Origin of the sequence: Streptomyces coelicoflavus (genome assembly GCF_003112555.1) — a bacterium.
In the GTDB taxonomy this organism is placed as follows: Bacteria; Actinomycetota; Actinomycetes; order Streptomycetales; family Streptomycetaceae; genus Streptomyces; species Streptomyces coelicoflavus.
The window spans coordinates 332,807-389,598 of sequence record NZ_BEWB01000006.1 but is presented as its reverse complement, the minus strand read 5'-3'; the positions used below and the strand labels follow the sequence as shown (position 1 = coordinate 389,598).

Genomic DNA, 56,792 nt, shown 5'->3' with positions numbered 1-56,792 from the left:
AGGTCCTTCATGTACATCTCGGACCACTCGTCTCCGGCCAGGACCTCCTGGAGTCCCGAGCACACCTTGCTCTTCAGCAGAGGCTTGCCCTTCGGCAGCGCCACCCCGTACGGTTCCGAGCCCGCGCCGCTGGGCAGCAGTTTCAGGTTCTTCGGATCGTCGTTGGCATACCCGGCGAGAAGCACGTCGTCCGAGGCGACCGCGTACACCGCTGACCGCTCGTCCAGCAGCCTGTCCACGCACTCCTTGTAGGAATCGGGCTGCCACTTCCCCGTGGTGTAGCCCTCCGTCTGCAACCTGTTCGCGTACGTGGAATCCCGTGCGGTGCACACCTGGACGCGTTGCGTCTTCACGTCGGCCGCGTTGTTGAGGTCGTGTTTCACGGAGTGCTTGCGGACGAGGAGGCTGCTGCCGGCCTTGTAGTAGGGGCCGACGAAGCTGATGTTGTCCTTCTTCTCGCGTTCAGCGGTCATGCTGTACGAGGCGATGACCAGGTCCACGTCCCCGTTCGCCAGCTTGCTCGCCCGGTTCCCCGTGGTCACCGGGTAGAAATCGACGTGGTCGCGGTCGTAGCCCAGCTTTCCGGCGAGGGCATGGGCGATGTCGATGTCGAATCCGCTCCACACGCCCGCCTTGTCGCGGAAGCTCAGTCCGGGCTGGTCGGTCTTGGCGCCGATGGTCAGCCGCTCGTTCTCGCTCCTCCACTGCTCCCACGCCTTCTCCGTGCCCCCCTCGGGGGCTCCCCCGCCCCGCTCCCCCGCCGCGTCGTCCGGCTTGCCCCCCGAGCCGCTCTGCGACAGGAGCCAGCCTCCTCCGGCGAGCAGAGCGGCGCACACCACGACCACCGCCGCCTTCCAGCCCCGGAAGCCACCGCGGTCTCCGCCCCCCGCCTTCGGCGGCGGCTCGGGAAGAGCGGCCTCGGACGGGGGCGTGCCGGGTACCCGTACGGCCTCCGCCGGCGTGGGCGGTGAGGCGGGCGGCGCGGACCGGACCGTGGGTACGGGGGCGGGGGCCGGAGTGGCGGGCCTGGCCGGGGTCGGCAGGTCCGGCTCCGCGAGGACCTCCCGGAGCATCGCCTCCGCCGAAGCCACGTCCAGGCGGCTGTCCGGGTCCGTGGCCAACAGCCCCTGGATGACGGGGCCGAGAGGACCGGCGTAGCGGAGCACCGGGTCCGGCGACTGCTGGATGCCGGCCTGCACCTCCCAGACCTCGCCGCCGCCGAAGGGCAGGCGTCCCTCGACCATCTCGTACAGGGTGACGCCCAGCGCCCACAGGTCGGAGGCGGGCGTGGGGCCGGGGCTGGCGGGGGCGAAGAGTTCGGGCGCCAGGTAGGCGGGTGTACCGATGACGCCGCCGTACCGGGTGACCCGGTCCGCTCCCTCGAAGGTGGCGATGCCGAAGTCCACCAGGACCACCTGGCCGCCGTCCCGCACCAGCACGTTGCCCGGCTTGACGTCGCGGTGCAGGACCGACGCCTCGTGGACCGCGCGCAGGCCCTGGGCCATCTGGAGGCCGATGTCCGCGGCCCTGGGCACGCCGAGGACCCGGTCGCGGCTCAACAAGTCGGCCAGCGACTGCCCTTCGAGCAGTTTCATCACGATCCAGACCTGGTCGGCGGTCTCGATCTGGTCGTGGACCGTCACCACGTTCTGGTGCTCGATCTTGGCGAGCGCCTCCGCCTCCCGCCGGGCCCGCAGCATCGCCGCCTGCTGCGTGTCCGCGGTCGTGGCCCTGCGGTCGAGCAGCCCCTTCACCGCGACGAACCGGCGCAGCCGCCGGTCGTGGGCCTTCCAGACCTCGCCCATCCCGCCGCTGCCGATCGGCTCCAGCAGCTCGTAACGGCCCTCGATCACCGTGTGGGGGGCGGAAGAACGATCCTCGGGATGCCCGTCGGTGCTGCCCCCGGCCCCGTTGATTCCTTCGTCGTTGTGCACACGGCCCCCTGGCACCTCTTGCGCGAAACGTGGATCACCACAGATTAGACGGCCCCCGGGCCGCCTGAGGTGGCCGTCGACGAACGGGTACGGCGAACCGGCGCGACACACCCGTCCGGGGCACAGGAGGGGCCGCGACCTCCCTTTCGGGGATCGCGGCCCGGAGTGCGCGAACCGCCTCTCAGCGCAGCAGCTCCGTCACCTGTCCCAGCACCGGCACGCTGCCCAGCGACTGCGCCTGGGCGACCGGGCCGGTCAGGGCCGTCGAGGTCAGCGGCCGGAAGTCGGCGACCTTGGTGCCGACGCCGTTGTCCAGCGGGTCTACGCCGGTGCCGGCCAGCGGGTTGGGCTTGAGGTCGGCGACCGGGCCGGTGACGTAGCCGACGGTGCCGGTGACGGCCGCCAGGCCCGCCTGCGGGTCGATGTTGCCCAGCGACGTGGGGCGGGTGTGGGCCAGGCCGGCGATCGTCTCGCCGCCGCCGTCCGCCGCGGAAGCCGTCGCAGCTCCGGCGGCCAGGGCGGCCCCGGCGGTCGCGAGGGCGACCAGGGCGCGTTGTGCGTGCGGGGTGCGGGGGGACGCGTGTCGGGCCATCGCTGCTGCCACCTCTTGGTGTGGATTGCTACGGACTGCCCTGTTAACAGCGCACACCGTGATCAGGTCACCGCACAGCGCGGTCGAGATGTGACGCGCGCTGCAAAGTACGCACGCGGGGTCGTAGGACTGCCGTTCGATGCCTCAGACTGGTGTCCCGTGAGCTCCCATCCGCCCATACCGACGCGAGTCGTGCTGCTCTGCGGCCCTTCCGGCTCCGGCAAGTCCCTCCTCGCCGCGCACTCCGGTCTCCCGGTGCTGCGCCTCGACGACTTCTACAAGGAGGGCACCGACCCGACGCTGCCGACGGTGCCCCAGAGCTCCGACATCGACTGGGACCACCCTGCGTCGTGGGACGCGGACGCGGCCCTCGCCGCCATCGGGGAGCTGTGCCGCACGGGGCGTACCGACGTGCCGGTGTACGACATCTCGCTGAGTGCCCGTACCGGCGAGGACACGGTCGACATCGGGCGCACGCCGCTGTTCCTCGCGGAGGGCATCTTCGCCGCGGAACTGGTGGAACGCTGCCGGGAGCTGGGCGTCCTGGCCGACGCGCTGTGCCTGAGCCGGGGGCCGCTGACGACCTTCCGCCGCCGGTTCCTGCGGGACCTGCGCGAGAGCCGCAAGTCCGTGCCGTTCCTGCTGCGCAGGGGCTGGCGGCTGATGCGGCAGGAACGGTCGGTCATCGCCCGGCAGACGGCCCTGGGCGCCCACGCCTGCGACCGGGACGAGGCGATGGGCCGCCTGGCCGCCGCGGCGGCGGGCCGGTGCGCCACCAGCCGTACGGCCGTGTAACACCCCCCCGTACTCGCACCTGCCCGTACACGCGAAAGCGGGACTGGACGGACCCCCCGGCCCTCCAGTCCCGCTTCCTTTCCACTCCCCCGTGGATCCCCCGTGATCCCCGTCCCCCGTTGTTCCCCCGTGTCCCCCGTTGTTCCCCCGTGGTGCTTCCCCGTGAGTAAGAGTCCGGGTCCCGCCCCCTGATACACCCCGGCTCGAACTTTTTTCACGGGGCCCCGCCCCCCTGCCTCAGGCGACCAGTTCGCCGAAGGCGTCCTCCCGGTCACGGCCGAAGCTGAGGACCTCGTCCTCGCGCAGCCGGCGGAGCGACCGCCAGATGCTGGACTTCACCGTGCCGACGCTGATGTCGAGGATGTCCGCGATCTCCGGGTCCGTGCGGCCCTCGTAGTAGCGCAGGACCAGCATGGTGCGCTGGAGTTCGGGCAGCCGGGCGAGCGCCTGCCACAGGACCGTGCGCAGTTCGGTGCCGCGCATCGCGTCCATGTCGCCGGGCGTCTCCGGCAGTTCCTCGGTCGGGTACTCGTTGAGCTTGCGGCGCCGCCAGGCGCTGATGTGCAGGTTGGTCATGGTGCGGCGCAGGTATCCGCCGACCGCCGCCTTGTCACTGATCCGGTCCCACGCCCGGTAGGTCGAGAACAGCGCGCTCTGCAGCAGGTCCTCGGCCTCGAAGCGGTCGCCGGTGAGGTGGTAGGCGGTCGCGTACAGGGAGGAGCGGCGCTCCTGGACGTAGGCGGTGAACTCCGCCTCCGACAAGGAACGGCGCTCCCCCGGGTCCCCCTGGCCCCCCGTCTTCGCCGCGTTCCCCGTTTCCCCCGTCTTCGCGTCAACCACCGTCATGTACGCGGTGTGCTGACGCCCGGTGCCGCGAGCGCACCCCCGCCCGCTCACGGCACCGGACTTCTCGGAACCCCGGTGTGCGTGCACGTCGTGCAGACGCGTGAGCACTGCGCTGGTGTTGGTGCCCTTCAGCGTGTTCATCTCGCGCCCCCCGTCGTGGACTGCCGGTGTTGCCTGTGACGAAAAGCTTGCCCGGGCGACTTCATGGCCGTGTCCGCCGACTGTCACAGAGCTGTCACAGGGGCCCGTCACGCCTGCACCACCGTTCCTTCACAGGGTCCGGCGGCGCGGTCGGACCCCAACCGCACCCGCAGGTCGAACACCGGCCCCCTCATGGGCCAGAATGAACGCGTGCCTTCCCTGTTGCTGATCGAGGACGACGACGCCATCCGTACGGCCCTGGAGCTCTCCCTGACCCGCCAGGGCCATCGGGTGGCGACCGCTGCCAGTGGTGAGGACGGTCTGAAGCTGTTGCGCGAGCAGCGGCCGGACCTGATCGTGCTGGACGTGATGCTGCCCGGCATCGACGGCTTCGAGGTGTGCCGTCGCATCCGGCGCACCGACCAGCTGCCGATCATCCTGCTGACCGCGCGCAACGACGACATCGACGTGGTCGTCGGTCTCGAGTCGGGCGCGGACGACTACGTCGTCAAACCCGTCCAGGGCCGGGTCCTCGACGCCCGGATCCGGGCCGTGCTGCGGCGCGGTGAGCGGGAGTCCACCGACTCGGCGAGCTTCGGCAGCCTGGTCATCGACCGCTCGGCGATGACCGTGACGAAGAACGGCGAGGACCTCCAGCTCACGCCGACCGAGCTGCGGCTGCTGCTCGAGCTGAGCCGGCGGCCGGGACAGGCGCTGTCCCGGCAGCAGTTGCTGCGGCTGGTGTGGGAGCACGACTACCTCGGTGACTCCCGGCTGGTGGACGCCTGCGTGCAGCGGCTGCGCGCCAAGGTGGAGGACGTGCCGTCGTCCCCGACCCTGATCCGTACCGTGCGGGGTGTCGGCTACCGGCTGGATCCGCCTCAGTGACCAAGGAACACCAGGGGGGTGCCCGCGGCCTGACCGCCGCTCGCAAGGGAGTCTGGGCCGGGCTGCGCTTCACCAGCCTGCGCCTCAGGCTCGTCCTCGTCTTCGGTCTGGTCGCGCTGACCGCCGCCGTGTCCGCGTCCGGCATCGCGTACTGGCTGAACCGCGAGGCGGTGCTCACCCGTACCCAGGACGCCGTGCTGCGCGGCTTCGAGCAGGAGATGCAGAACCGGGCGGGGGCGCTGCCCGAGCACCCCACGCAGGACGAGTTGCAGCACACCGCGGGGCAGATGGCCAACAGCAGCCAGCGGTTCGGCGTGCTGCTGGTCGCCGAGGGCTCCGACGGCGCCGACGTGTACGGCAGTTCGGGCGGCCTGGGCGGCTTCGCGCTGTCCGACGTGCCCGAGTCGCTGCGTACGGCGGTGAACAAGGAGCAGAAGCTCACCTCGGCCAACAAGCACCCGTACCACCTGTACTGGCAGCGGATCACCGACGACGGCACCCCGTACCTGGTGGCCGGCACGAAGGTGATCGGCGGCGGACCGACCGGCTACATGCTCAAGTCGCTGGAACCGGAGGCGAAGGACCTGAACTCGCTCGCCTGGTCGCTGGGGATCGCCACCGCACTCGCCCTGCTGGGCTCCGCGCTGCTCGCGCAGGCCCTGGCGACGACCGTGCTGAAGCCGGTGCACCGGCTCGGGGTCGCGGCGCGGCGCCTGGGCGAGGGGAAGCTGGACACCCGGCTGCGGGTGTCCGGCACCGACGAACTGGCCGACCTCTCCCGCACGTTCAACAACGCCGCCGAGAACCTGGAGAAGCGGGTCGCGGACATGGCGGGCCGGGAGCAGGCCTCCCGGCGCTTCGTCGCGGACATGAGCCACGAGCTGCGGACGCCGCTGACTGCGCTCACCGCGGTGACGGAGGTGCTGGAGGAGGAGCTGGAGTACGCGGGCGAGGGCGACGGCGAGGGCGGGAGCTTCGACCCGATGGTCGAGCCCGCCGTACGGCTGGTGGTGAGCGAGACCCGGCGGCTGAACGACCTCGTCGAGAACCTGATGGAGGTCACGCGCTTCGACGCGGGCACCGCCCGCCTGGTCCTGGACGACGTCGACGTCGCCGACCAGATCACCGCCTGCATCGACGCCCGCGCCTGGCTGGACGCCGTCGACCTGGACGCCGAGCGCGGCATCCACGCCCGCCTCGACCCGCGCCGCCTGGACGTCATCCTCGCCAACCTGATCGGCAACGCGCTCAAGCACGGCGGGTCGCCGGTGCGGGTGACCGTGTCGCGGGCGGACGACGAGATCGTCATCCGGGTGCGGGACAACGGGCCCGGCATCCCCGAGGACGTCCTGCCGCACGTCTTCGACCGCTTCTACAAGGCGAGCGCCTCCCGGCCGCGCTCCGAGGGCAGCGGGCTCGGCCTGTCCATCGCCATGGAGAACGCGCACATCCACGGCGGCGGGATCACCGCCGAGAACGCCCCTCAGGGCGGTGCGGTGTTCACGCTGCGGCTGCCGCAGGACCCCTCCCCGCCCGCCGACGAGGACGGGGCCGACGGGGACCGCGGCACCGACGGGGAGACGGCGGACCAGGGCAAGGACGCGAAGGGACAGGTCTGATGACCGTACGCCGTCTGCCGGCCCTCTCCGGGCTCGTGCTGCTGGCCGTGCTGCTGACCGGGTGCGGCATCCGCGCCACCGAGGTGCCCACGGACTACGGTCCCGCGCCCTCACGGGTGCGTTGTTCGCTCTCCGAGCCGGACGGGCCGACGCGGGACACGCCCGGGATGCCGGCGCGGGTGTTCCTGCTGTGCGGCTCGTCGCTGGTGGCCGTGGACCGCATGGTGCGGATGCCGGACGGCGCCTCGGACTCCGGGCGGCGCGTGCTGGTGGCCCAGGGGCTGCTGAACGAGCTGGCGAAGCAGCCCTCGGCCGCGGAGAAGGAGGCCGGATACACGTCGGACGTGCGCCGCGGGACGGCCGTGACGGGACCGCGCTCCGGCGACCCCGAGGACACGCTGCGGCTGAGCACCGATCCCGACGACCTCACCTCGTACGCGCTCGCCCAGGTCGTGTGCACCTTCGCCGACTCCGCCGCGGCCGAGGGCAACGGGTCCGTGATCCTGGCCGGCCCCGCCGACCGGTCCGCCCGCCGCTACACCTGCACGGACGAGGTCCGGGCCCGGCCCGGCAGCAACGAACCGCCGGCCGACGAGGTCACGGAGGACTGACGGGCGGGTGACGTCCGTACCGGACCGTACGGGACGGTGCTGGGCCGTGTGGCGCAAGCCTCACCCTTGCGGGTCAGGGGCCGGAACCGCGCGTGGCACGGGCCGCGTCTAGGGGGACGTGCAGCGTCATGGGTTCCTCGGCGGCAGCGCCGCGCTCCGCATCCGTGTGACAGGAAGCGTTCTCCTCGTCGCACATCTCGCGTTCGTCGCCTGGTACGCGCTGCGGCCGCTGGACGTTCCCTGGGTACTGCCTCCCAACCTGGAGCCCTTCGCCGGGATCCGCGCCGACCTGGCGCTGGGCGGGCCCGCGGCCGCGCGTTCGCTCGCCGGCGGGCTGGCCCTGCTGGCACCGCTCGGGGTCCTGCTGCCGATGGCCGGCGGGCGGCTGTACGTCTCGCCGCTGGCCTCCCTGCTGCGCACCATGGCCGCGGCCGCGCTGCTGTCGCTGGGCATCGAGCTGCTTCAGACCGGGGTGCCCGGGCAGGTCGTCGACATCGACTCGGTGCTGCTCAACACGGCGGGCGTGGCCCTGGCGCACCTCGCCGTCGTCCCGGCGGGCCGGGTCCGGCTCCGTCGCCGGTACCGGCGGGACGGCCGGGAGGGCGTACCTCAGGAGGAGCCCGCTCAGGGTCGGACCCCGACGATTCCCAGGGTCGGTATCGCCCCGTAGAGCGACGCTTTGTTCCGTTCGTCTCCGTAGCGTGGAGGGCAGATGAAGGGGAAGCCGGAGGGCAGCCCCACCCACACGCTCACGAAGGAGCCGCGATGTCCCGCCTCGCCCGCCCCACCCACGGCCGCATGATCGGCGGAGTGTGCGCCGCGCTGGCCCGGCGCTTCGGCACCTCCGCAGGCACGATGCGGGTGATCTTCGTGGTCTCCTGCCTGCTGCCCGGCCCGCAGTTCCTGCTCTACCTGGCCCTGTGGATCCTGCTCCCGTCCGAGGAGAAGGCCGCCCGCACGGCCTGGTGACGACGTACCTCCGCCCGACGTACCTCCCTCTGGTACACCGACGGGGCGCACCCGGAGACCGGGTGCGCCCCGTCGGCGCGTGCGGAGGGCGGCGGTCAGCCGCCGATGGGGAGGCCGTTGACCGGCAGGCCCTGGGTGGGCAGGCCCTTCAGTGGCACTCCGCCGAGCAGCTTGGCGACCGGCTCGGTCGGGCCCTCGGCCAGCTGCTCGGCGACGACCTGCTCGACGACCGGCTGCGCGGCGGTCAGGCCGGTGCCCGAGATCCTGCGGCCCTGCTCGAGCGCGTTGCCCGCGCCGGGCGCCACCTGGGAGACCGTCTCCGCGGGGAGGGTGCGGGCGACGGAGTCCACCGTCTGCGCGGCGTCGGGGAGGGCGGGGGCCGCGGTGGCCGCGCCGGCACCGGCGGCGGCGAAGGCGGCACCGAGGGCGGCGACGCCGAGGGTCTTGGCAGCAGACTGCTTCATGGAAATGCGTCCTCGTAATGGGGTGACGGGGATGTGAGCGGTGCTCGACCGTAAACACGATTCACCCCCGGCGGCAAACATCGAAATGCGGACGGATTGTGAAAGCCCGTCCGCCTTTCCGTATTACCGTCGCACCCCGTTCAGCCCTCACCCTCCGAATAACCGCTGGTGGAAGCCGTCTGCTGGAACAGCCATTCGGACTTCAGCTCCGCGTATCCGGGCTTGATGACGTCATTGATCATGGCCAGTCGTTCATCGAAAGGAATGAACGCTGATTTCATCGCATTGACGGAGAACCACTGCATGTCGTCGAGCGTGTAACCGAACGCCTCGACAAGGTGCTCGAATTCGCGGCTCATGCCGGTGTGGGACATCAGCCGGTTGTCGGTGTTGACGGTGGCCCGGAAGTGGAGCCGGCGCAGCAGCCCGATCGGGTGCTCGGCGTAGGAGTCGGCGGCGCCGGTCTGGAGGTTGGAGCTGGGGCACAGCTCCAGCGGGATGCGCTTGTCCCGGACGTAGGAGGCGAGCCGTCCGAGCTTGACCGAGCCGTCCTCGTGGACCTGGATGTCGTCGATGATGCGCACCCCGTGGCCGAGCCGGTCGGCGCCGCACCACTGCAACGCCTGCCAGATGGAGGGCAGCCCGAAGGCCTCGCCGGCGTGGATGGTGAAGTGGTTGTTCTCCCGCTTGAGGTACTCGAAGGCGTCCAGGTGCCGGGTGGGCGGGTAGCCGGCCTCGGCGCCCGCGATGTCGAATCCGACGACGCCGAGGTCGCGGTAGCGGTTGGCGAGTTCGGCGATCTCCAGGGAGCGGGCGGCGTGCCGCATGGCGGTGAGCAGGGCGCCGACCCGGATGCGGTGGCCGTTGTCCCGGGCGCGCCGCTCGCCCTCCCGGAAGCCCTCGTTGACGGCCTCGACGACCTCCTCGAGGGTCAGCCCCTTCTCCAGGTGCTGCTCGGGGGCGTACCGCACCTCGGCGTAGACGACGCCGTCCTCGGCGAGGTCCTCGGCGCACTCGGCGGCGACCCGGACCAGGGCGTCGCGGGTCTGCATGACGCCGACGGTGTGGGAGAAGGTCTCCAGGTACCGCTCCAGGGACCCGGAGTCGGCGGCCTGCCGGAACCAGGTGCCGAGCAGGTCGGCGTCGGTTTCGGGAAGGTCCCCGTAGCCCGTCTCGCGGGCGAGTTCCACGACCGTGCCCGGCCGCAGTCCGCCGTCGAGGTGGTCGTGCAGCAGAACCTTCGGCGCCCTGCGGATCCGGTCCGGCGACGGTGTCTTCGAGACCGTCGCGGTGTTCGCCGCGGCGCTCTTCTCGGTGCTTCGGCTCGTCATTTCCGCACTCTAACTCCTACGCGCGTAGAACACCGGGCGAACGCACGAACCCGTACGGACGCGCGGTGACCGGCCATATGGCCGGATCGGGCGCCGTCGTGGCCGGTGTACGCACTCCCCGATATGTAACGGTGACTGCGCGGACGGGTTCCGTACACCTGGTCTTCTGAGAATCTTCTGTCATGGCACAGCAAGCGACGCCGGTCCGTCGGGCCCGGCTGGGGCGGACGCCCGGTCCGGAGGGGGCCGCGGTGAGCGGTGTGGTGCTGCTGCTCCCCGGGGGTGACGAGGTGTCCGACCGCAGGCCCTCGGCGCTGCTCGCGGCCGCGTCCGTACGCGCGTTGGGGCGCAGGCTGGCACGCGCGGGCCGGGAGGAGGGGCTGGCCACGCACGTCGTGCACTACCGCTACCGCGGCTGGAACGGCACCGAGGCGCACCTCGCCCGGGACGCCGAATGGGCCGCGGACGAAGCGGTGCGGCGTTACGGCGACGTGCCCCTGTGCCTGCTCGGCACCGGCATGGGCGGCCGGGCGGCGTTGCGGGCGGCCGGGCACGAGGCCGTCAACTCGGCGCTGGCGATCGCCCCTTGGCTGCCGGAGGACGACGTGGCCGCGCCACCCGAACCGGTGAAGCAGCTCGCCGGGCGGCAGGTGCTGATCGTGCACGGCACGAACGACGCGCACAGCGACCCGGAGTTGTCGTTCCGGCTCGCCTCGCGGGCGAAGAAGGCGAACCGGTCCGTGTGCCGGTTCGAGGTGCACTCCGACGGCCACGGGCTGCGCCAGTACCGTGACGAGGTCGCCGCGCTGGCCGAGGACTTCGTGATGGGCGCGCTGTTCGGGCAGTCCTTCTCGCGCCCGGTGGAGGACGCCCTGGCCGCTCCCCCGCCGCTGGGACTGCGGATGCCGCTCGCGGCGGGGTTCGGCAAGTCGTTGCGGCGGTAGCGCGCCCCCTCCGGAGGCCGGAGGCTCGGGACGGCGGCCCGGCGCACGGCTCGGGACGGCGGCCCGGCGCACGGCTCGGGACGGCGGCCCGGCGCACGGCTCGGGACGGCGGTCCGGCGCACGGCTCGGGACGGCGGCCCGACGCACGGCTCAGGACGGCAGCAGGCTGCCCCGCCGGGACAGCAGGAACTTCTTGAACGCCGCCACGGGTGGCGTGTCCGTGCGTCCCGCCAGCCAGGCCACGCCGATCTCGCGGGCGGCCCGCGGCGCCGTGACCGTCAGTTCGACCACGCCGGGGCGGGGCACGGCGGGCGGCGGCAGCAGGGCGACGCCGAGACCGGCCGCGACCAGGCCGCGCAGCGTCTCCGCCTCCTCGCCCTCGAAGGCCACCCTGGGCCGGAACCCGGCCTCCTTGCACAGCGCGTCGGTGATGCGGCGCAGGCCGTAGCCGGGCTCCAGGGTCACGAAGATCTCGTCGGCGGCCTCGGCGAGGCGGATGCGTCTGCGTCCGGCCAGGGAGTGGTCGGCCGGCACGACCAGGCGCAGCTTCTGCTCGTCGAGGCGGCGGGCGACCAGGTCGGGGGCGTCGGGGACCGGGGAGGTCAGGCACAGGTCCAGCTCCCCGGCGCGCAGCCGCTCCAGCATGGCCTCGCCGTAGTTCTGGACGAGGCTGAAACGGACGCGGGGGTGGTCGGCGCGGAAGGCGTGCAGCAGGCCGGGGACGGTCTCGGCGCCCATGGTGTGCAGGAAGCCGAAGGCGACCTTGCCGGTGGCCGGATCGGCGTCGGCGCGGACCTCGTCGGCGGCCCGCTCGACCTCGGCGAGGGCGCGCTCGACGGAGCCGAGGAAGGTGCGCCCGGCGACGGTCAGCGCGAGGGTGCGGCCGCGGCGGACGAACAGGTCGACGCCGAGGTCCTCCTCGAGGCGGACGAGGGCGCGGGAGAGGGTGGACTGGGGGACGTTCATCTCCTGGGCGGCCCGGGTGACGTGCTCGGTGCGGGCCACGCCGGCGAAGTGCGCGAGGCGGGGCGCGAGCAGCGCGACGATGTCTTCTGTGTCACCGGAAGGTGACAGGCGGGGCCGTGAGCTTTGCTGATGCACCATGGGAACGATTATGGCCATTCCATGCATTGGACGGATGAGTAAGGGGCTTCGTACCTTCGGGGCATGACTCCCGCCGATACCGGGGCGTCCACGATCGTGGACGCCGCATCCGCCGCCTCCGACTCCCTCTCCTCCGCCGACTCGCGCATGACCCCGGGCGGCCCCGGCTACCGCCGGATGAGTCTCGCGCTGTTCCTGGCGGGCGTCGCGACCTTCGCGCTCCTCTACTCCACCCAGGCCCTGCTGCCGCTGATCTCGGGCGACCTGGGCGTCACGGCGAGCGACGCGAGCTGGACGGTGGCCGCCGCGACCGGTGGTCTCGCGGTGTTCGTGCTGCCGATGAGCGCACTGTCGGAGCGGTTCGGACGGCGTACGGTCATGACGGCGTCGCTGGCGGTCGCGGTGACCGTCGGGCTGCTGGTGCCCTTCGCCCCGTCGCTGCCGGCGCTGGTCGCGCTGCGGGCGGTGCAGGGCGCGGCGCTGGCCGGGCTGCCGGCCTCGGCGACGGCCTACCTCGCGGAGGAGGTCCGGCCGCGGGCGCTGGTCACCGCGATCGGCCTGTTCGTGGCGGGCAACAGCGTCGGCGGGATGAGCGGCCGGGTCATCACCGGCTGGGTGGCCCAGGAGTGGGGCTGGCGGGTCGCCGTCGGCGTGATCGGCCTGGTCGCGGTGGCGTGCGCGGTGGCCTTCCGGCTGCTGCTGCCGGCGCCGAAGCACTTCACGCCGGGTTCGCTGCGCCCGCGGGTCCTGGTCCGCACGGTGCGCGACCACCTCGCCAACCCGCTGCTGCGCCGCCTGTACGCGATCGGCGCGCTGTTCATGACGGTGTTCGGCGGCATCTACACGGTGATCGGCTACCGCCTGACGGAGGCGCCGTTCTCGCTCCCCCAGGGCCTGATCGGCTCGATCTTCCTGGTCTACCTGGTCGGCACGGTCTCGGCGTCGACGGCGGGCCGTCTGGTGGGCCGCCTCGGCCGCCGCGGGGCGCTGTATCTGGGCGCCGGCACGACGGCCGCGGGGCTGCTGCTGTCCCTGGCGCCGTCGCTGCCGCTGGTCCTCCTGGGCCTGGTGCTGATCACGGCGGGCTTCTTCGCCGGGCACGCGGTCGCCTCCTCGGCGGTCGGGAAGACCGCCCAGCACGGCCGCGCCCAGGCCTCGGCGCTGTACCAGTCCGCCTACTACGTCGGCTCCAGCGCGGGCAGTACGGTCGGCGCGGTGGCCTTCCACTCCGGCGGCTGGGCCGGGACGGTCGCGGTGGGGGTCCTCGCGGTGCTGGGCGTCGTGGTGATCACGGTGTCCGGGTCGCTGGCCGCGCGCCGGGCCGCGGGCACGCCGGTGAGGGCTCTGAGCCTGCCCCGCTGACCTGCGCCTTTCTTGACTGCACAGGCCATTGTCAGTCCCCTGCGGTAGCTTCCGAAGTGCGAGGCGCGAAGACGCGCACGACGGGACGCCACAGGGGTGGGTGGACGGACGATGACCAACGGCACCGTGACGCCGGAGCTGGACTCGGCGCTGGAGAAGCACCGGCCCGAGCTGACGGGGTACTGCTATCGGATGCTCGGTTCCTCCTTCGAGGCCGAGGACGCGGTGCAGGACACCCTGGTGCGCGCCTGGCGGAGCTACGACAAGTTCGAGGGCCGCTCCAGCCTGCGCTCCTGGCTGTACCGGATCGCGACCAATGTCTGCCTGGACATGCTGACCGCGGGCAACAAGCGGGCGCGCCCGATGGATCTGACGGAGGCGACGCCGCTCGCCCAGGCCGCGCTGTCCCCCCGCCCGGACCACACCTGGCTGGAGCCGATGCCGGACGCCCGCGTGCTGCCGCAGACCGCCGACCCGGCCGAGGCCGCGGTCGCGAAGGAGTCGGTGCGGCTCGCGTTCATGGCCGCCCTGCAACAGCTGCCGCCCAAGCAGCGGGCGGTGCTGATCCTGCGCGAGGTGCTGGCGTGGAAGGCGAGCGAGGTCGCCGAGCTGCTCGGCACGTCGGTCGCCTCCGTCAACAGCGCCCTTCAGCGGGCCCGCGCGACGCTCGCCGAGCGGGAGGACCGGGGGGCCGACGCGGCGGTGTCGGACCCGCTGGACGAGGAGCAGCAGAAGCTCCTGGAGCGCTATGTCGCGGCCTTCGAGGGCTATGACATGACGGCGCTGACGGCCCTCCTGCACGAGGACGCGGTCATGACGATGCCGCCGTTCGACCTGTGGCTGGCCGGTCCGGCGGACATCACCGGCTTCATGTCCACGCTCGGCGCGGCGTGCGCGGGCTCCCGGCTGCTGCGGGTGGAGGCCAACGGGCTGCCCGCCTTCGCGCACTACAAGCCGGACCCGGAGGCGGGCGGCTTCGCGCCGTGGGCGGTGCAGGTGCTGGAGATCTCAGACGGCCGCATCACCGGGTTCCACTGCTTCCTCGACACCAAGCGGTGGTTCCCGCTGTTCGACCTGCCGCTCCGTCTCGAAGCGGAGGCCGACGAGGTCCAGTAGTCCGTGCAGGGCCGGATCGGGGTCCCGCAGCCTGATCCGGCCCCCGGCCCGCCGGGCGGTCAGCTCCAGGCGGGCCAGCAGGTCGACGGCGGCGAGCCCCGGGGGGCCGAGGCCGCCGACGTCACAGACGACCACCCCGGCCCGGGTGCTTTCCAGCAGCGCGCGCACCTCGTCGCAGAACCGGGGCGTCTCCCCTCGGGAGACGGGCCCCGGCAGCACGAGTACGGCGGGTGTCACGGCGTCCACGTGCGGTAGACCCGGCATGCGCCGGGAAATCATCGGTGCCGGGGTGGTCGGGGATCACATTGACCTGCGCGTGCCCTCCGGCAGAGGGTTCGCTGTATGCCCCACATACCCGGTCCCCCCTCTGCCGCGCCGCCCGGCACCCGCCCCCTCGTCCGGCAGGGGGTGCCGTGCAGGGGGTGCTGACCGGCTTCGCGGTCATCGCGGTCGTGATCGGGGTGGGCTATGTGCTCGGCCACGCCTGGCCCGCGACGCGATCCTGGTCTCGACAGTGGTGTCCGTGCCGGTGCTGGTGGGGGTGGCGACGGTTCTGGGGTGACTCAGGCCTCGGGGAACTCGCCGGTGTCGAGGGTCAGGTCGAAGGGGGCGGGGAGCTTGAGGGGGTCGCCGAACTTCGCGGCGCTCAGTACCCGGTAGACGTCACCCTTCGGTTCGCCGTACAGCGTCGCCGTCGGTCCGCCGGGTGCCCATCGGTCGACGAGGAGGTAGAGCGGGATTCCCGCGGTGGCGTAGGCGGCGGGCTTGCTGATGCGGTCGTGCCGGGCGTTGGACTTGGAGGTGACCTCGACGACGAGTTCCGCGAGGGCTGCGGGGATATGGGTGTCGGACTCCGTGTGATCAGGCAGCTGTGCCACCACAACATCCGGAATGAGCATCCCCAAGCGGGACGGAACGGAGATTGCCAACGTCTGGAAAACCTCCCAATCCTCGGGGATCGCCGAGATCAAGCGCCGATGGATGCGCGCTGCGATGACGTTGTGAGGCAGTCCAGGAGCAGGTGACACGGTGACGATCCCCTCGATGATCTCCACCTTGCTGCCCTCGGGCCAATCCATCTCCTCCCAGAACCGGACGAGGTCGTCCCAGTTCTGGTCGGGCTCCTGGCTCACGGTGAGTGCGCTCATGGCGGTTCTCCTATTCGGTGCGTCACCGATCCCAGCATGCCGAACGGGACCGGCGGAGGTCCACCGGTCCCGTTCACCCGAATGGGGAAACACCAGGTCAGGCGATACGTTCCCGCACCACCGGCGAGGCCGTGAAGTCCGTTCCCGCCGGGGCCACGTCGTACGCGCCCTCCACCGCCGCGAGGGCGTACTCGAAGCGGTCCGGGGTGTCCGTGTGGAGGGTGAGGAGGGGCTGGCCCTCCGTGACCGTGTCGCCGGGCTTGGCGTGGAGTTCGACGCCCGCGGCGGCCTGCACCGGGTCCTCCTTGCGGGCGCGGCCCGCGCCCAGGCGCCAGGCGGCGACGCCGATGTCGTAGGCGTCGAGGCGGGTCAGGACGCCGGAGACGCCCGCCTTCACCACGTGCTGCTCCTTCGACGTGGGCAGGGCCGCGTCCGGGTCGCCGCCCTGGGCCGCGATCATGCGGCGCCAGACGTCCATCGCGGAGCCGTCGGCCAGCGCCTTCGCCGGGTCGGCGTCCTTCAGGCCCGCCGCGTCGAGCATCTCGCGGGCCAGGGCGAGGGTCAGCTCGACCACGTCGGAGGGGCCGCCGCCGGCCAGGACCTCGACCGACTCGCGGACCTCCAGGGCGTTGCCCGCGGTGAGACCGAGCGGGGTGGCCATGTCGGTGAGGAGCGCGACCGTCTTCACGCCGTGGTCGGTGCCGAGGCCGACCATCGTGGAGGCCAGCTCGCGGGCGTCCTCGATGGTCTTCATGAAGGCTCCCGAGCCCACCTTCACGTCCAGGACCAGCGAGCCGGTGCCCTCGGCGATCTTCTTGGACATGATGGAGGAGGCGATGAGCGGGATCGCCTCGACCGTGCCCGTGACGTCGCGCAGCGCGTAGAGCTTCTTGTCGGCGGGGGCCAGGCCGTCACCCGCGGCGCAGATCACCGCGCCGGTGGTGTCCAGGACGTCCAGCATCTCCTCGTTGGAGAGGAGGGCGCGCCAGCCCGGGATCGACTCCAGCTTGTCCAGGGTGCCGCCGGTGTGGCCGAGACCGCGGCCGGAGAGCTGCGGGACGGCCGCGCCGCAGGCCGCCACCAGGGGCGCGAGCGGCAGGGTGATCTTGTCGCCGACGCCGCCCGTGGAGTGCTTGTCGGCGGTCGGGCGGGACAGCGACGAGAAGTCCATGCGCTCGCCCGAGGCGATCATCGCGGCCGTCCAGCGGGCGATCTCGCCGCGGTTCATGCCGTTGAGCAGGATCGCCATCGCGAGCGACGCCATCTGCTCGTCGGCCACCTCGCCGCGCGTGTAGGCGTCGATGACCCAGTCGATCTGCTCGCCGGTCAGCTCGCCGCGGTCCCGCTTGGTGCGGATGACGGAGATGACGTCCATGGCCATGTCTGGCTGTCCTTACTTCGTGAGGTGGTCGGGGCCGAAGGCCTGCGGGAGCATCCGGGACAGGGGGAGGATCCCCTCCGGGGTCTCGAGCAGCAGCTCCGGGCCGCCGAACTCGTACAGCAACTGCCGGCAGCGGCCGCAGGGGACGAGTACCTCGCCCTCGCCGTCGACGCAGACGAAGTGCGTCAGCCGGCCCCCGCCGGTCAGCTGCAACTGGGAGACCAGACCGCACTCGGCGCACAGGCCGATGCCGTAGCTGGCGTTCTCCACGTTGCAGCCGGTGACGGTGCGGCCGTCGTCGACCAGGGCGGCGGCGCCGACCGCGTACCCGGAGTAGGGGGCGTACGCCCGGGACATGGCGTCCCGGGCCGCCGTGCGCAGCTCCGCCCAGTCGGGCCCGGTCACTTGCCCTGGCCCTTGCGGTACTGCATGCCGTTCGCCCTGGGCATCCGCAGCCGTTGCGCGGACAGGGCGAGGACGACGAGGGTGACGACGTACGGCGTGGCGGAGACGACCTGGTTGGGGACCTCGTTGGTGCCGGCGTACCAGGCGAAGACCAGGGCGCCGATGACGAAGGTGATCGCGGCCTTGACGTACTTCTTGCGGATCGCCAGCCAGATGGCGCCGGCGACCAGCAGCAGCGCGCCGAGCAGCAGCAGGGCGTGCACGTTGGCGGAGCCGCCGCGCAGGTTGAGGCTGTCGGTGTAGCCGAAGAGCCCGGCGCCGATGGCGAGGCCGCCCGGCATCCAGTTGCCGAAGATCATCGCGGCGAGGCCGATGTAGCCGCGGCCGCTGGTCTGGCCCTCCAGGTAGAAGGGGTTGGCCACGATGGACAGGAAGACGCCGCCGAGGCCGGCCAGGCCGCCGGAGATGATCACGGCCAGGTACTTGTACTTGTAGACGTTGACGCCGAGGGACTCGGCGGCGACCGGGTTCTCGCCGCAGGAACGCAGGCGCAGGCCGAACGGGGTGCGCCACAGGATGTACCAGCTGGCGGGGATCAGGGCGACCGCGAGCAGGGTGAGCCAGGAGACGTTCGTGACCAGGCCGCCGAGCAGCCCCGCGATGTCCGAGACGAAGAACCAGTGCTGGTCGTTGAGGCTGTCCAGCCAGCCGGACAGCCCCGGGATCGAGAAGTGGCCGAGGGAGTCGACCGGCGGGGACTGCTTGGCCGAGCCGCCCTGGTGGCCCTCGAAGGCGAGCGGGGCGAGGTAGCGGGTGGCGCCGAGGGCGAGGATGTTGATGGCCACACCGGAGACGATGTGGTTGACGTTGAAGGTGATCGTCACGACGGCGTGCAGCAGGCCGCCGATGCAGCCGCCGACGATGCCGACGAGGACCCCGGTCCACGGGCCCCACTGGAAGCCGGCCCAGGCACCGAACCAGGTGCCGAGGATCATCATGCCCTCGAGGCCGATGTTGACGACGCCCGCGCGCTCGGCCCACAGACCGCCGAGACCGGCGAGGCCGATCGGCACGGCGAGCTGGAGGGCGGTGGACATCTGGCTGACGTTGGTGATGCCGTTGGCGCCGGTGATCAGGCGGACGATCGAGGTCAGCGCCAGGGCTCCGGCGATGACCAGGAGCAGCACGGGCCACGACATGCGGCGGCCGGTCCGTGGTGCGTGCTCCAGCGACGGCTGGTTGACGTCGGTCGCTGTGGTCGGAGCGGTCATCGGCCGGCCACCTCCTTCTTCGAGTTGTCGGTGGCGCCGAGGACGTGGCCGGCGGCCAGCTCCGCGCCGACCCGGCGCTGCTGGCGGCGCAGGCCCCACTCACGGACGGCCTCGTAGGAGACGACGACCGAGAGGACGATCAGGCCCTGCATGATGACCGCGATCTCCTTGTCGAAGCCGTGGTAGTCGAGCTCGGGCGAGGCCTTGTCGAGCCAGGCCCACAGGAGGGCGGCGAAGGCGATGCCGACCGGGCTGTTGCGGCCGAGGAGGGCGATGCCGATGCCGAGGAAGCCGACCCCGGTGGGGAAGTTGAGGTTGTAGGTGTGGGCGTCGCCCATCAGGATCGGCAGGCCCGCGAGACCGGCGAGGGCGCCGGAGATGAGCATCGCGGTGAGCACCATGCGCTTGGGGTCGACGCCGCTGGCCGCCGCCGCCGACTCGGAGGCGCCGGAGGCGCGCAGGTCGAAGCCGAAGCGGGTGCGGTTGAGGACGATCCAGTAGCCGATGCCGAGCAGCGCGGCGAGGACGACCAGGCCGTAGATCTCGCCGGCCGCGCCCATGTCGAAGCCGGGGATCCAGCCGGACTCGTGCATCTCGCCGGTGGTGCTGTTGTTGCCGACCTTGACGCCGAAGACGTCCGGCTTCCACATGTAGACGATGAGCGAGGTGGCGATCGCGTTGAGCATGATCGTCGCGACGACCTCGCTGACGCCGCGGGTCACCTTGAGGACACCGGCGATGCCGGACCAGAAGGCGCCGGTGAGGACGGCGGTCAGGAGCAGCAGCGGGACCTGGAGGAACGCGGGCAGGTTGGCGTGGGCGCCGACCACGGCGGCCATGAAGGCGCCGAGCTGGTACTGACCGTCCACACCGATGTTGAACAGGTTCATCCGGAAGCCGATGGCCACCGCGAGGGCCGCGATGTAGTACAGCGAGGCCTGGTTGACGATCAGGACCTGGATGTCGGAGAAACCGGCCTGCTCGATCATGAGGGCGAACGGTTCGACCGGGTTCTTGCCCGAGGCGATCAGGACGATCGCGCTGAGCACGAAGGCCACGGCGAGCGCGATGACCGGTCCGGCCACCGCGAGGAGCACGCGCTCCTTGTCGAACTTCTTCATCAGCGGGCCTCGTCTTCCGGAGACTCGGGGGACGCGGGCGACGCGGGGGGCGCCGCGGACTTCGCGGAGCCGGTCGCGCCGTCGCGGTTCTCGGGGGGCGCGGGGTTCTCGTCGTCCTCCAGGTGTCCGGAGGCGGCGCCGGTCATCGCCGAGCCGAGTGCCTCGGGGGTGATGGTGGCCGGGTCGGCGTCCGCGACCAGCTTGCCGTCGTAGATCACACGGAGGGTGTCGGACAGGCCGATCAGCTCGTCCAGGTCGGCGGAGATCAGCAGTACGGCCAGGCCCTCGCGGCGGGCCTCGCGGATGTGGTCCCAGATCGCGGCCTGCGCGCCGACGTCCACACCGCGGGTGGGGTGGGCGGCGATGAGGAAGCGCGGGTTGTGGCTCATCTCGCGGCCGACGATCAGCTTCTGCTGGTTGCCGCCGGACAGCGAGGCGGCGGTGACGTCGATGCCGGGGGTGCGGACGTCGTACGTCTCGACGATGCGGCGGGTGTCCTGCTGGGCGTTCTTCAGGTCCAGCCAGACGCCCTTGCTGTTGGGCTTCTCGGTGACGTGGCCGAGGATGCGGTTCTCCCAGAGGGGGGCCTCCAGGAGCAGCCCGTGGCGGTGGCGGTCCTCGGGGATGTAGCCGACGCCCTGCTCGCGGCGCTTGCGGGTGGGCAGCGCGGTGATGTCCTGGTCGAGGAAGCGGATGGAGCCGGAGTCGGCGTGGCGCAGGCCGATGAGCGCGTCGACCAGCTCGGTCTGGCCGTTGCCCTCGACACCGGCGATGCCCAGCACCTCACCGGCGTGGATGGTGAAGGAGATGTCGTCGAGCAGGGCCTTGCCGCTCGGCGCGGCCAGGCGCAGCGTGTCGACGGTGAGGACCGGGCGGTCGGTGACCGTGGACTCGGCCGTCTCGGGGGTGGGCAGTTCGCTGCCGACCATCAGCTCGGCGAGCTGGCGGGGCGTCGTCCCGGCGGGGACGGCCGTGCCGACCGTCGTGCCGCGCCGGATGACGGTGATCTCGTCGGCGACGGAGAGGACCTCGCCCAGCTTGTGGGAGATGAAGATGACGGACAGGCCCTCGGCCTTCAGCTCGCGGAGGTTGTCGAAGAGGGCGTCCACCTCCTGCGGCACCAGGACGGCCGTGGGCTCGTCGAGGATCAGCGTGCGGGCGCCGCGGTAGAGGACCTTGAGGATCTCCACGCGCTGGCGGGCGGCGACGCCGAGCTCCTCGACCAGGAGGTCGGGGCGCACGCCGAGGCCGTACCGCTCGGAGAGTTCCTTGATCTTCCGGCGGGCCCTGGCGCCGATGCCGTACAGCTTCTCGCTGCCGAGGACCACGTTCTCGAGGACCGTGAGGTTGTCGGCGAGCATGAAGTGCTGGTGGACCATGCCGATGCCGCGGGCGATGGCGTCGGCGGGCGAGGAGAAGGAGACCTGCTCGCCGTCGACCGCGATGGTGCCCTCGTCCGGCTTCTGCATGCCGTAGAGGATCTTCATCAGCGTCGACTTGCCGGCGCCGTTCTCGCCGACGAGGGCGTGGACGGTGCCCTTGCGGACGGTGAGGTGGATGTCGTGGTTGGCCACGACTCCGGGGAAACGCTTGGTGATCCCGGCGAGTTCGACGGCGGTCACCGGTTCGTTGACCGCCGCTCCGGCCGGAGGGCTGCTGGACGCGTTGATGGCGCACTCTCCTGGGGACGGGGGCCGTCTACGCGCGTAGCGCCCCTACGGCATCTAAAAGCGGCGGCGGCGCGTCGACGCGACGGGGTACGAGGAGGGCGACTCTCGGGCCGCTCTTCCCGTACCCCGCCGCCGCTGCGCAACCGGCGCGGTTACACGCTGTTCGAGGTGTTGCAGGTGCTACTCAGCCGTTCAGCTGCTCTTGACCTTGATCTCGCCGCTGATGATCTTCTCCTTGGCCGACTTGATGGCTGCCTGGAGCTCGGCGTCGTCCGCGAACTTCGGGTTGGAGTCCGAGAGACCGACCTCGCCGGACTTCAGATCGCCCCGAACGATACCGGTCTCCGGCTTGCCGTCCTCGACCGACTTCGCGAGGTTGTACACCGCCGAAGCGACGTCCTTCGTGGCCGAAGTCAGGATGTAGTCCTTGTACTTGGCGAGGGCTTCCTGCTTGTACTGGTCGGAGTCGACGCCGATCGCCCAGATCTTGTTGGCGGCGGCGGCCTCGATCACGCCCTGGCCGGAGAGACCGGCCGCCGCGTAGACGACGTCGGCCTTCTTCTCGATCTGGCCCGAGGCGGCGGTCTTGCCCTTGTCGGGGCTGGCGAAGCCGCCCTCCTCCGCGGTCTGGGTGAGGTACTGCGAGATCACCTTGACCTTGGGGTTGGTGTCCTTGACGCCCTGCTCGTAGCCGGCCTGGAACTTGTGGATCAGCGGGACGTTCACGCCGCCCACGAAGCCGACCGTGTTGGTCTTGGTGGACTTGGCGGCGGCGACACCGGCGAGGTAGGACGCCTCCTGCTCGTTGAAGACCAGGTCCGCGACGTTGTCCGCCTCGATCGTGGCGTCGTCGACGATGCCGAAGGTGGTGTCCGGGTACTTCTCCGCCACGCTCTTCATGGCGGTGGCGTACGCGTAGCCGACGCCGACGACCGGGTTGTAGCCCTGCTTGGCCAGCGAGGACAGCCGCTGCTCCTTGTCGGCGTCCGTCTCACCGTCGGTGGGCTCGACGTCGGCCGTCTCGTAGCCGAACTCCTTCTTGGCCTTCTCCAGACCGGCGTACGCGGCGTCGTTGAAGGACTGGTCGCCCTTGCCGCCGACGTCGTACGCGATGGCGAGGCCCTTGTCCCCCTTGGACTCCGAACCGGAGTCGGTCGAGGTACCACCGCAGGCGGCGAGGGCGAGGGCCAGGGAGGCGGTCGCTGCGCCTGCGACCGTGATCCGGGAAATCCGGCGCATGTCTGGTGCTCCTGTCGTACAAGCGCCGGGGACGGTTCGGCTGCGGCGCTGGCTTCGCCGCAGATTAACGCGCGTAGACCTGCCTGAAAACCCCTTCTGTCCACCTTGTTATCCGCCCGTGAGCAAGGTGACGCGTATGGGGGTACGGGGCTTGCCGGAAGCGAACGGGGGGTGGCGGAGTGTGACGCCCGGGGCTCGGCGGGGCGGGGTGCGGAGCGTGCGCCGGGGCGCGGGTGCGGCGGGCATGCGGAAGCGGACGGGGCCCGGGGGCGTCCGTCCGCTTCGTCGGGTTCTGTGCCGTGCCGTCGCGGTTACTCCGTGGCGACCTTGATGGAGCCGTCGACGATGCCCGCCTTGGCCTTCTCCACGGCCTCCTTGGCGCCCGGGATCTCCGCGAACTTCGGGTTGCTGTCGGACAGGCCCACGCCGTCGGACTTCAGGTCGAAGGTGTGGGTGCCGGTGAGCGGCTTGCCGTCCTCGACGGACTTGGCCAGGGCGTAGACCGCGCCGTCGATGTCCTTGAGGGCGGAGGTCAGGATGGAGTCCTTGTACTTGGCGAGGGCTTCCTGCTTGTACTGGTCGGAGTCGACGCCGATCGCCCAGATCTTCGCCTTGGCGGCGGCCTCGATCACGCCCTGGCCGGAGAGACCGGCCGCCGCGTACACGACGTCGGCCTTCTTCTCGATCTGGCCCTCGGCGGCGGCCTTGCCCTTGTCGGGACTGGCGAAGCCGCCCTCCTCCGCGGTCTGGGTGAGGTACTGCGAGATCACCTTGACCTTGGGGTTGGTGTCCTTGACGCCCTGCTCGTAGCCGGCCTGGAACTTGTGGATCAGCGGGACGTTCACGCCGCCCACGAAGCCGACCGTGTTGGTCTTGGTGGCCTTGGCCGCGGTGACACCGGCCAGGTAGGACGCCTCGTTCTCGGCGAAGACGAGGGAGGCCACGTTCTTGCCCTCGACCACGGAGTCGACGATGCCGAAGGTGGTGTCCGGGTACTTGGCGGCGACGGCCTTCATCGCCGTGCCGTAGGCGAAGCCGACGCCGATCACCGGGTTGTAGCCCTGCTTGGCCAGCGAGGAGAGCCGCTGCTCCTTGTCGGCGTCCGTCTCGCCGTCGGTGGGCTCGATGTCGGCGGTCGTGTAGCCGAACTCCTTCTTGGCCTGCTCCAGACCCCGGTACGCGGCATCGTTGAAGGACTGGTCGCCCTTGCCGCCGACGTCGTACGCGATGGCGAGGCCCTTGTCGTCACCGCCGCCGTCGTCGCCCTCGCTGCTGGTACCGCCGCAGGCCGTGGCGGCGAGTGCGAGCGACGCGACCCCCACCGCGACGCGGATCAGTCCTGATGTCCGACGCATCTGAAGTTCCCCATTCTCCAAAGACCCGCAGCGGGCGCTCGGTTCGGCGCACATTAACGCGCGTAGAACCTCCTGGGAACGGGGTTGCGCGGCGCCGTTATCCATTCGTGCCGCTGGCCGGATACCGCCGGTAGGGCTACTGCACCGCGTCGATGAGCGCCGCCGCGGTGAACATCTCCACGCCGACCGTGATGGCGTGCTCGTCCACGTCGAAGTCGCCCTGGTGGAGGTCGCGGACGGTGCGCTCGCCGGGCGGGCGGACGCCGAGGCGGGCCATGGCGCCGGGCACGTGCTCCAGGTACCAGGAGAAGTCCTCGCCGCCCAGGCTCTGCTCGGTGCTCTCGACGGCGTCGGTGCCGCGCCGGGCGACCATGGCGGCCTGGAGCAGTTCGGTGCTCGTGACCTCGTTGACGACCGGGGGGACGCCGCGGACGTAGGTGATCTCGGACTTGGCCCGGTAGAGGCCCGCGATCTCGTCGATGGCGCCCATCACCAGGTCGGGCGCCTGCCGCCAGGCGTCGAGGTCGAGGCAGCGCACGGTCCCGGCGAGTTCGGCGTGCTGCGGGATGACGTTCGGGGCGTGGCCGGACTCGATCCGCCCCCAGGTCAGGGCGAGCCCGCTGCGGCTGTCGACGCGCCGGGCGACGAGCGAGGGCACGTCGGTGGCGACGCGGGCGGCGGCGGTGACCAGGTCGGTGGTGAGGTGGGGGCGGGCGGTGTGGCCGCCGGGGCCGTTGAGGGCGATCTCCATGCGGTCGCAGGCGGAGGTGATGGGGCCGACCCTGAGCCCGATCTTCCCGGCGTCCACCCTCGGGTCGCAGTGCACGGCGAGGATGCGGCGCACCCCGTCGAGCGCGCCGCCCTCGATGGCGTCGGCGGCGCCGCCGGGCAGCACCTCCTCGGCGGGCTGGAAGACCAGCCGTACGGGCCGGGGCAGCAGTCCCTGCTCGTGCAGGGCGGCGAGCACGAGGCCGGTGCCGAGGACGACGGTGGTGTGCACGTCGTGCCCGCAGGCGTGGGCGCGGTCCGGCACCTGGGAGCGGTACGCGCAGTCGGCCTTGGTGTCCGGGATGGGCAGGGCGTCGATGTCGGCCCGCAGGGCGAGCATGCGCGGCCCGCCGGACCACTGTCCGGAGTCGGTGCCGGTGCCGATGTCGCAGACGAGTCCTGTGCCGATGGGCAGCACCCGCGGCCTGAGCCCGGCCCGCTCCAGCCGTTCCTTGATCGCGGCGGTGGTGCGGAACTCCTGGTTGCCCAGCTCGGGGTGCATGTGGAGGTCGCGGCGGAAGGCCACGAGCTCCGCACGCAGCGCGTCCGGCAAGGTGCCGGGCAGCACGGCTTCACCGGGAGTGCCGGCCTCGGTCTCTGGGGACATCAACACGTTCACCCTTTGCAGCGTAGGGCTCCCGGGCGATCGATGGACCCACGATCAACAAAATTCAGCCCGTTAGGGGGAGAAAACTCGGCCGCCCTACGCATAGCCATCGTCTCGCTTGGGTAAACTGGGCCGCCTTTCCGACCGAGCCGATCATGAGATCACCGGAAGTGGTCCGACCGCTCCACGGCACCCGTCCTCTTCCTCACGGTTACCACGCGTGGCCTGCTCCACGCGCCCTACCCCGTGCCCGCCACCGCCGACAGCCGGTGCACGTCCCGTGCGGAGCCCGTGACTCCGTTCAGGAACCCGCGGGCCCGGGGGGAGGCCGATTCGGTGAGCCAGGCGGGGTCGATGTCGCAGACGGCCACGCGGACCTCGGTGCCGGCGAGGGCCAGCGGCAGGGTGTGGACGACGGTGGAGGGGAAGCTGAGGATGGTGCGGCCGATCGGGCCCCGGCGGGCGATCAGCTCGAGGGGGAGGTCGGGACGGACGATCTGCAGGCCGGTCTCCACGGCCAGCCGGTGCAGCTTCTCGGCGCTCTCGCGGCGGTGGGCGAAGTAGCGGGCGGCCCCGTGGGTCCGCGCCAGGGTGCGTACGGCGGCCACGTAGCGGTCGGCGTCGACGACGCCGGTCTCCACCAGGGAGGTGCCGACCATGTCGGCGCCCTTGGTGATGCGGGGCGGGCCGAAGCGGTCCCTGGTCCAGGCGAAGGCGTTCGCACTGACGGTGACGCCTTCGGGGACGTCCTCGATGGGCATGGAGGAGAAGACCGAGACCTGCCGGTCGGGGGTCGGGGTGAGGCGCTGGCGGGCGGACCGGGAGACGGGGGCGAAGATCAGGTCGCGCGGGCCGGGGCGGCTGCCCTTGCGGTGCCAGCGCACCAGGCGTTCGCCGTGGGCCAGCTGGGTGACGAACTCCATCGTGGCCGTGCCGTCGTCGACGACGACCAGGTCGTGGGCGCGGGTGATGGTGAGGAGCAGCTGCACGTAGCGGGAGAACGGGTCGCCCATGACGATCCGGTCGGCCTGGCGCAGCGCGGTGGTCAGGCCGCCGACCGTGCGGAAGGGGGCGGTGGCGCCGCCGCGCGCCTCCTCCCAGCGGATCTCGTGGCCCTCCTTGCGGGCCAGTTCCGCCATGCGGCGCAGCTGGCCGCGGGTCATCGGGTCGACGGGTGAGAGGACCACGAGGGTGAGCTCCGCGCCGGGTGCGCGGGTGTGCGCCCACTCCAGCACGTTCAGCAGTTGTACCGGGCTCTCGACGAAGGCGAGAGTACGGGGGCCGGCGTTCCCGGCGCGGGGGCTCATCGGTGGGGTCCGTCCCGTGGTGAGTGACTCGGTGGCCGGTGGTCAGACGGTGACGGGCTCGCCCGCGGCGGCGGCGATCTCCGCCTCGGCGACGACGCCGGGGACGCGGCGCAGCTTCTTCATCGGGCCGAGCTCCGAGTCGTAGACCTTCTTGACGCCGTCGCCGAGGGAGGCCTCGATGGTGCGGATGTCGCGCACCAGGCGGGTCAGGCCCTGCGGCTCGACGGAGGCGGCCTGGTCGGAGCCCCACATGGCGCGGTCGAGGGTGATGTGGCGCTCGACGAAGGTGGCGCCGAGGGCGACGGCGGCCAGCGTGGTCTGGAGGCCGGTCTCGTGGCCGGAGTAGCCGATCGGGACGTTCGGGAACTCCTGCTGGAGGGTGTTGATGACGCGGAGGTTCAGCTCCTCGGCCTGCGCCGGGTACGTCGACGTGGCGTGGCACATGAGGATGTTGTCGCTGCCGAGGACCTCGACCGCGTGGCGGATCTGCTTCGGGGTGGACATGCCGGTGGAGAGGATGACCGTCTTGCCCGTGGCACGCAGGGCGCGCAGCAGCTCGTCGTCGGTCAGCGAGGCGGAGGCGACCTTGTGGGCGGGGACGTCGAACTTCTCCAGGAAGGCGACGGCCTCGGTGTCCCACGGGGAGGCGAACCAGTCGATGTTCTTGGTCTTGCAGTACTCGTCGATCTGGCGGTACTCGTCCTCGCCGAACTCCACGCGGTGGCGGTAGTCGATGTACGTCATCCGGCCCCAGGGGGTGTCGCGCTCGATGTCCCACTGGTCGCGCGGGGTGCAGATCTCGGGGGTGCGCTTCTGGAACTTGACGGCGTCGCAGCCGGCCTCGGCGGCGGCGTCGATCAGCTTGAAGGCGTTCTCCAGCTCACCGTTGTGGTTGATGCCGATCTCGCCGGTGACGTAGACGGGGCGGCCGGGGCCGGCCTCGCGGGTGCCGAAGGTGCGGATGCGGGAGTTGGTGCTCATGGCTGGGGGTTCCTTACTTGGACTGGGTGAGCGTGGGGGTTTCGGGGGCGGCGTCGAGGGCGTCCAGGGACGGGCCCAGGAGCCAGGTCGCGATCTCCCGTACGGCGCCTTCGCCGCCGGGGACGGTGGTGACCGCGCGGGCCGCGCCGCGTACGGCGTCGTGGGCGCTGGCGACCGCCACGGGCCAGCCGACGAGGGCGAAGCACGGGAGGTCGTTGACGTCGTTGCCGACGTAGAGCACGCGGTCGGGTGCGATGCCCTGTTCCTCGCACCACTGCTTGAGGGCGAGGTCCTTGCGGTCGATGCCGTGCAGCACGGGCAGCTTGAGCTTGCGCGCGCGGGCGGCGACGACCGGGTTCACCTCCGTGGACAGGATCAGCATCGTCAGGCCGCTGCGGCGCAGGGCGGCGATGCCGAGTCCGTCACCGCGGTGCACGGAGACGAACTCCCGTCCGTCGGAGTCGATCAGCACCCGGTCGTCGGTCTGGGTGCCGTCGAAGTCGAGGACGACCGCGTCGATGTCCGCCGCGGTCGGGAGGGCGCCGGGCCGTGCCGCGTCGAAGTGCGGTGCGAGGGCGCGGGCGCGGGCCAGCTCGTGCGGGTCGTCGATCTCCAGGACGCGGGCCGGGTCGGTGCGGACCAGTTCGGTGCGGCCGAAGAAGCGGTGCCGGTGCTCGCGGAAGCCGGGGGCGGCCATGGCGTAGGCGGCGCCGGTCTCCAGCAGGTCCTGGGGGCGGTCCTGGCGGCGGGGGCGGTACGCCTTGTCGTGGTTGACGCCGTGGCCGCCGTCGGCGCCGCCGGTCTCGTCGGTGCCGTCCCGCCAGACGAAGCCGTGGAAGGGGGCGACGGTGACGGCGGTGTCCGCGCCGCCCCCGGCGACCGCGCCGGCCACCCCGTCGACGTCCTCGCGGACCAGGAAGGGGCTGGTGCACTGGACCAGCAGGACCACGTCGACGGCGGCGCCGTGCAGGGCCTCGTGGGCGTCCATGGCGTGCAGTACGGCGGCCTCGGAGGTGGCCGTGTCCCCGGCGATGGCGGCGGGCCGCAGCACGACCTCGGCGCCGGCCTCGCGGGCCGCGGCGGCGATGGCGTGGTCGTCGGTGGAGACGACGACGTCGGTCACGAGGCGGGCGGCCCGGCACTCGCGCACCGCGCGGACCACCAGGGGGACGCCGCCGACGGGGGCGAGGTTCTTCGCGGGCACTCCCTTGGAGCCGCCGCGCGCGGGGATCACGGCGAGCACCCGGCGCACCGAAGCGCCCTGGCCTGCTGGACGGTTGGACATGGGGTCTGCTCCTTGCGCAGGTGTCGCGGGGGTCACAGCTCCCCCATCCGCCGGATCACCGGGGCGACGCGCTGGACGCCGTGCCGGTAGGCGCCGCGGGCCGCGCGGCGCACGACCTGCCGCACCGGGCCGGGGGCCCTGTCGGCGGCCGGGGCGCCGGGCAGCGGGGTGCCGTCCGGGGCGAGGTGGTGGCGGGCGAGGATGCCGGGGAGGTAGCCGGGCGCGGTGACGGGCGTGTAGTAGGGGGCGAGCGGGGGGAGGCCGCCGGGCCGGACCAGCAGGGCGGCGATGCGCTCCCGGGCCTCGTCGAAGGCGGTCTCGTAGCCGCCGTCGGCCGCCACGCCCTGCCGGGCGACCCACTCGGGGTCGGGTGCCGGGCGGTGGCCCGCGTCGAGCTGGTCCCAGGAGGCGAGGCAGCCGGAGCCGACGAAGTGGTGGTTGCCGAGCGCCTCGCGCACCCCGAGGTCGGTCAGGACGACCGTGGGGATGCGGCGGTGCAGGGATTCCAGGGCGGCCGTGGAGCTGATGGTGACCAGCAGGTCGGTGCGGTCGAGGACCTCGCCCATGTGCCCGTAGACGAGGCGGAAGTTGGGCGGCGGGTCGGCCCGCTGCACCAGCTTCTGGTAGGGCAGTTCCTCGATGTGCGTGGTGTGTTCGCCGGGCTTGGAGCGCAGCTTGAGCAGCACTTCGCGCTCGGGGTGCAGGCGGGCGTGCCGGACCAGCCGGTCCAGCAGGTACGTACGGTCCTTGCGGCTGTCCGGGACGGAGGGCTGGGCGGCGAAGACGACCGTGTAGGGCCTGCGCCCTTGCTCCGCGGACGGGTCGTGTTCACCGGCGTAGCGGGCTCCGCCCAGGAAGGGCAGCGCGACCTCCGTCACCGCCGAGGCGTCGGCGCCGACCCCCTCGTACACGGCGCGGAAGCGGTCCGCGTCCTGGCGGGAGTTGGCGAGGACGAGGTCGGCGCCGTGGCGCAGCAGCAGGCCGTCGGCGAGCTTCTCGTAGACGACGCCGACGTATCCGGTGACGACCACGGGCCGCTCGGCGCGGTCCTGCCAGACGCGGCCGAGGCCGTGCAGCATCGCCTGGACGCCGCCGCCGACCAGGGCGAGGACCAGGACGTCGTACGCCTCCTCGCCCCGCGCTCCCTCCATGGCGCGCAGGAACTCGACGGCGGTCACCTCGCGGAGGGAGTCCGCGTCGACGCCGACCTCTCGCAGCTGGCGGGCGGTGGGGGTGGCTCGGCCGCGCAGGAGGTAGCCGTCGAGGTGGATCTCCGTGTCCCCGGGGCGGACGCGGGTCGCGGTGAGCGCGCCCCATTTCCACCGGGTGTCGGAGTCCGCGAGGACGGCGACTCTGAGGGCCTTCGTTGCACTTGCTGGCACGTCGTAGACGCTAGGAAGGCATTTCTAGGAACCGCCCAACCGAAATCCAACAAAGGGTGAACAGCACATCGCCGAATGGGGTATCGGGTCGCCCCGGGCCCGGGAAAATGCCCGCTTCACCGCTTCGCCACGCCGCGTTCACCGGGAATCAAGGAACCGGTAAAGCCGAATGCCGGACCGTCGCATAACGTCGCTCACGTGCCCAAGCTCTCCGTCATCGTGCCGTTCTACAACGTGCGGCAATACGCCCCAGACACTCTGCGGAGTCTGCGCGCCAACGCGCGGGAAGACTTCGAGTTCATTCTCGTCGACGACTGCTCCACCGACGGGACCGCGGACCTCCTCGCGCGCGCGGAGCGGGAGCTGCCGGGGGCGGTGCTGGTGATACACGAGAGGAACGGCGGCCTGGCGACCGCCCGCAACACCGGCATCGACCGGGCGCGCGGCGAGTACGTCACCTTCCTGGACGGCGACGACTGGCTGGCGCCCGGCCACTGCGCCGCCCTGGTGGCCGCGATCGAGAGGCTGGACGTCGACTTCGTGCGCACCGACCACGTGCAGTGCACGGGACGCAACCGCACCCTGCACCGGGTCCCGCACGGCCGCCGCAACACGGCCCTGCGCCCCCGCGACGCGATCCTGCCCGCCCACCGCACCACGTCCGTCGACTACGCCTACGCGTGGGCGGGTGTCTATCACCGCCGGCTGGCCGAGCGCGGTCTGCTGCACTTCACCGACGGGCTGCGCACGGCCGAGGACCGGCCGTGGATCTGGAAGCTGCACCGGGAGGCGGAGTCCTTCGCGGTGACCGGACTGCTCGGCGTGTTCTACCGGCGCGGGGTGGCGTCCTCGCTCACCCAGATCGGTGACGTGCGCCAACTGGACTTCATCCGCGCGTTCGACGAGGTGCTCGCGGGGGCGGCCGGGGACCCGGACGCGGCGCGGCTGGTGCCGAAGGCGGTCCGCACGTACTGCGCGATCATCTCCCACCACCTCGGGTCCGCCGAGCGGTTCGAGCCCGCCGTGGCGCGGATACTGCGGGCGAGGAGCGCGGCGGCGCTGCGGCGGATGCCGCAGGACGTGCTCGACGAGGTGCTCGACACGATGGACGCCGACCGGGCCGTGCGGCTGCGCCGGCTGCGCCGGCACGCGTCCTCGGCCCGGCCGGACGAGGGGGCGGCGGCGTGACCACGCAGATCTTCCTGGCGTCGACGCTGTACGGCACGGCCACGCTCGCCGCGGCCCTGGACTCCGGCTGTTTCGACGCGGCCGGCCGGCGGATCCTGCTGGTCGCCAACAACGCGGCGACGCCCGAGACGACGCCGTCCCTGGACGCGATGCCGGGGTTCGAGCGGCTGCGGAGCCGGTTCGACGACGTGGTGTCGTGGAACGAGGCGGTCTTCCCGTTCCATCCCGGCGACTGGTCGCCGCGCGCCGGGGACGTGCCGCTGTGGGAGCGGCACCTGCGGCGGTTGTGGGAGCTGGGCGAGGACGACGTGGCCCTGGCCGTGGAGTCGGTCCAGGTGCCGCCCGCGCTCGCCGTGGCGCAGATCTTCACCGACGCGCCCATGACCGTCTACGCGGACGGTCTGATGAGCTACGGCCCCACCCGCACCAAGCTCGCCCCGCTGGTCGGCACGCGTGTGGAGCGGCTGCTCCACCTGGACCTGGTGCCGGGGCTGGCGCCGCTGCTGCTGACGGAGTTCGGCGTCGGGCCCGAGGTCGTGCCGTCCGCGGCGTTCACCAAGGTGCTGGACGAGCTGGCGGACACCGGCGGCGGGCTGCCGGACGTGGAGCGGCCCGCGGTGCTGCTCGGCCAGTACCTGTCGGCGCTGGGCATCCTCTCCGCCGAGGAGGAGGAAGACCTGCACGTGCGGATGCTGACCGGCGTCGCCGCACTCGGGCACACGCGCGTGCTGTTCAAGACGCACCCCACGGCGCCGGCCCGCTACACCCGGGTCCTGGAACGGGAGGCCGAGCGGCTGGGGGTCGACCTGACCGTGGTGGAGACGCCGGTCCTGGCCGAGGTGCTGTTCCGGCGGACGCGTCCGGCGCTGGTCGTCGGCTGCTTCTCCACGGCCCTGCTCACCGCGTCCGTCCTGTACGGCCTGCCGGTCGCCCGGGCCGGCACGGAGACGCTCCTGGACCGGCTGACGCCGTACGAGAACAGCAACCGGGTGCCCGCCACCCTCGTGGACGCGCTCCTGCCGGACCTGGCGGACCCGGCCGCCGTGGCCGAGGGGCGGCCGGACGTGGACGCCGGCGCGGTGGCCGCGCTCGTGCGGGCCGTCGGGTTCGCGATGCAGCCGAGGGTGCTGCCCGAGCTGCGGCCGGCGGCGGAGGCCTATCTGAGCGCCCACCTGGACGCCCGCACCCGGCGGTACTTCAAGAAGCGCAGGCTGACCTCCCTGGGCCTGCCGGGCGGCATCCCGGCCCGGCTGGGCTTCCTGCCGCGCAACTCCACGGCGCGCAGGGTCGTACGCCGGGCATGGGCCATCCGGCGCTCGATCGGGGGATGACGGCCGCCCGGATGCCGACCGGAGGGCGAGTGTTCACCCGCCGTCCGCCCGGAAGCCACCCGCGGACCGTCGCTCTGGGGCACATTCGGCGTCCGGTCGGAGAACGGTGGAACGCGTGACGAAGCCTCTGGCGGGGTTGTTCAAGGTACGGCAGCGGGAGGCCCCCGGGCCGGCCCCGTACGCCCGGAGCCTGCGCCTGTGCGGCGAGCACCTCGCCGCACAGGAGCCCGGGGCCACCGGCCCGCAGGTCCGTCTGACCCGGGCGATCGGCGCCTTCGCGGCCTCGCTCGACGGCCCGGCGGCGGATCCCTTCGACGCGCTGCTCCAGGCCGGCGAGCGCGCGCTGGAGGTGGGCGGGGAGCACGGTCTCGGCCTCGCGCTGGGGCTCGCCGAGTCGGCGGCCGGGATCCGGCAGCGGTCCAAGGGCGCGTGGCGGCTGCGCGGCCTCGCACTGGACGGACTCGGCCGCGGCGGGGAGGCGATGGAGTGCTACGGGCGCTACGTCGCGCTGCTGCCCGACGGCCGCCCCGCCCCGGAGGTCGCCCGCAGGATGCACACCCTGCGCCGCCGCCGGGAGTGTCTGGAGGCGGCCGTCGCACTCTTCCCCGAGGACGGCTCCGAACTGCGCGGACTGCTCGAGGAGCCCACCGCGACCACCGCGGTCCTCGCCCCGCGCTTCGCCGCGTACGTGCGGGCCCGGGTGGCCGGGCACGGCGCCGGCGATCCCGCCGTACGGCGCCTCCTCGCGCTGTACGGCGACTACCGGCGGCTCGTCGAGCGGGCCGGGACGCCCGACCCGCCGCACGACGGCGTCACCCCGGTCGACGTGAGCGGTCTGCGGGACCTGCTCTCGGGGCTGAGCGTGTGCGTCGTCTCGAACGCCGCCGACGTCGCCGGCAGCACGCTGGGCGCCGAGATCGACGGCTACGACCTGGTGGTGCGCTGCGACACGTTCCGGATCCGCGCCCGGGGCACCGGCGAGCGCACCGGCCTGCACGCCGTCTCCCTGCGCGGCGACGCCCCGTGGCAGGGGCCCGCCTGGACCCGGCGGGCCGGGATCCGGCTCGTGTTCGGCGACCCGGCGGCCGGCTGGCGCCGCGCCGTGCGGGAGCGGCTCGTGCCCGGCGCGCAGGACCACGTCGCGGACGCCTCGCTGCGCCGCCCCCTCGGCGACCCGGCGCTGCTCGGCGAGGACGGGTGGGGTCCGGCCCCGACCACCGCGTTCACCGTCCTCAGGCTGCTGGACTTCCTGGACGCGAGCCCCCGCCTGGACCTCGTCGGCTTCACCCTGCCCGGCCGGCTGAGGCCGCGGGAGGCGGAGTGGGTCCTGGAACACGCCGCGCACGTAGACCACAGCAAGATGAGGATCGCCCTGCGATGACCCACTCCTCCCTCGCCTCGCCCTCGCCCTCTCCCTCCGCCTCCGCCGTCTCCTCCTCCGCCGCGTCCCCCTCCGCCGCGGACGACCGGAGCACCGTCACCGGCAGGCGCCGGATCGCGTTCGCCGTCCACACCGGCCGGGACGGCCTGCCCGGCCTCCACACCCTCGTCCGCAGCCTGGCGCTGACCAACCCGCAGGTGTGCGAGGACTTCGTCGTCCTGCATCCCGGGCTGCCGGACTCCTCGTTCGACGGGCTCAGGAGGCTGCACCCGCGCGTCGTCACGCGCCCCGCGGACGACCGCCGCGCCGTCTTCGGGCTGGAGGGCTACGACACCGTCATAGCCCTCGGCCCCGGCATGGTCGTCCTCGGCGACCTCGGTGAGCTGCTGCGGATGCGCCACGGGATCGGTGCCGTACCGCAATTGCCGCCCGCCGGCGGGGGCGGGGAACGCCGGGCCGTGCCGCCGGACGGGCTGCTCGTCATCCAGCGCGCCGACGTGGCGGGCGCCCCGGCGGCCGGGTCCCCCGCTCCCGCCCCCGACGGCGGTGACCTCGTGCTCGGCGACCGCCTGGTCCCGCTCGCCGCGCGGTACGACTTCCCCGCCCGGCGCCTCCACGACGACCTGCCGGTGCCCGCCGACGTGGTCGTGCTGCGCTTCTCCGGGTCGTTCGACGCACCCGGGCACGGTCCGGCCGCCGAGGCTCGACGCCGGTTCGAGATGGGCGACGAGGAGTTCCGGGCCGCCTACCGGGCCCTGCCCGGCGGCAAGCACCCCGACCTGCTGGCGCACCTCGCCCCGCCGCTGCTGAAGGCCCGCCCCTCCCTCGACCTCGCCCGCACGGTCGCCGACGTCCACCGCGGGCAGGGACGCTACGACGAGGCCGTGCGGGTGCTCGCCCCGGTCGTGGCGGACCGGCTGGACGCGCCGCGCTGCCAGGAGACGCTCGGCCTCAGCCTGATGGCGCTGTCGCGCTACGACGAGGCGGAGGGGCACCTGCTGCTCGCCGCCGCCTCCCCCGACCTCGCGCCCCGCGCCTTCGCCCAGCTGGCCCGGCTGGCCTGGGTGTGCGGACGGGACGCGGACGCGCACGCCTACGCCCGCGAGGGCCTGGAGGCCGACCCCACCGACGCCGGCTGCCACGCCTGGTACGTCCGCACCCGTCCGGACGCCGAGGCCCCGCCCGGGCCGGCCGCGCCCGCGGCCGAGCAGCTCGCGCACGTGGCGCTGTTCGCCGAGGGCAGGGAGAACGCCGGCGACAAGGTCCTGCCGGAGGCCGTGCGCCGGTGCTTCGGCACGGACACCGGCCCGCGCCGCTGGTACGGGCAGCCGGTGCACCGGCTGGTCGACGAGGCGGCGCTGGAGCGGCTGAACGAACGGCGGGGGGTGATCGTGGGCGGCGGCGGGCTCTTCCTCCCGGACACCTCCCCCAACGGCAACAGCCACTGGCAGTGGAACGTGCCGGACGGCCTCCTGGCCCGCCTCACCGCGCCGCTGGCGGTGTTCGCCGTCGGCTACAACGTCTTCGACGGCCAGCGGTACCGGCGGGGGCGGTTCGCCGAGAGCCTGCGGGTCCTGGTCGAGCGGTCGGCCTTCTTCGGCCTGCGCAACCACGGCTCGATCGACCGGGTCCGCGAGCTGCTCCCCGCCTCCCTGCGCGACCGGGTGCGCTACCAGCCCTGCCCGACCACCGTGGCCCGGCACCTCGTACCGGAGCTGTCCGGCCCGGCGGAGCGCTCCGACACGGTGCTGGTCAACTGCGCCTACGACCGCGCGGGGCTGCGCTTCGGGCACGACTACGGTCACTTCCTCGCCCAGATGGCGCTGGCCCTGCGCTCCCTGCGGGACCGGGCGGACGTGCGGTACGCGGCGCACATGCCGGCCGACGAGAGGTTCGTGCACGACCTGCGCCGGGAGCACGGCATCGCCCTGCCCGTGGAGCAGCTCCACGCCATGTCGAACGACGGGATCCGCGGCCTCTTCCGCCGTTCGCGGCTGGTGATCGGGATGCGCGGGCACGCGGGAATGATCCCGTTCGGCTGCGGGACCCCGATCCTCAGTCTCGTCTCCCACCCGAAGCTCGCCTACTTCCTGTCGGACATCGACCGCCCGGAGTGGGGGCTCTCCGTGCACGACCGGGACCTGGGCCCCCGGCTGGCGGAACGGGCGTCCGGGCTGCTCGACGACCACGCGGCGGCGGTGGCGGACGTGCACGCCGCACAGGAATTCCTGTGGAAGACCACGCGGTCGAACATCGAGGAACTGCGGAGCACCTTCGGCATGGTCTGAGAATCCACCCGGACCACCAAGAATTCACTTCCCCTGCGAACGGAGTTCGTTTTCTCGCGCCTTCACCGACACCGCCGGATCCGGGAGCGTGGATAGCCTGTTCCAATCCCCGACCTTCGATCGTGAGAGGCCCGCGTGCCGAAACTGTCCGTCGTCGTGCCCATGCACAATGTGGAAGCCTTCGCCGAGAGCACTCTGAGAAGTCTCGCCAACAACGCGGACCCCGACTTCGAGTTCCTGCTCGTCGACGACTGCTCCACGGATTCCACGCCGCTGGCGATCGACCGCTGGGCCGAGGGGCGGAGCGACACCCGCGTGATCCGGCACGAGACGAACAGGGGCATAGCGCAGGCGCGCAACAGCGGGATCGACGCGGCCCGGGGCGACTTCGTCACGTTCCTCGACGGCGACGACTGGTACGGGCCCGGCTATCTCACCGAACTGGTGTCCGTCGTGGAGGAGTTGGGCTGCGACTTCGCCCGCACCGACCACGTGCAGGCCACCGGCACGGAGCGGGTGATCCGGCGGCCCCCGGCCCGGCTGCGCAACACCGTGATGGACCCGCGCGACGGGATCGCACCGCCCCACATGGAGACGATGGTCGACTATCCCTTCGTCTGGGCGGGCCTCTACCGCCGTCACCTCTTCGACGACGGCGCGATGCGCTTCGCGACCGAACTGCGTACGGCCGAGGACCGGCTGTGGATCTGGCGCCTGCACCTCAAGGCGGCCTCGTACGCGTCCGTCGGTCTGCACGGGGTGTTCTACCGGCGGGGCGTCGCCACCTCGCTCACCCAGATCAAGGACTCCCGCCAACTGGACTTCATCCCGGCCTACGACATGCTGTTGCAGGACCTGTCGCGGGACCGGGAGGCGGAGCGCTTCCTTCCCAAGGCCGTGCGGACGTACTGCGCGATGATCGCCTTCCACCTCGGCAAGGTGGACGAGTACGAGTCCTCGGCCGCCCAGCGGCTGCGGCGGGAGGCGCGGGACGCGCTGCACCGCATGCCCCAGCACGTGCTGGAGGAGACCCTCCGCACCATCGACAGCACTCGCAGCAGGTTGCTCGGCCGCCTGCGTGACGGCCGGAAGGCTGCCTGACCCATGCCGCACAAGACCCAGATCTTCCAGGTCTCCACCCTGTACGGGGCCGCCACCCTCGCCGCGGCGCTCGACGCCGGCCTGTTCGGCCCGCGCGACGGCGCCCGGCGCGTCCTGCTGGTCTCCAACAACGCGGCGATACCCGAGACCGCGCTGCGCCTCGACGAGATGCACGGGTACGGGCGCATATCCGCGCGGTTCGACACCGTCGTCAGCTGGAACGAGGCGATCCGCCCGCACCACCCCAGCGCCTGGGGCCCGCGGGGCAACGACGTGTCCCTGTGGCAGAAGGCGTTCCGGCTCGCCTGGGGCATCGGCGAACGTGACCTGGTGGAGCTGGCCGTCGAGTCGATCCAGGTCAACCCGGCCCGCGCGCTGGCGGCGATCTTCTCCGAGGCCGCCCTCCACGTGTACGCCGACGGCCTGATGAGCTACGGCCCGACGCGCGAGAAGCTGCCGCTGACCCTCGCCCGGCGCATCCAGCGGCTGCTCCACCTCGACCTGATACCGGGCCTGCGGCCGATGCTGCTGTCGGAGTACGACGTCGAGCCCGTGATCGTCCCCGACGGGGCGTTCCGCGCGGTGCTCGACGAGGTCTCCCGGGACGCGGCGGACGACCCCGAGCTGGCGCCCGTGCTGCGGGAGAAGCCGACGGCCGTCCTGCTCGGCCAGTACCTGGCGGCGATCAACATCCTGACCGCGCAGGAGGAGGAGGACCTCCACGTCCGCATGCTGACCGGCGCCGCGCGTGCGGGGCACCGCTCCGTGGTGTTCAAGCCCCACCCGACGGCCCCGGCCGGCTACACGGCCGCGCTGAGCAAGGCCGCGGCGGACGCGGGCGTGCGGCTGACCGTGCTGGACGCGCCGCTGCTGGCCGAGACGCTGTACCACCACTGCGCGCCGGAACTCGTCGTCGGCTGCTTCTCCACGGCGATGGTGACCGCGTCGGCCTACTACGACGTGCCGGTCGCCCGGGTGGGGACGGCGCTGGTGACGGAGCGGCTCAAGCCCTACCCGAACAGCAACCGCGTGCCGCTCGTCGTCGTCGACCACCTGGTGCCGGACCTGGAGCGGGCCGCGGCCCCGGCGCTCGTCGGGGCGGCCCCCGAGTCGCTGGCGCCGCTGGTGCGGGCGATCGGGTTCTGCATGCAGCCCAAGACCTACGCCAAGCTGCGCGAGCCGACGGAGACCTGGCTGCGGGCCCACCTGGCGACCGTTCCCGGCCACTACTTCCCCGAGCTGCGGCTGACCGAGCTGGGTCTGCCCGGCAGCCGCCCGCAGCTGCGCGCCAAGCTCCAGGTGCGGCGGGCGCGGCGGGTGGTGCGCAGGGCCGTGCGGCGGGGCACCGGAAAGAAGTGACCGTGCCGGACGGCCGGAGCCCCCGCCGGACGGCGGGGGCTCCGGCCGTCGTGGTGCCCGGTCAGCCGAGCCAGCGGGCCAGCTTCAGCCGGGTCCACAGCAGGGCGGCGGCGAAGGACAGCAGGACGGTGGCCGCGGTGAGCCCCACGAGCCCGCCCACGGCGGCCGGCCGGCCCGCGCCCGCCGAGACCACGTGCGGGGCGAGGGCCTCCAGGAACAGCAGGTGGACCAGGTAGGCGCCGAACGAGACACCGGCGAGCCGGCCGAGGAGCGGCCGGAACCGCTCGGGCACCCTGATCCGGTTGAGGGCCATCAGCAGCGTTCCCGCCAGCAGCGCCACCACGACGGAGGCGTACGGGCTCGGGAAGTGCACCCGGTGCTCGTAGACGGCGACCGCGGCCCACGCGCACAGCCCGCCGGCCAGCCACAGCAGGCGCCGCCGCCGGCCCGCGACCGAGGACCCCGGCAGCGACAGCAACACGGCCCCGGCGACGGCGTACGCGATCTGGTAGACGCCGAACTGCCAGGCGAAGGGCGGTACGCGGACGTCGAGGAGGCGCCCCAGGTCGCCGAGGAGGGTCGGGGCGAGCGCCAGGCCGAGCAGCGCGGCGCCCGCGCCCCAGGGCCGCTTGCCGTTCCTGACCAGGACGGCCACCGACAGCAGCAGGATCACGGGCACGTAGGCGTACAGGTACCAGAGGTGGAAGGCGGGCCGCACGGAGCCGAACACCGCGTCCCACGCGAGGTCGCGGGTGGGGTCGGTGTTGGCGTCCCGGACCCAGTCCCACAGCAGGTAGGCGGCGGTCCACACGGCCAGCGGCACGACGATGCGGGTGAGCCGCTTCCGGATCTGCGCACCGTCGCGGGGCGGCGCACCGCTGAGCACGACCCAGCCGGCGATCGCGAAGAACAGGGGTACGGCGCACCGGCTCAGCGCGTCTCCCACGAGCGCGGTCCAGTAGACGGGCCCGCCTCCCGAGGGGGTGCGGTCCACGGCCTTCATGAGTTCGCCCGCGGCGTGGCAGACGATGACGCCGACCGAGGCCAGGACCCGGACGAGGTCGATGTCGTACCGGTGCTCGCCCCGGGGGCGCGGGACCGGTGTCGCCGCGTCGGCGGGGCCGGGGGTGCGCAGGGGCTCGGCGGCGGTCAGGGGCTCGGCGGCGATGGGTGGTCACTCCCGGACAGGACGCGCGGCCCGGCGGCGGTCCGGCCGGGCGCGGAGGAGGGTGCGAGGGGATGTCGTGGACGCACGCTACGAGGGCGCGCGGCCCGGGGTAACCCGTCCCGGATGAACATCGGCCACGCGCGCGTGACCTTCCGGTGAACGGCGGGAGCCGCCCGCCGGGCCTTCACGGACGGTGCCGGACCCCACACATTGGGCGATACGTGCGATTTTCTGACCGTCGGATCGCGCGTGCCCCCTCCATTTCCGGAGCCGAGGGGGCATCCTCCCCTCATGGCCACTGCGCAAGAGACGCACGAGTACCCCGGTGAGCTGAACGACGTCCCCGGCTGGTTCTGGCCGCTCGACCAGGTGCTGTTCTCCTGGTTCCTGGAGCGGCAGGAACGGCTGGACACCCGCGGCGACCTGCTGGAACTGGGCGCCTACCTGGGCAAGAGCGCGATCCTGCTCGGGCACCGGCTGCGGGACGGCGAGACACTCACCGTCTGCGACCTGTTCGGCGCCGAGCCGCCGGACGCGGCCAACCGGGCGGAGGCGGCGAAGTCGTACTCCTCCCTCACCCGCCAGGCCTTCGAGCGGAACTACCTCTCCTTCCACGACACCCTGCCCACGATCATCCAGGCACCCAGTTCGGCGGTCGTCGACGAGGTCGCGCCGGGCAGCTGCCGCTTCGTCCACATCGACGCCTCGCACCTGTACGAGCACGTCGAGGGCGACATCGGCGCGGCGAAGGAGCTGCTGGGGCCCGACGGCATCGTCGTCCTGGACGACTTCCGCAGCGAGCACACCCCGGGTGTCGCCGTCGCGGCCTGGGAGGCGGTGCTCAACCGCGGACTGCGCCCGGTCTGCCTGAGCAGCCAGAAGCTGTACGGCACCTGGGGCGACCCGGAGCCCGTCCGGGATGAGCTGCTCGAGGCGCTGCGCGGGCGCGACGACATCTCCGTGACCGTGGAGCAGGCCGCCGGGCACCGGCTGGTGCGGACCCGCGCCAAGGGCAAGCGGCTGCGGCCGCCCTCGCTGCCGGCCTCGCGGCACCCGGCGCCCGCCCCGACGGGGAGCGCGGGCCGGCCGGACGCCAGGCCGGTGCCGGGGCAGGCCGGGCAGGCCCGCCCGGCGGCCCGCGCGGTCCGTGCGACGCGCGGGGCGACGCCGCGCGAGCGCACCCGGCGGCTCGCCCTGGACCTGCTGCCGCCGCTGGTCACGCGTGCGGTGCGCCGGTACCGGGCGGCGCAGCGGGCGCGGGCGGGCGGGGCGGGCAAGGCGTCGGGGGCGGCTCAGCCGAGGCCGTAGCTCGCCGCGATCCCCGCGATCACCAGGGCCAGCGACTCCTCGTAGTGCCGGTCCCAGTCCGTGAAGATCTCCGCGCCCGCCGCGGCCGTCAGAGGGTAGTCGGCCAGCAGGCGGGCGCGTTCGTCCATGTCGTAGCCCTCCCGGCGCTCGCCGGGCAGGGGCTCGACGCCCTGTTCCTCGGTGACGAAGCCGAGCGTGAACAGATACGTCGTGTTGGTCGCCCGCACCGCCTGGGCGAGGGTGAGCCCGGTGGCGGTGAGCAGCCGCAGCGTCTCCTCCATCTGCTCGGCGTGCACCGCGCCGGTGAAGCGCGACCCGCTGAACACCTTGGCGCCGTCCCGGTAGCCGAGCAGGGACGCGCGCAGGCCGCGGTTGGCCTTGAGCAGCCGCTCCCGCCAGGTGTCGGCCGGGTCCAGCGGGGTCCCGGCGACCATCCGCCGGTACATCTCCGTGGCCATCTCGTCGAGCAGGGCCTGCTTGTCCTTGAAGTGCCAGTACAGGGCGGGCGCCTTGACGTCCAGTTCCCTGGCGATGGTGCGCAGCGTCAGGCCGTCCAGACCGACCTCGTTCAGCAGCCTCAGCGCCGTGTCCGCGACCCGTCGGCGGTCGAGGGGGGCGCGTCGTTCCGTACTCACGCTTGACACCTTAACGGCGTTAGGGCCATCCTCGGACACGGACGGAACTTAACAACGTTAAGGAGAGTTGCCGTGAATGTCAGGGATACGCATGTCCTCGACACGGATGTACTGATCGTCGGCGCGGGCCCCACCGGTCTCGCACTCGGCGTCGACCTCGCCCGGCGCGGGGTGGACGCGCTGGTCCTGGAGGCCGCCGGGCAGCTCTTCCCCGGCTCGCGGGGCAAGGGCTTCCAGCCCCGCACGATGGAGGTCCTCGACGACCTCGGCGTCGTCGACGCGATCCACGCGGCGGGCGGCACCTACCCCGTCGGCATGGTCTGGCAGAACGGCGAGCGGATCGGCGAGCACGACATGTTCGAGCCGGCCGAGCCGAGCGAGGACTCGCCGTACAACCGGGCGTGGATGGTGCCGCAGTGGCGCACGCAGGAGATCCTGGCGGCGCGGCTCGCGGAGCTGGGCGGGAAGGTCGCCTTCCACCACGAGGTCGCCGGTGTCGAGCAGGACGACTCGGGCGTCACCGCGCGCCTCGCCTCGGGCGGGACGGTGCGCTCCCGCTACCTGGTCGCGGCGGACGGCGGACGGTCGGCGGTGCGCAGGGCGCTGGGCATCGGCATGACCGGCGAGACGGTCGACCCGAGCCCGACCCTGGTGGCGGACGTCCGGATCAGCGGCCTGGACCGCGACAACTGGCACGTCTTCCCGCCGCGCGAGGGCGCCGGCCTCCTCGCCGTCTGCCCGCTGGCCGGCACCGAGGACTTCCAGGTGATGGCGCGCTTCGAGGAGGGCGCGTCCGTGGACACCTCCCCGGACGGCGTCCGCAAGCTCGTCGCCGAGCGCTCGCACATCGCCGCCGAGGACGTGACCGAGGTCCGCTGGGTCTCCGACTTCCGGCCGCGGGCGGCGCTGGCCGACCGCTTCCGCTCGGGCCGGGTCTTCGTCGCCGGCGACGCGGCGCACGTGCACTCGCCCGCGGGCGGCCAGGGGCTGAACACCAGCGTCCAGGACGCCTACAACCTGGGCTGGAAGCTGGGCGCGGTACTGACGGGCGGCGCCCCGGCCGGGCTGCTGGACAGCTACGAGGAGGAACGGCGCCCGATCGCCGCGCAGATGCTCGACCTGTCGACCGCCGTCCACCGCGGCGAGGTGCGGCGCGGCGGGGCGACCCGCCAGCTGGGCATCGGCTACCGGGACTCGTCGCTGACGGAGGAGACCCGGAGCGCCGTGGACGAGGACGCGATACGGGCCGGGGACCGCGCGCCCGACGGCACGGTGGACGGGGTCCGGCTCTTCGACGCCTTCCGGGGCCCGCACTGGACCCTGCTGGCGCTGGGCGTCGGCCTGCCCGACGGGACGGTGGGGCAGGCGGTGCCGGTGGTGCGCGGGGGCGCGCACGGGGCGTACGGGGCGGGGCTGTTCCTCGTACGGCCGGACGGGTACGTGGGCTGGGCCGGGGACACGCCGGAGGGGCTGGGCGGATACCTGGGCCGGTTCGGGCTGGGCTGCTGATTCCCGGACCGGGTCCCGTCCGGGTCAGTCGCCGACGGGGTCGGAACGCACGCTTCTCGCCCCGACCACCCGTGCGAGGCACCGCCCCGGCTCAGCCGCCCTCAGAACGCGTCCGAGGGCACGTACGTCCCCCACACCTCCCGCAGCGCGTTGCACACCTCGCCGACCGTCGCGCGGGCGCGCAGGGCGTCCTTCATCGGGTACAGGACGTTGTCCTCACCCTCGGCCGCCTTCTTCAGGGCCGCGAGGGCCGAGTCCACCGCCGCCTGGTCGCGGTCCGCGCGGAGCGCGGCCAGGCGGTCGGCCTGCTGGGCCTCGATGGCGGGGTCGACGCGGAGCGGCTCGTAGGGCTCCTCCTCGTCGAGCTGGTAGCGGTTGACGCCGACCACGACCCGCTCGCCGGAGTCGGTCTCCTGGGCGATGCGGTAGGCGGAGCGCTCGATCTCGCTCTTCTGGAAGCCGTGCTCGATGGCGTTGACCGCGCCGCCGAGGTCCTCGACCTTGCCCATCAGCTCCAGGGCCGCCGCCTCCACGTCGTCGGTCATCTTTTCCACGACGTAGGAGCCGGCGAAGGGGTCGACGGTCGCCGTCACGTCCGTCTCGTAGGCGAGCACCTGCTGGGTGCGCAGGGCCAGGCGGGCCGACTTGTCGGTGGGCAGCGCGATGGCCTCGTCGAAGGAGTTGGTGTGCAGGGACTGCGTGCCGCCGAGGACCGCGCCCAGGCCCTGCACGGCGACGCGGACCAGGTTCACCTCGGGCTGCTGGGCGGTCAGCTGCACGCCCGCGGTCTGGGTGTGGAAGCGCAGCATCAGCGACTTGGGGTTCTTCGCGCCGAACTCCTCCCGCATCACCCGCGCCCAGATCCGGCGGGCGGCGCGGAACTTGGCGACCTCCTCCAGGATCGTCGTACGGGCCACGAAGAAGAAGGACAGGCGGGGCGCGAAGTCGTCGACGTCCATGCCGGCCGCGACCGCCGTGCGCACGTACTCGATGCCGTCCGCGAGGGTGAACGCGATCTCCTGCGCGGGCGAGGCACCCGCCTCGGCCATGTGGTAGCCGGAGATCGAGATGGTGTTCCACTTCGGGATCTCGGCCTTGCAGTACTTGAAGATGTCGGCGATCAGGCGCAGCGAGGGCTTGGGCGGGAAGATGTACGTCCCGCGCGCGATGTACTCCTTCAGCACGTCGTTCTGGATCGTGCCCGTCAGCTTGTCCGCACTCACGCCCTGTTCCTCGGCGACGAGTTGGTAGAGCAGGAGCAGCAGGGAGGCCGGGGCATTGATCGTCATCGACGTGGAGACCTTGTCCAGCGGGATCCCGCCGAACAGCACGCGCATGTCGTCGATGGAGTCGATGGCGACACCGACCTTGCCGACCTCGCCGCTGGCGATCGGCGCGTCGGAGTCGTGGCCCATCTGGGTGGGCAGGTCGAAGGCGACCGACAGGCCCATGGTGCCGTTGGCGATGAGCTGCTTGTAGCGGGCGTTGGACTCCGTCGCCGTGCCGAAACCGGCGTACTGGCGCATCGTCCACGGCCGGCCCGTGTACATCGACGGGTACACGCCCCGGGTGAAGGGGTACTTCCCGGGCTCGCCCAGCTTGTCGGCCGCGTCCCAGTCCGCCAGGGCGTCGGGCCCGTAGACCGGTTCGATGGGCAGCCCGGACTCGGACTCGCGCGTCATGGTGTGATGCCTCCCGCTGAGCACATGTGCGTACCGCTCGGACTACCCGTCATTTACCCGCCGGTACAGTCCGGCACTTCGACGGACTGTATCCGCGCGCGTGCACCCGGTGGAGAGGCCCACGCTGGGACCTTCCTCACAACCTCGGTGCGGTCCCGGTCACAACGATGCCGTGCCGTTCGCGGCGCGTCATCCGGGGGAACAACTCAGGGGACGTCGGTGCGGGACCGTGGGACGACGGGGGGCCGTGATGCGGATGGCGGACGTGGGGGGCACGGGACGGGCGGTCGCCGTCGCCCTGGGGGCCGTGCTGGTGGCGGGCGGCTGCACCGTGCAGACCACCGGGCCGGACGGCGAGGGGCACGCGCCGGTGCGCATAGAAGTCACCACCGGGGCCCCGCCGAAGAGCACGCCGTCCGGGGACCGACGGCCGTCGGGCACGCCGTCCGGGGACCGGCCGCCGTCGGGCACGCCGTCCGGGGGCCGGGAGCCGTCGGGTGCGCCCGCCGCCGGGGCGAAGGCGGCCAGGGTGCTGTGGAAGCGGGGCGACAGCGGCCGGGACGTCCGTGAACTCCAGGCCCGGCTGCGTCAGGTCGAGTGGCTCGTGGACGGGCCGACCGGGACGTACGACGACCTGACCGAGCGTGCGGTCAGCGGCTTCCAGGGCAAGCGCGGGCTGCCGCGGACCGGCCGGACGGACACCGTCACCTGGCAGCGGCTGCTCGGGATGTCGCACGAGCCGGGCAAGTGGGACCTGTACCTGATGGGCGGCCAGCCCGCCGCCGCGCCCGACCCGCGCTGCACGACCGGCCGGGTGCTGTGCGTCAGCAAGTCCAGCCGGACGCTGCGCTGGATGATCGACGGGCGGACCGTGTCGACGATGTCCGTGCGCTTCGGCTCGCGGTACACGCCGACCCGCGAGGGCGTCTTCCAGGTCTACTGGAAGTCCCGCCACCACGTCTCCACGCTCTACGACTCGGCCATGCCGTACGCCATGTTCTTCAGCGGCGGCCAGGCCGTGCACTACTCCTCCGACTTCGCGGCCCGCGGTTACGCGGGTGCCTCGCACGGCTGCGTCAACGTGCGGGACGAGGCGGCGATCGCGGATCTGTACGCGCAGGTGAGGAACGGCGACAAGGTCGTCGTGTACCGGTGAGGCGGCGGGGCGGCGGGGCGGAACACCGCCGGACGGTGAATGGGGCGCGGGCGGGACCGGGGGAACGTGTCCCGCCCGCGCCGAGGTGCACGAGCCGTAGGTACGGGGGGAACCCCGGCTCGGTGCGAAAGCCGATGACCAGTCGGCTCACTCATTACTGCGTCACGGCGGCCGAAAGTGTCACACCCTCGGCGAGGGAAATCTTCACCGTCCACGAAAGCCCAGGTCAGGCGGCATTTGCGGGGTACGTGGCGGGCGACGGGTGGACGGGCGTCCGCTGCGGCCGGGGCTCGTGGGCCGACGGGGCGTGCGGGCCGTGGGGGCGGTGGTGGCCGTGGGAGGGCGGGGCTATGTCGGCGTCGTCGTCATCGCCGTGGCCGTCACCGTTGCCGTTGCCGCCTGCGTCACCGTCGTCGTCCTGGTTTCCGCGGCCGCCCTGGCCGTCGTCGCCCTTCTTGCCGCCCTCGCCGTTGCCGCCTCTGTCGCCCTTGCCGTTCTTGTCGTCCTTGCCGTTCTTGTCGTCCTTGCCGTTCTTGCCGTTCTTGCCGCCCCGGTCGTCCTGGTCGCCTCGGCCGTCGCCGGTGCCCTGGCGGAGCTCGCCCTCGTAGGCCGCTCCTCCGGAACCGCCGTGTTCACCGTCGTCCCGGCCGCCGGCCCCGGTGCCGCCCGGGGCGAGGAGGCCGCCGCAGAACTTCACGACCCGCGACGCTCCCCCGGCGGCCTCCTTCAGCGCGCGCCGGTGGGCGGCGTCGAGCTGCTTGCCCGCGCGCACCTTGCGGCAGGACGCGGCGAGGTCCGAGTGCCGTCCGCCGGAGCCGTCCGCCTCCCGGTCGCCGGCGTCGCGGTCCCGGTCCCTGCCGCCTTCCCGGGCGGTGTCCCCGCCGGGCGCGCCCGGGGTGGTGCCGGGATCCGTCCCGCCCCGCACGCCCTCCAGCGCCGAGGGCGGTGCGGACGGGCGGGCGGGGGAGGCGGCGGCCGAGACGGTGGCGGCGGGTTCCGGTTCGGTGCCGTCGAACGGTGTCGGCAGCACTCCGGTTCCGGCCGCCACCGCCACACCGCCCACCATGCCGACGGTCAGCGCGGCGGCCAGCCCGAGGCGCAGGGGGCGGTTCCAGCGCATCCGCCGGGTGCCGTCGCCGCGCGGGCCGATGCGGACCGGACCGGCTTCGGCGGGCCCCGGGGCGGCGCCCTGCCCGAGAGCGGCGGACGCCGCTGCCGACGCGTCGGCCCGCTCCGCGCGCACCTTGCGGAAGGCGGCCAACGCGGCCGCCTCGCCGGGGAGTTCCCCGTCGGCCGGCGCAGGTGGCGCGGAGAGCGCGCCGAGGGCCGCGACGAGCCGTCCGGCCCGGTCGCGGGTCGCGGGGTCGGTACTTTCCAGACCCTCCGGTGACTCTCCGCGCAGCAAGAGCTCCGCCGTTTCGCGGTCCAGCCACTCGTCCTGCTCGTCGGCCATCACATGTCCTTCTGCGTCCGCGCACGCGTATGCGTCACACTCGCGGACGTCACCGCACGATCGCGCGGTTCTCGCTGCGGCGGCAGGGCGTCGAGCCCGCCACCCGATTCCGGATCGCCGCCGAGCAGTTCGGCCAGGCGCTTCAGGCCACGGTGCGCCGCCGTCCGGACGGCCCCGGGCCGCTTGCCCAGCGTCTCGGCGGCACTCTTGGCGTCGAGGCCCATCACCACGCGCAGGACGACCGCCTCGGCCTGGTCCTGGGGCAGCCGGGCGATGAGGGAGAGGGTACTGCCGGTGGCCAGGGCCTCCATGGCCTCGCCCGCGGTGTCGGACTCCGCGGGCTTGCCGGTCAGCTCCGCCTCGTCGCCGCCGATCACCGGCCGGCGGCCGCGCATGCGGATGTGGTCGAGTGCGCGGTTGCGGGCGATGCGGGCGGCCCAGCCGCGGAACCGGTCGGCGTCGCCGTCGAACCGTTCCAGGTCGCGGGCTATCTGCAGCCAGGCCTCGGACGCCACGTCCTCGGCGTCGTGATCGCCGACGAGCGTGCGCACGTATCCCAGCAGTCGCGGATGCACGGCGCGGTACACGGTCCTGAACGCGGTCTCGTCCCCGCTCTGTGCGGCACGCACCGAGGTGGTCAACTCCGCGTCGTCCCCCAGCACCGAGAAGCCTTTCTGCGCCCGGAACGGCGCCGCGCTCGCGGACGTGGTCCTCGCCGTCGTGGATTCCCCATCGGTGGTCGCGGCGGTCTCCCGCGACACCGTCGCGGGAGCGGGCCCCGCGCTGCATCGGCGCGAATGGCACGTTACGTCGTGAAACCGCCACTCGTCCATGTCCACATCGCATTGCCGTACAAGATGCAACTAACCCGTGACGCGGTGAGGTGTGACAGAAAACGCACTCGCGGCGCTGTAGGGAGTACGGGCCGCCGCGCGGCCCGTGCCGCGCGACGGCCGGGGCCTCTCCTGTGGGGGGTGGCGGCCCCGGCCGTTGCCTTGGCCACGCCGGTCGTCCCTGGTGGGGGCTATGGCCCGACCTGGTCCGGGACCCGCGCCGTGGCGCTGCCGCCGATCTCCACGTCGACGCCCCCGTCACCGACGCCCCCGTCACCGACGCCCCCGTCACCGACGGTCCCGCCGGCTCCGATTCCCGCGCCGGTCCCGCCCGTCTCGTGCGCACCGGTCCCGCCCGCGCCGCCGTTCCCGGTGGCGGCCCCCGGTTCCGGCTCGGTCGGCCCGGTGAGCTGCTCCGCGCAGTAGACCTCGACGCGCTCCGCACCGCCCGCCGCCTCGACCAGCCGCTGCCAGGCCGTGGCCTCCAGCGCCTTGCCGCGGCCCGACAGTCGCTCGTAGGCGCGGCACCGGGCCACGGTGTCGTCCCGGCCGGTCGCCGGGTGGTCCGACGGGGTGGCACCGGGGGGCGTGGAGACACCCGGCACCGTGGAGCCGCCCGGGGACGTGGTCGCGGAGTCCGGAGTGCCGGGGCCCCGCGTGGCGGCCGGCGGGGTGGCGACCGGCCGGACCGAGGCGTCGTCGGAGACGGCGGGCGGCCGCGTGCGCTCCGGGCCGCCGTCGTCCGCGGTGGAGCCGCCCCCGCCCATGGCCGCGTAGGCGACGCCGCCCAGGGTGAGACTCGCGAGCAGGACGGAGAGGGCGGTCTTCAGCGAGCGCCGGGGACCTCGCCCGGTGCGTGGCCGCCAGTCGTCGCGCCGCCGGGTGCGCGCGGCCCGGCCCGGTTCCACGTCCCGTGCGGCCCGGAAGGCGGCGACGGCGCGGCGCTCGCCCTCGGCGTCGGTGTCCCGCCCGCGCAGCGCCGCGGCGAGCAGCGCCTCCGTGCCGGGGGCGTCGCCGGGAGCGGGCCCGGGGCCGGCGTCGCGGCCGTCGCCCTCCCCGTGCCGTGCACCCATGCCCGCCTCCGCTCCCGCTCGCTCCGCCGGGCCGCCGTCCTCGGCGTCCCTCATGTCGACTCCCCCAGCGTGCCAACACCGTCATCCGTCACACCGTCGGTGCCCAGCTGCCGGGCCAGCCGCTTCAGCCCCCGGTACGTCGCCGTGCGCACCGCGCCCGGCCGCTTGCCGAGCACCCGGGCGGCGGACGGCCCGTCCAGTCCGACGACGACCCGCAGCAGGACGGCCTCGGCCTGGTCCCGGGGCAGGCCCGCGACGAGGTTCAGCGCGCTCCGCGTGGAGAGTGTCTCCAGGGCCTGGTCGTGCGTGGAGTGCGGTCCGGGCAGGTCCAGGACGTCCTGCTCCAGGGCCGTGGGCCGGGGCCGCACCTTCTGGCGCCGCAGGTGGTCCAGGGCCCGGTGCCGGGCGATCGTCGCCGTCCAGCCCCGGAAACCGGCCCCGTCGCCCTTGAAGCGTCGCAGGTCACGGGCTATCTCCAGCCACGCGTCCGCCGCGACGTCCTCGGCGTCGTCCCCGACCAGCCCGCGCAGGTAGCCCAGCAGGCCCGGCTGCACGAACCGGTAGGCGACCGCGAAGGCGGCCTCGTCACCGTCCTGGGCCCGCGCGACCGCCGCGCCCAGTTCCCCGTCGTACGCCTGTACGCGGCGGGGTTCCCCTCGCTGGCCCAAGAACCGTCCTCGTTCGTACCGAGTCCTCAGCGCGCTCTGGTGAGCCCGCCCCCCAAGGTCATCAGCGTCAGCGCGCACGGAAGTGTCACAGGGACCGCGAGAATCCCCCATGGCCGCCGCCGGACGTCACGGGCCCGCCGTCGCGTCCCGGCACAGCAGACGGAGCGAACCGTCCCCGGCGAAGCAGCGACGGGCCTCGTCCACCGGGTCCCACAGGCGGCCGTCCGGGGTACGGACCCAGTGGTCCCCACCGCTCGTCCACCACTCGCCGCCCGCCTGACGCACGATCACCTCGCCCGCGTACGCGCCGAGTCCGCGCAGCGCCGTCTCCACGGCGGCGTACGGCGCCCCTTCGTGCCGGATGCCGTCGATCATCCGGTCGACGCGCCACAGGCTCTGCGCCGAGTAGTCCAGGCGCAGCCGTGCGCCCTCGCGCATCGTGGCCACCGCGTCCGCCGCCCACCGCACCGGTTTCGCGGCGGCCGCCGGGCGGGTCTGCTGCGGGCCCGTCGCTCCGCTCGTCAATCCGCTGGTCACAGTCGTCACATGGGCTAAAGCGCCGCGGGACGCGATTGCGTCACACGCCGGAGCCGGTCGTTCCGCAACCGGCGCAGGACCGCCCCACCTCCCCCACGTCCGCCGCACCGCCACCGCGCGTCCCCCGCACGACGGTCACAGGACACCGACGCAGAGCCCGGGGGTCAGGCCCGTCCGCGTGCCCGGCGGGAGACCACCGCGCGCAGCACCCGGCGCCCCTCCGTGGAGACCTCCAGGGCAGGACGCAGCCCGGCCGCGCCGCGATCGGCGAGCAGTTCCAGTACGCCGGTCTGGCGGCGCAGTTCGGCGGCGACGAGCGGCGGCAGTCCCTCGGTGCCGCCGTCGCGCGGGACGTCGGCCTCCCGGGCGGCGTCCCCCACGGGGTCGAGGAGCCGGTGGATCCTCAGCGAGGCGACGGAACAGGCGTCGGCCCACGTCCGCAGCGCCGGTCCCGTGCACGCGGCCGGCGCGGCCCCGAGCATGCGGCGGGCCAGGACCACGGCCTCGTCCTCGCCGCCGGCGTCGGGTCCGGCGAGCTTGTCCCGCACCTGCGCCAGGCCCTCGGCCCAGTCGCGCCCGGCCGCGCCGCAAGTGCCGTCGGCGTCGTCGGCGAGGATCGCCCACAGGGGCCTGAGGGCCTCGTCGTCGCCGTCCAGCAGAGGGACGCAACGGTCCAAACAAGCCAGTGCGCTCGCGGCGAGTCCGCGTGCGTCGGCCCGCGCGATCAGTTCCACCAGGCTCATCGGGTGCCTCCCTGTTCCTGCCACTTCGCCCCGCTCATCACCACGGAGCCCGCACTGACCCTTACTGCGTGCGACGGGCCGGGAGTGTCACAGGGGCACCACGCCCAGCCGGTCGAGGAACCGGAAGAAGAGGTTTTCGGCCACCGGACCGGAGCCGAAGCCGAAGCCGGAGCCGTCCCCGCGGCCCGACCCCCCACCCCCGTCTCCGTCTCCGTCTCCGTCTCCGTCCGCACCCGGATCGTCCGACAGCACCTCGGTCAGTTCCCCGGCGCTCGCGGCGCACCCCGCCTCCGCGGCCCAGGCGACGGCGCGCTCGGCGGCGTCGCGGGGCTCCAGGAAGTAGTCCTCCAGGGTGAGCCCGTCCCGCTCGGCGCCCAGGTACCCGGCCATGGCGGTCCGCGCCAGACAGGTCGTCCACGCCCCGCTGTCCGGCGCCGCCGCCTCCAGGACCACGCAGTCGCTGTCCATCACGTACCCGAACAGCGCGGGAGCGCCGGTCTGCCCGGCCAGGTCGTTCATGTTCCCGACGTCGCCGTCGCCGCCCGGGAACTCCCAGACCTGCCAGCCGCCCGGCGCGGACCGGCGCAGCGTCATGTCCGCGGCGCCCGCCAGCGCCTCCAGCTCCGCGAGCGGCCGCTCGGCGCGGCCGACGACGAAGTACCCCCAGTAGCCCATGTCCCGGATCCCCCCGGCGTGTCGGTTCGGCTGGGTCAAAAGACCACCACAGCCGCACGGGCGTTCGCAGCCGGATCGGGCGATCCGCGTGCCGGCACCGGGAGGCGTCCGGCACCCGGGGCGTCAGCCGAGACGGCCCGCGAGCGACTTGAAGTCCGCCCAGGACAGCTCGGGCTCGCCGGCGTCCCACAGCTTCTGGACCGTCGCGGCCAGCGGCAGCCGGATGCCGTCGGCGACCTGGGCCTGGGTCTGGGCGCTCGGGATGTCGCCCCACACCGCGAAGCTGCCGCCGAGGATCTGGTCGTCGTACTTGGCGTCGACGGCCGTGGTGCCGCGCAGGACGCGCGGGGTCCACTGCTCGTAGATGCGCTCGCCGGTCGGGTAGACGAAGGTTTGCGGCTGGCCGAGGACGTAGTAGAGGAACTCGTCGTTGTAGTTGAGGACCTGGCGGCCCTCCCTCAGGTACTCCGTGGGCGGGCGGGCGCCGATCTCCTTGCCGGTCCAGTAGGCGACCTTGATGTCCTTGAGCGGCTCGACGGAGGTGTCCTTGAAGAAGCCGTCGTTCCAGGCGCGCGGGGTGCGGTCGTGGGCCATGACGGTCTTGGCGCGGCCGTTGAGCCAGCCGGTGGTGAGGTCGGCGACGGTGCCGCCGGAGCCGTAGGCCTTGCGGGCGGCGGCGGCCAGCGTCGGGTAGGACGCCTCCGGGTTCGGCACCACCAGGGCCTGGTACTCGTCGGCGCCCAGGTGGAACTGGGTGCCGGGGAAGAGGTCGGCGTACTCGTTCAGCAGGTCGTCGACGATCTTCGCGGCCTCCGGCTTGGAGATGTCGATGGCGCCGCGGGTGGGCGTGCCCTGCGCGTTGCGCAGCTGGAGGTCGGGGTGGGCGGCGATCACGGCGCCGAGGTGGCCGGGCGAGTCGATCTCGGGGACGACGGTGATGTGGCGCGAGGAGGCGAGATCGATGATCTCCTTCATCTCGGCCTTGGTGAGGTGGTCGTCGGAGACGATCTCGGGGTGCGAGTCGGACTCGATGCGGAAGGCCTGGTCGTCGGAGAAGTGCAGGCCCAGCTCGTTGAACTTGAGGTCGCCCAGCTCCCGTATCCGGTCCTTGATCCAGTCGGCGGAGTAGTGCTTGCGGGCGATGTCGAGCGAGAAGCCGCGCTTCGGCTTGGCCGGCGCGTCCTTCACCACGCCCTCCGGCGCGGTGCCACCCCCGGCCACCTCCTGCTTCAGGGTGCGGGTGCCGTAGTAGACGCCGGCCTCGGCGGGCCCGGTGACGGTGACCCGTCCGTCGCGCACCGTCATGGTGTACGACTCCGGGTTCGCGCCCTTGTCGACCTGGACGTCGAGCAGCAGGTCCCCGGCGCGCCGGTCGTCCTTCTCGCCCGCGTACGTCATCCCCAGCTCGCCGGCGATCTGCTTCCCCTCGTCGGCGAGGCCCGCGTCGGCGACGACGACGCGGTGGTCCTTGCCGGGCTCCCAGCCGGGGCCGCGGGCGGCCGTGTGCTCGCGCACGGCGGGTATGGTGCGCGGCTCCTCGGACAGCGGGTACGAGCGACTGGGGCTCGGCGCGGCCGCCTCGTCGGAGGGGGACCGGGCCGCCGAGCCCTCCCGGCCGCCCCCGCCCCCGTCCTCGTCCGTGGCCCACAGACCGACTCCCACGCCGAGCGCGGCGACCACCGCGCCGGCGATCACGGCCCGCTGTCTCACCTTGTGCGCCGGTGTCCGGCTTCCGTGCTGGCTCACAGCGCCAACCTAGGGCCGCCGTTGCCGTCATGCGTCCACCACATGTTCTGAAACTCTCCCGTTCGGGTGAAATTCGGGCATCGGACGGACACGTGTTGCCGTCACTCGATAACGTGACGCCACATCTTTCGCACAATCCCCTGCCGACACACACGTGAAGCCCACGAGGACCCGAGGACCCACGCTGCCTGCGCACCGTCTCCCAGACCTCCCCCGCCGAGTGGCCATACCGGTGCCGGTGCAAACACGCGCCACACCGGCGACGGCCACCCCGCTGGAGCGCTTCAACGCGGCCCCCGCCGACGAGGCCGCCCGGACCGTCCTCGCCTGCCTGCACAGCCACGCCTGGGCCCACCGCCTCCTCGCCCACCGCCCCTACCCGGACCTCCCCGCCCTGCTGGCGGCAGCGGACGAGGCGGCCTACGACCTCTCCCCGGACGACCTGACCGAGGCCCTGGCGGCGGAGACGCTGCCCGCCCTGCCCGAGGACACCTACGCGGCGGCCCACACGGCCCTGAACGCAGCCCACGCGGCCTACGAGTCCCGCTTCGGACACGTGTTCGTCATCTGCCTGGACGGCCTCTCCCCGGACGAGACCCTGAACCACGTCCTGGCGGCCATCCGGTCACGTTTGAACAACGACCCGGACGAAGAACGCCTGGTAGCGGCAGAGGAACTCCGCCAACTGGCAAGAACACGGCTGACCAGCACCCTCGAGGGGCGCGGGGCTGTGACACGAGCGGCTCCGCCGCGGGGCGCGACCGGCCACGGACGGCTCGCACCCGGCATTCAAGACAAACCCCCACCCCAGTAGCCGCCCCCGCGGCAGCCCCACTGCTCCTTTGAGTGCAACTTTGATCACACCGGCAGGCCCCCTGTAAGCACCGCAGGTACACGTCGCTACCATGCTGGGGGCCGGTGGACCGTACCCGGCCGGGCCCGACCGACAAGGAAAGCCGGCGCGGCCCCAATCCCCGCTCCCGGAGGAAATTTCCGTGCCGGCTGGAACGCTGTACCGCGGCCGGGAAGGAATGTGGTCCTGGGTGGCTCACCGAGTCACCGGCGTCCTCATCTTCTTCTTCCTGTTCGTTCACGTGCTGGACACCGCTCTCGTGCGAGTGTCCCCCGAGGCCTACGACACCGTCGTGGCCACGTACAAGACGCCGATCGTCGCGCTGCTGGAGTACGGCCTCGTCGCCGCCATCCTCTTCCACGCGCTCAACGGCCTGCGTGTCATCGCCGTCGACTTCTGGGTCAAGGGCGCCCGCTACCAGAAGCAGATGCTCTGGACCGTCGTCGCCCTGTGGGTCGTGCTGATGCTCGGGGCGATTTACCCCGTCCTCGGCCACGCCGCTCGTGAACTGTTCGGGAGCTGACGCCAATGTCCACGACTGAATCCCCCGCTTCCGGGATCGGCCCCGTCGAGGGCGCCTCCCTGTACTCGGCCGACAACCCGGCGCCGCTCATCGAGGCGCCCCGCGCCCGCACGAAGAAGACCCCGAAGTCCACCCGGGGCAACTTCGAGATGGTCGCCTGGCTGTTCATGCGCCTGTCCGGCGTCGTGCTGGTCGTGCTCGTCCTCGGCCACCTGCTGATCCAGCTGGTGCTCGACGGCGGCGTCTCGAAGATCGGCTTCGCCTTCGTGGCGGGCCGCTGGGCCTCGCCGTTCTGGCAGGTCTGGGACCTCCTGATGCTCTGGCTCGCGATGCTGCACGGCGCGAACGGCCTGCGCACGGTCATCAACGACTACGCGGAGCGCCCCAACACGCGTCTGTGGCTCAAGGGCCTGCTCTACACCGCCACGGTGTTCACCATCCTGCTGGGCACGCTGGTGATCTTCACCTTCGACCCGAACATCCGCTAGGCACGGGGCTGCGAAAATCATGAAGGTACACAAGTACGACACCGTCATCGTCGGCGCCGGTGGCGCCGGCATGCGCGCGGCCATCGAGTCGACCAAGCGCAGCCGCACCGCCGTGCTGACGAAGCTCTACCCCACCCGCTCCCACACGGGCGCCGCGCAGGGCGGCATGGCCGCCGCGCTGGCCAACGTGGAGGAGGACAACTGGGAGTGGCACACCTTCGACACGGTCAAGGGCGGTGACTACCTGGTCGACCAGGACGCCGCCGAGATCCTGGCGAAGGAGGCCATCGACTCGGTCCTCGACCTGGAGAAGATGGGCCTGCCGTTCAACCGGACGCCCAACGGGACGATCGACCAGCGCCGCTTCGGCGGTCACAGCCGCAACCACGGCGAGGCCCCGGTCCGCCGCTCCTGCTACGCGGCCGACCGCACCGGTCACATGATCCTCCAGACGCTCT

At 72.7% G+C, this 56,792-nt stretch carries 53 protein-coding genes (2 of these 53 running past the window's edge); 22 read left to right on the top strand and 31 right to left on the bottom strand.

Translation table 11 applies throughout. From position 1 onward, the window contains the following. Positions 1–1,934 carry the 5' portion of a bifunctional serine/threonine-protein kinase/glutamate ABC transporter substrate-binding protein gene (locus tag Sco07f_RS16690; RefSeq protein WP_108988263.1) on the bottom strand. 67 nt of this gene lie to the left of the window's left edge, so only the first 1,934 of its 2,001 coding nucleotides appear in the window; the start codon lies at positions 1,932–1,934; its stop codon lies off the left edge, out of view. A 181-nt stretch (positions 1,935–2,115) separates the two neighbouring features. Beyond that, positions 2,116–2,526 carry a hypothetical protein gene (locus Sco07f_RS16685; RefSeq protein WP_054099254.1) on the bottom strand — a complete coding sequence of 137 codons (411 nt, stop codon included), beginning with the start codon at positions 2,524–2,526 and terminating at the stop codon, positions 2,116–2,118. Between the two features lie 192 nt (positions 2,527–2,718). Here Sco07f_RS16685 and Sco07f_RS16680 point away from each other — a divergent pair, with 192 nt between their 5' ends. Continuing rightward, a complete protein-coding gene (locus Sco07f_RS16680) occupies positions 2,719–3,321 on the top strand; it encodes a hypothetical protein (RefSeq protein WP_007444218.1) in 603 nt (200 codons plus the stop codon). A gap of 237 nt (positions 3,322–3,558) precedes the next feature. Here Sco07f_RS16680 and Sco07f_RS16675 read toward each other — a convergent pair whose 3' ends face one another. Beyond that, positions 3,559–4,308 (bottom strand): SigE family RNA polymerase sigma factor, encoded by a 750-nt coding sequence (locus tag Sco07f_RS16675; RefSeq protein ID WP_007444247.1) that lies wholly within the window; start codon positions 4,306–4,308, stop codon positions 3,559–3,561. Positions 4,309–4,518: 210 nt separating this feature from the next. Here Sco07f_RS16675 and afsQ1 point away from each other — a divergent pair, with 210 nt between their 5' ends. From afsQ1 to Sco07f_RS16650, 5 genes are all read left to right on the top strand, one after another. Next, complete coding sequence (afsQ1, locus tag Sco07f_RS16670; RefSeq protein ID WP_003974066.1) at positions 4,519–5,196, top strand: two-component system response regulator AfsQ1; 678 nt, start codon at positions 4,519–4,521, stop codon at positions 5,194–5,196. Next, a complete protein-coding gene (gene afsQ2, locus Sco07f_RS16665) occupies positions 5,193–6,815 on the top strand; it encodes a two-component system sensor histidine kinase AfsQ2 (protein ID WP_007444216.1) in 1,623 nt (540 codons plus the stop codon). The genes afsQ1 and afsQ2 overlap by 4 nt, the downstream gene beginning before the upstream one ends. Further along, a complete protein-coding gene (locus Sco07f_RS16660; protein WP_108988261.1) occupies positions 6,815–7,426 on the top strand; it encodes a hypothetical protein in 612 nt (203 codons plus the stop codon). Before afsQ2 ends, Sco07f_RS16660 begins: the two co-directional genes overlap by 1 nt. A 118-nt stretch (positions 7,427–7,544) precedes the next feature. Beyond that, positions 7,545–8,096 (top strand): VanZ family protein, encoded by a 552-nt coding sequence (locus Sco07f_RS16655; RefSeq protein WP_087789737.1) that lies wholly within the window; start codon positions 7,545–7,547, stop codon positions 8,094–8,096. A 95-nt stretch (positions 8,097–8,191) separates the two neighbouring features. Further along, positions 8,192–8,395, top strand: a complete 204-nt coding sequence (locus Sco07f_RS16650) for a PspC domain-containing protein (RefSeq protein ID WP_007444212.1) — start codon at positions 8,192–8,194, stop codon at positions 8,393–8,395. 95 nt (positions 8,396–8,490) lie between these two features. Here the strand turns inward: Sco07f_RS16650 and Sco07f_RS16645 are convergent, their stop codons facing one another. Further along, complete coding sequence (locus Sco07f_RS16645) at positions 8,491–8,859, bottom strand: hypothetical protein (RefSeq protein WP_007444246.1); 369 nt, start codon at positions 8,857–8,859, stop codon at positions 8,491–8,493. Positions 8,860–8,999: 140 nt separating this feature from the next. After that, positions 9,000–10,190, bottom strand: a complete 1,191-nt coding sequence (locus Sco07f_RS16640) for an adenosine deaminase (protein WP_108988260.1) — start codon at positions 10,188–10,190, stop codon at positions 9,000–9,002. Between the two features lie 182 nt (positions 10,191–10,372). On the opposite strand from Sco07f_RS16640, the gene Sco07f_RS16635 reads away from it, so the two are divergent. Continuing rightward, on the top strand, positions 10,373–11,134 hold the full coding sequence (locus Sco07f_RS16635) for an alpha/beta hydrolase (protein WP_042825049.1): 762 nt from the start codon (positions 10,373–10,375) through the stop codon (positions 11,132–11,134). 150 nt (positions 11,135–11,284) lie between these two features. On the opposite strand, the gene Sco07f_RS16630 is transcribed toward Sco07f_RS16635, so the two are convergent. Beyond that, the gene (locus Sco07f_RS16630) at positions 11,285–12,238 is read right to left on the bottom strand and encodes a LysR family transcriptional regulator (protein ID WP_042825048.1); all 954 of its coding nucleotides are present in this window, start codon (positions 12,236–12,238) and stop codon (positions 11,285–11,287) included. Between the two features lie 63 nt (positions 12,239–12,301). On the opposite strand from Sco07f_RS16630, the gene Sco07f_RS16625 reads away from it, so the two are divergent. Together Sco07f_RS16625 and Sco07f_RS16620 are read left to right on the top strand one after the other, a co-directional pair. Next, the gene (locus Sco07f_RS16625; protein WP_108988259.1) at positions 12,302–13,600 is read left to right on the top strand and encodes an MFS transporter; all 1,299 of its coding nucleotides are present in this window, start codon (positions 12,302–12,304) and stop codon (positions 13,598–13,600) included. 111 nt (positions 13,601–13,711) lie between these two features. Beyond that, a complete protein-coding gene (locus Sco07f_RS16620; RefSeq protein WP_054099257.1) occupies positions 13,712–14,716 on the top strand; it encodes a sigma-70 family RNA polymerase sigma factor in 1,005 nt (334 codons plus the stop codon). Here the strand turns inward: Sco07f_RS16620 and Sco07f_RS16615 are convergent. From Sco07f_RS16615 to Sco07f_RS16545, 14 genes are all read right to left on the bottom strand, one after another. Beyond that, a complete protein-coding gene (locus Sco07f_RS16615) occupies positions 14,609–14,980 on the bottom strand; it encodes an STAS domain-containing protein (RefSeq protein WP_007444240.1) in 372 nt (123 codons plus the stop codon). The genes Sco07f_RS16620 and Sco07f_RS16615 overlap by 108 nt on opposite strands. 299 nt (positions 14,981–15,279) lie before the next feature. After that, positions 15,280–15,864, bottom strand: a complete 585-nt coding sequence (locus Sco07f_RS16605; protein ID WP_108988257.1) for a Uma2 family endonuclease — start codon at positions 15,862–15,864, stop codon at positions 15,280–15,282. A gap of 97 nt (positions 15,865–15,961) precedes the next feature. Then, entirely contained in the window at positions 15,962–17,239 is a 1,278-nt protein-coding gene (locus tag Sco07f_RS16600) for a thymidine phosphorylase (RefSeq protein WP_174855376.1), read from the bottom strand. An 18-nt stretch (positions 17,240–17,257) separates the two neighbouring features. Further along, entirely contained in the window at positions 17,258–17,650 is a 393-nt protein-coding gene (locus Sco07f_RS16595; protein WP_007444235.1) for a cytidine deaminase, read from the bottom strand. Further along, a complete protein-coding gene (locus tag Sco07f_RS16590) occupies positions 17,647–18,921 on the bottom strand; it encodes an ABC transporter permease (protein ID WP_007444234.1) in 1,275 nt (424 codons plus the stop codon). Before Sco07f_RS16590 ends, Sco07f_RS16595 begins: the two co-directional genes overlap by 4 nt. Continuing rightward, positions 18,918–20,042 (bottom strand): ABC transporter permease, encoded by a 1,125-nt coding sequence (locus tag Sco07f_RS16585; RefSeq protein ID WP_007444233.1) that lies wholly within the window; start codon positions 20,040–20,042, stop codon positions 18,918–18,920. Before Sco07f_RS16585 ends, Sco07f_RS16590 begins: the two co-directional genes overlap by 4 nt. After that, positions 20,042–21,664 (bottom strand): ABC transporter ATP-binding protein, encoded by a 1,623-nt coding sequence (locus Sco07f_RS16580; protein ID WP_087789740.1) that lies wholly within the window; start codon positions 21,662–21,664, stop codon positions 20,042–20,044. Before Sco07f_RS16580 ends, Sco07f_RS16585 begins: the two co-directional genes overlap by 1 nt. A 240-nt stretch (positions 21,665–21,904) precedes the next feature. Then, a complete protein-coding gene (locus Sco07f_RS16575; protein WP_007444231.1) occupies positions 21,905–22,951 on the bottom strand; it encodes a BMP family lipoprotein in 1,047 nt (348 codons plus the stop codon). A 311-nt stretch (positions 22,952–23,262) separates the two neighbouring features. Then, positions 23,263–24,306 carry a BMP family lipoprotein gene (locus Sco07f_RS16570; protein WP_087789741.1) on the bottom strand — a complete coding sequence of 348 codons (1,044 nt, stop codon included), beginning with the start codon at positions 24,304–24,306 and terminating at the stop codon, positions 23,263–23,265. Between the two features lie 136 nt (positions 24,307–24,442). Beyond that, entirely contained in the window at positions 24,443–25,681 is a 1,239-nt protein-coding gene (locus Sco07f_RS16565; protein ID WP_087789742.1) for a M20 family metallopeptidase, read from the bottom strand. Positions 25,682–25,920: 239 nt separating this feature from the next. Further along, on the bottom strand, positions 25,921–26,988 hold the full coding sequence (locus tag Sco07f_RS16560) for a hypothetical protein (RefSeq protein ID WP_054099263.1): 1,068 nt from the start codon (positions 26,986–26,988) through the stop codon (positions 25,921–25,923). 42 nt (positions 26,989–27,030) lie between these two features. Continuing rightward, positions 27,031–27,969: an N-acetylneuraminate synthase family protein gene (locus Sco07f_RS16555; protein ID WP_007444225.1), complete on the bottom strand. Its 939-nt coding sequence runs from the start codon at positions 27,967–27,969 to the stop codon at positions 27,031–27,033. A 13-nt stretch (positions 27,970–27,982) separates the two neighbouring features. Further along, positions 27,983–29,254: an N-acylneuraminate cytidylyltransferase gene (locus Sco07f_RS16550; protein ID WP_108988255.1), complete on the bottom strand. Its 1,272-nt coding sequence runs from the start codon at positions 29,252–29,254 to the stop codon at positions 27,983–27,985. Positions 29,255–29,286: 32 nt separating this feature from the next. Continuing rightward, entirely contained in the window at positions 29,287–30,636 is a 1,350-nt protein-coding gene (locus Sco07f_RS16545) for a DUF6716 putative glycosyltransferase (RefSeq protein WP_087789743.1), read from the bottom strand. A 198-nt stretch (positions 30,637–30,834) separates the two neighbouring features. Between Sco07f_RS16545 and Sco07f_RS16540 the strand changes: the two genes are divergently transcribed. The 6 genes from Sco07f_RS16540 to Sco07f_RS16515 all read left to right on the top strand — a co-directional run bounded on the left by Sco07f_RS16540 (position 30,835) and on the right by Sco07f_RS16515 (position 39,284). Then, the gene (locus Sco07f_RS16540; RefSeq protein ID WP_042825034.1) at positions 30,835–31,824 is read left to right on the top strand and encodes a glycosyltransferase family 2 protein; all 990 of its coding nucleotides are present in this window, start codon (positions 30,835–30,837) and stop codon (positions 31,822–31,824) included. Then, positions 31,821–33,155: a polysialyltransferase family glycosyltransferase gene (locus Sco07f_RS16535; RefSeq protein WP_108988254.1), complete on the top strand. Its 1,335-nt coding sequence runs from the start codon at positions 31,821–31,823 to the stop codon at positions 33,153–33,155. Before Sco07f_RS16540 ends, Sco07f_RS16535 begins: the two co-directional genes overlap by 4 nt. A gap of 115 nt (positions 33,156–33,270) precedes the next feature. Continuing rightward, a complete protein-coding gene (locus Sco07f_RS16530) occupies positions 33,271–34,536 on the top strand; it encodes a hypothetical protein (protein WP_108988359.1) in 1,266 nt (421 codons plus the stop codon). After that, positions 34,533–36,824 (top strand): polysaccharide pyruvyl transferase family protein, encoded by a 2,292-nt coding sequence (locus Sco07f_RS16525; protein ID WP_108988253.1) that lies wholly within the window; start codon positions 34,533–34,535, stop codon positions 36,822–36,824. Before Sco07f_RS16530 ends, Sco07f_RS16525 begins: the two co-directional genes overlap by 4 nt. Positions 36,825–36,959: 135 nt before the next feature. Then, entirely contained in the window at positions 36,960–37,925 is a 966-nt protein-coding gene (locus tag Sco07f_RS16520; protein ID WP_007444177.1) for a glycosyltransferase family 2 protein, read from the top strand. A gap of 3 nt (positions 37,926–37,928) precedes the next feature. Continuing rightward, the gene (locus Sco07f_RS16515; protein WP_108988252.1) at positions 37,929–39,284 is read left to right on the top strand and encodes a polysialyltransferase family glycosyltransferase; all 1,356 of its coding nucleotides are present in this window, start codon (positions 37,929–37,931) and stop codon (positions 39,282–39,284) included. 61 nt (positions 39,285–39,345) lie between these two features. Here the strand turns inward: Sco07f_RS16515 and Sco07f_RS16510 are convergent, their stop codons facing one another. After that, positions 39,346–40,419: an acyltransferase gene (locus Sco07f_RS16510; RefSeq protein ID WP_108988251.1), complete on the bottom strand. Its 1,074-nt coding sequence runs from the start codon at positions 40,417–40,419 to the stop codon at positions 39,346–39,348. A gap of 324 nt (positions 40,420–40,743) precedes the next feature. Here Sco07f_RS16510 and Sco07f_RS16505 point away from each other — a divergent pair, with 324 nt between their 5' ends. After that, the gene (locus Sco07f_RS16505; RefSeq protein ID WP_108988250.1) at positions 40,744–41,760 is read left to right on the top strand and encodes a class I SAM-dependent methyltransferase; all 1,017 of its coding nucleotides are present in this window, start codon (positions 40,744–40,746) and stop codon (positions 41,758–41,760) included. On the opposite strand, the gene Sco07f_RS16500 is transcribed toward Sco07f_RS16505, so the two are convergent. Beyond that, positions 41,745–42,395, bottom strand: coding sequence for a TetR/AcrR family transcriptional regulator (locus tag Sco07f_RS16500; protein ID WP_108988249.1), 651 nt, complete (start codon positions 42,393–42,395; stop codon positions 41,745–41,747). The two genes, Sco07f_RS16505 and Sco07f_RS16500, sit on opposite strands and share 16 nt — an antisense overlap. A 72-nt stretch (positions 42,396–42,467) precedes the next feature. Between Sco07f_RS16500 and Sco07f_RS16495 the strand changes: the two genes are divergently transcribed. Continuing rightward, positions 42,468–43,904 carry an FAD-dependent oxidoreductase gene (locus tag Sco07f_RS16495; RefSeq protein WP_108988248.1) on the top strand — a complete coding sequence of 479 codons (1,437 nt, stop codon included), beginning with the start codon at positions 42,468–42,470 and terminating at the stop codon, positions 43,902–43,904. 101 nt (positions 43,905–44,005) lie between these two features. Here the strand turns inward: Sco07f_RS16495 and Sco07f_RS16490 are convergent, their stop codons facing one another. Beyond that, the gene (locus tag Sco07f_RS16490; RefSeq protein WP_108988247.1) at positions 44,006–45,586 is read right to left on the bottom strand and encodes an acyl-CoA mutase large subunit family protein; all 1,581 of its coding nucleotides are present in this window, start codon (positions 45,584–45,586) and stop codon (positions 44,006–44,008) included. A 250-nt stretch (positions 45,587–45,836) separates the two neighbouring features. Here Sco07f_RS16490 and Sco07f_RS16485 point away from each other — a divergent pair, with 250 nt between their 5' ends. Continuing rightward, complete coding sequence (locus Sco07f_RS16485) at positions 45,837–46,742, top strand: L,D-transpeptidase family protein (RefSeq protein WP_108988246.1); 906 nt, start codon at positions 45,837–45,839, stop codon at positions 46,740–46,742. 226 nt (positions 46,743–46,968) lie between these two features. Here the strand turns inward: Sco07f_RS16485 and Sco07f_RS16480 are convergent, their stop codons facing one another. The 8 genes from Sco07f_RS16480 to Sco07f_RS16445 form a co-directional block, all read right to left on the bottom strand. Next, the gene (locus Sco07f_RS16480; RefSeq protein WP_108988245.1) at positions 46,969–48,195 is read right to left on the bottom strand and encodes a hypothetical protein; all 1,227 of its coding nucleotides are present in this window, start codon (positions 48,193–48,195) and stop codon (positions 46,969–46,971) included. Further along, positions 48,195–48,857 carry an RNA polymerase sigma factor gene (locus Sco07f_RS16475; protein WP_108988244.1) on the bottom strand — a complete coding sequence of 221 codons (663 nt, stop codon included), beginning with the start codon at positions 48,855–48,857 and terminating at the stop codon, positions 48,195–48,197. The genes Sco07f_RS16480 and Sco07f_RS16475 overlap by 1 nt, the downstream gene beginning before the upstream one ends. 362 nt (positions 48,858–49,219) lie before the next feature. Further along, positions 49,220–50,155 carry a hypothetical protein gene (locus tag Sco07f_RS16470; protein WP_108988243.1) on the bottom strand — a complete coding sequence of 312 codons (936 nt, stop codon included), beginning with the start codon at positions 50,153–50,155 and terminating at the stop codon, positions 49,220–49,222. Then, entirely contained in the window at positions 50,152–50,769 is a 618-nt protein-coding gene (locus Sco07f_RS16465; RefSeq protein WP_164140088.1) for an RNA polymerase sigma factor, read from the bottom strand. The genes Sco07f_RS16470 and Sco07f_RS16465 overlap by 4 nt, the downstream gene beginning before the upstream one ends. A gap of 126 nt (positions 50,770–50,895) precedes the next feature. Further along, entirely contained in the window at positions 50,896–51,306 is a 411-nt protein-coding gene (locus Sco07f_RS16460; RefSeq protein WP_174855368.1) for a hypothetical protein, read from the bottom strand. Between the two features lie 164 nt (positions 51,307–51,470). After that, positions 51,471–52,049 (bottom strand): hypothetical protein, encoded by a 579-nt coding sequence (locus tag Sco07f_RS16455; RefSeq protein WP_108988241.1) that lies wholly within the window; start codon positions 52,047–52,049, stop codon positions 51,471–51,473. A gap of 87 nt (positions 52,050–52,136) precedes the next feature. After that, complete coding sequence (locus Sco07f_RS16450; protein WP_108988240.1) at positions 52,137–52,724, bottom strand: hypothetical protein; 588 nt, start codon at positions 52,722–52,724, stop codon at positions 52,137–52,139. Positions 52,725–52,847: 123 nt separating this feature from the next. Next, the gene (locus Sco07f_RS16445; RefSeq protein WP_108988239.1) at positions 52,848–54,419 is read right to left on the bottom strand and encodes a beta-N-acetylhexosaminidase; all 1,572 of its coding nucleotides are present in this window, start codon (positions 54,417–54,419) and stop codon (positions 52,848–52,850) included. A 271-nt stretch (positions 54,420–54,690) separates the two neighbouring features. Between Sco07f_RS16445 and Sco07f_RS16440 the strand changes: the two genes are divergently transcribed. The 4 genes from Sco07f_RS16440 to sdhA form a co-directional block, all read left to right on the top strand. After that, entirely contained in the window at positions 54,691–55,284 is a 594-nt protein-coding gene (locus Sco07f_RS16440; RefSeq protein WP_439959691.1) for a 2-oxo-4-hydroxy-4-carboxy-5-ureidoimidazoline decarboxylase, read from the top strand. 181 nt (positions 55,285–55,465) lie between these two features. Continuing rightward, entirely contained in the window at positions 55,466–55,846 is a 381-nt protein-coding gene (gene sdhC, locus Sco07f_RS16435; RefSeq protein ID WP_003974113.1) for a succinate dehydrogenase, cytochrome b556 subunit, read from the top strand. 5 nt (positions 55,847–55,851) lie between these two features. Beyond that, positions 55,852–56,334 (top strand): succinate dehydrogenase hydrophobic membrane anchor subunit, encoded by a 483-nt coding sequence (locus Sco07f_RS16430; RefSeq protein ID WP_007444154.1) that lies wholly within the window; start codon positions 55,852–55,854, stop codon positions 56,332–56,334. A gap of 19 nt (positions 56,335–56,353) precedes the next feature. After that, a protein-coding gene (gene sdhA / locus Sco07f_RS16425; protein WP_087789761.1) for a succinate dehydrogenase flavoprotein subunit crosses the window boundary here: on the top strand, positions 56,354–56,792 show its start. It continues 1,316 nt past the right edge of the window; 439 of the gene's 1,755 nt are visible here — the first part of the coding sequence; the start codon lies at positions 56,354–56,356; the stop codon falls past the right edge of the window.

Bases quoted from the DNA above. Each gene is read 5' to 3' on its own strand.
- Sco07f_RS16575 (WP_007444231.1), bottom strand. From the start codon at position 22,951: ATGCGCCGGATTTCCCGGATCACGGTCGCAGGCGCAGCGACCGCCTCC.
- Sco07f_RS16480 (WP_108988245.1), bottom strand. From the start codon at position 48,195: ATGGCCGACGAGCAGGACGAGTGGCTGGACCGCGAAACGGCGGAGCTC.
- Sco07f_RS16660 (WP_108988261.1), top strand. From the start codon at position 6,815: ATGACCGTACGCCGTCTGCCGGCCCTCTCCGGGCTCGTGCTGCTGGCC.
- Sco07f_RS16485 (WP_108988246.1), top strand. From the start codon at position 45,837: ATGCGGATGGCGGACGTGGGGGGCACGGGACGGGCGGTCGCCGTCGCC.
- Sco07f_RS16620 (WP_054099257.1), top strand. From the start codon at position 13,712: ATGACCAACGGCACCGTGACGCCGGAGCTGGACTCGGCGCTGGAGAAG.
- Sco07f_RS16550 (WP_108988255.1), bottom strand. From the start codon at position 29,254: ATGTCCAACCGTCCAGCAGGCCAGGGCGCTTCGGTGCGCCGGGTGCTC.
- Sco07f_RS16605 (WP_108988257.1), bottom strand. From the start codon at position 15,864: ATGAGCGCACTCACCGTGAGCCAGGAGCCCGACCAGAACTGGGACGAC.
- Sco07f_RS16450 (WP_108988240.1), bottom strand. From the start codon at position 52,724: ATGGGCTACTGGGGGTACTTCGTCGTCGGCCGCGCCGAGCGGCCGCTC.
- Sco07f_RS16630 (WP_042825048.1), bottom strand. From the start codon at position 12,238: ATGGTGCATCAGCAAAGCTCACGGCCCCGCCTGTCACCTTCCGGTGAC.
- Sco07f_RS16615 (WP_007444240.1), bottom strand. From the start codon at position 14,980: ATGCCGGGTCTACCGCACGTGGACGCCGTGACACCCGCCGTACTCGTG.
- Sco07f_RS16555 (WP_007444225.1), bottom strand. From the start codon at position 27,969: ATGAGCACCAACTCCCGCATCCGCACCTTCGGCACCCGCGAGGCCGGC.
- Sco07f_RS16585 (WP_007444233.1), bottom strand. From the start codon at position 20,042: ATGAAGAAGTTCGACAAGGAGCGCGTGCTCCTCGCGGTGGCCGGACCG.
- Sco07f_RS16430 (WP_007444154.1), top strand. From the start codon at position 55,852: ATGTCCACGACTGAATCCCCCGCTTCCGGGATCGGCCCCGTCGAGGGC.
- Sco07f_RS16505 (WP_108988250.1), top strand. From the start codon at position 40,744: ATGGCCACTGCGCAAGAGACGCACGAGTACCCCGGTGAGCTGAACGAC.
- Sco07f_RS16625 (WP_108988259.1), top strand. From the start codon at position 12,302: ATGACTCCCGCCGATACCGGGGCGTCCACGATCGTGGACGCCGCATCC.
- Sco07f_RS16490 (WP_108988247.1), bottom strand. From the start codon at position 45,586: ATGACGCGCGAGTCCGAGTCCGGGCTGCCCATCGAACCGGTCTACGGG.
- Sco07f_RS16570 (WP_087789741.1), bottom strand. From the start codon at position 24,306: ATGCGTCGGACATCAGGACTGATCCGCGTCGCGGTGGGGGTCGCGTCG.
- Sco07f_RS16685 (WP_054099254.1), bottom strand. From the start codon at position 2,526: ATGGCCCGACACGCGTCCCCCCGCACCCCGCACGCACAACGCGCCCTG.
- Sco07f_RS16640 (WP_108988260.1), bottom strand. From the start codon at position 10,190: ATGACGAGCCGAAGCACCGAGAAGAGCGCCGCGGCGAACACCGCGACG.
- Sco07f_RS16565 (WP_087789742.1), bottom strand. From the start codon at position 25,681: ATGTCCCCAGAGACCGAGGCCGGCACTCCCGGTGAAGCCGTGCTGCCC.
- Sco07f_RS16525 (WP_108988253.1), top strand. From the start codon at position 34,533: ATGACCCACTCCTCCCTCGCCTCGCCCTCGCCCTCTCCCTCCGCCTCC.
- Sco07f_RS16650 (WP_007444212.1), top strand. From the start codon at position 8,192: ATGTCCCGCCTCGCCCGCCCCACCCACGGCCGCATGATCGGCGGAGTG.
- Sco07f_RS16590 (WP_007444234.1), bottom strand. From the start codon at position 18,921: ATGACCGCTCCGACCACAGCGACCGACGTCAACCAGCCGTCGCTGGAG.
- Sco07f_RS16600 (WP_174855376.1), bottom strand. From the start codon at position 17,239: ATGGACGTCATCTCCGTCATCCGCACCAAGCGGGACCGCGGCGAGCTG.
- Sco07f_RS16675 (WP_007444247.1), bottom strand. From the start codon at position 4,308: ATGAACACGCTGAAGGGCACCAACACCAGCGCAGTGCTCACGCGTCTG.
- Sco07f_RS16470 (WP_108988243.1), bottom strand. From the start codon at position 50,155: ATGAGGGACGCCGAGGACGGCGGCCCGGCGGAGCGAGCGGGAGCGGAG.
- Sco07f_RS16560 (WP_054099263.1), bottom strand. From the start codon at position 26,988: ATGAGCCCCCGCGCCGGGAACGCCGGCCCCCGTACTCTCGCCTTCGTC.
- Sco07f_RS16635 (WP_042825049.1), top strand. From the start codon at position 10,373: ATGGCACAGCAAGCGACGCCGGTCCGTCGGGCCCGGCTGGGGCGGACG.
- Sco07f_RS16515 (WP_108988252.1), top strand. From the start codon at position 37,929: ATGCCGCACAAGACCCAGATCTTCCAGGTCTCCACCCTGTACGGGGCC.
- Sco07f_RS16645 (WP_007444246.1), bottom strand. From the start codon at position 8,859: ATGAAGCAGTCTGCTGCCAAGACCCTCGGCGTCGCCGCCCTCGGTGCC.
- Sco07f_RS16455 (WP_108988241.1), bottom strand. From the start codon at position 52,049: ATGAGCCTGGTGGAACTGATCGCGCGGGCCGACGCACGCGGACTCGCC.